This window comes from Rhodococcus sp. APC 3903 (assembly GCF_030407755.1).
Taxonomy (GTDB): Bacteria; Actinomycetota; Actinomycetes; order Mycobacteriales; family Mycobacteriaceae; genus Rhodococcus_F; species Rhodococcus_F erythropolis.
On sequence record NZ_JASDCV010000003.1, the window covers coordinates 401,420 to 451,649 of the forward strand.

Sequence of the window (50,230 nt, forward strand, 5' to 3'; positions counted from 1 at the left end):
TCGACTCGAACATCGGTTCCGAGCTCTTCGATCAGACGTCGGGCTGCATCGAAGATGGGTCGCAGTGCTGCCTTCGGACCGCTGTACTGCTGGTCGATGTATTGCTCGACGGTCGGCTCCACCCATCCGGACTGTTTGGCAGTCTCGAATGCAATTGCCCACTGCGAGTTCTGCGGTACACCGTGCTCTGCTTTCAGCCACTTGCGGACTTCGTTCTGATCGAGCGGGTCGACCCCCGACGTCCGTACAGCCTCAACCCATTCTTCGAGAGTGCGTCCGGTACGGTCGCGCATGGACGAGGTGACTGCGGCCATCATGTCGGAGGGTTCCATGCGTCTGTTCTACCGGCTGTCACGGTGCACGGGTAGCTCGCTCAGTCGATACCCAGCATCGCCCTGAGCGCGTCTGCGCCGGTCACTTCGACGGGGTACGGCGGTGCGACAAAATCTTCGCGCCTGAGGGTGAAGAGTCGACGCACGGTCATTCGGCCGTCGGCAGCCAACTCCTCTACTGTGCCGTCGGCGCGGTAGCCGACTTTGGTCGACACCGTGATCGAGGCGGGGTTGTCCGTGAACGCCGACGACACGACGCTTCGTGCGCCCAAAGAGTCGAATGCGAATGCGCAGATTGCCTGTCGGGCAAGAGTGCCGATGCCCCGGCCTTGGAACCCGCGCCCGATCCACGAGCCGGTTTCACCGGTACGACTTTTGGGAAAGTCCGTCGCGGCGAACGCCTGGCAGCCGACAATTTCTCCGTCGACGACAATGGCTGTTTCGAATTTCCAGTCGGCCGTGGTCATCGCTCCGCGGACCGACCAGTGGTATTGGATGAATCTTCGCGACACTTCTTCGGGAGTGCCCACCGTCCAGGGGACGAGAAACGGCATCTGTTCGGCAGGGTGAATGCCGGCTCGGACCAGCGCAGCGAGTTCGGGGAAATGGTCGTCGCGCACAGGGACCAAGGTGATGCGCCCACACGTGATCGTGACTCCGTACGGAGGCCAGATCTCTGTCAGTGGATCAACCATCGTCTTCAGGCTTTCGTTCGTGTGCGAATCGGGTCACAGTCTGGCATGCCCGGCCCGTCCGAGTGAGCGACTTCTGGTCATCGAGATTCTTTTGCCCTCGCGGTACGGAGTCGTGACATTAGTGTGTGGACGGTGACTACAGACAAACCGGTACGTCTTCGTGAAGGTAGATCGCCTGACAGGCTTTCGCGTGGTGTGGTGGCCGGATACGCAGCGGGAAGTGTCGGCACGGGTGGATTCGGCGTGCTTCCAGGTCTGGTACTGGCGTACTACCTGACCGATACGCTCGGCGTGGCCGCGGCGCTCGCGTCGCTTGTAGTCATTGTCCCGAAAATCGCCGACGTCCTGATCGATCCGCTGATCGGGTCGATCAGCGATCGAAGCTCTCATCGAACTGGTACGCGAGTGCCACTCATGCTCGCAGGCGCTTTGGGACTGCCGTTGCTCTTCATTCTCACGTTCTCAGCCCCCGTGTCTGCGGGCCCCGGAGTCGGGGCGTTGTGGGTGCTCGTCTTCTTCCTGCTCGCGGCCAGTGCCTACAGCGTCTTTCAGGTGCCGTACATCGCGTTGCCGACCGAGTTGACCGGCGATTACCACGAACGCACTCGTTTGGTATCGGTTCGAATTGCGGTGTTGGCCCTGACAATTCTGGTCATCGGCGCTGGTGGACCGGAACTTCGCGACGCTGCCGGGGGCGGAGCACGCGGTTATCTGGTCATGGCGATCGGGGTGTCGGCGCTGATGTGTGGGGCAATGATCTGGGCAGTTCGCGGAGCGGCGCGCCACACGGTGACTCACGCGGACGCGCCGGTCGGATCGTTGCTCTCGCAGTACCGGGACGGGTTCGACGCGATACGACGCACCCGCGCGTTCCGATTGCTGGTCATCGTCTTTGTGCTCCAAGCACTTGCCACCGCTGTGATGTTGGCGGGTGCGCAATATCTGGCGACCTATGTGATGGGCAGCGAAGGCGCGCTCACCGGTCTGTTCGTTGCACTCGTCGGACCAGCTCTCGTCGTCATGCCGCTGTGGTACCGGTTCTCGCATCGGTACGGAAAGCTTCGCGGTTACGTCGTGTCCTCGGTTCTGTTTGTCGTCGCGACGGCGTTGTTGACCCTTGCGGCTGTCAACGCCGGTTCGTGGATCTACGGTGCCGTCGCCCTTGCCGGCGTCGGATATGCCGGCATGCAGGTTTTCCCGTTGGCGATGCTTCCTGACGTCATCGAGGACGACGCGCGAATCGGTGGACGCCAACGTGGTGGTTCGCTCAGTGGTATCTGGACAGCCTCGGAAACCGCAGGCCTTGCCCTGGGGCCCGCGGTGTTCTTGGGTGTACTCGCGGTGACCGGCTTCGTTTCGAAAACTGCGGGCGAAACTGTCGTGCAACCGGAATCAGCGCTGACCGGAATAGCTTTTGGCTTCTCGGTCGTCCCGGCGATCCTGGTTGCGATCAGCCTGGTCGTACTGCGGAACTACCGCACCGAACAAGAATCCACTCACGAGAACGTAGGTGAACGATGAGTTCCACTCAGGCCGAGGAACTTCAGGGCAAGATCGTCGAGAGCACGAACCTCGAGAAGAGGGCGGCCGACATCTTGACTCGGCTGCGTTCGCTTCGTGAGCAGGACGCCCCGACGCACGGAGGCCGGGTTCTGTCGTACGTGTACGACAGCGGTCTCGCAGCCCTCGACGAGTTGGCAGCGGACGCAGCTCGATTGGTTCAGCCGGTCAACGGTCTCGACCCGACGGTGTTCCCGTCCACGGCGGTGATGGAGCGTGAGTTGGTTGCGTTCGCTCGCGAGTTCCTCCATGGAGCTTCAGACCCAGCCGCAGATACCGATACAGACACAGACACAGACACCGGAGGAGTAGTCGTCGGAAATGTCACCAGCGGCGGAACGGAGAGTTGTGTGTTGGCCGTCAAGGCAGCTCGCGACTTCCGCGGGCTCCCGCCGGGTGAGGGTTCGCTGGTTCTTCCGACCACCGCGCACGCCGCTTTCCACAAGGCAGCGCACCTACTCGGACTGGAACTCATCCTGGTACCCGTAGATCCCACGTCGGGGCGCGTGGGCGCACAAGATATTGCGACGGCAGTTCGGAAGGACACGGTTCTGATCGTCGTCTCGGCGCCCAATTACCCGTTCGCGGCGCTCGACCCGATCGCCGACGTCGCGGAAGTTGCTCGTGCACATTCGATTCCATTACATGTCGACGCCTGCATCGGCGGGCTTGCGTTGCCGTGGTGGGGTGATCTGCCGCCCTGGGATTTCCAGGTGCCCGGTGTCACCAGCATGTCGGTCGACTTCCACAAGTACGGATACTCACCCAAGGGCGTCTCGGTCTTGCTGCACCGCGGGCGTGACCTGCATCGCAAGCAGTATTTCGGGCTCACGGACTGGCCGGGGTATCCGGTGGTCAATCCCACGCTTCTCGGTTCCAAATCCGTTGCTGCTCTGGCCGGAGCGTGGGCGATTTCGCAAGTTCTCGGGCAATCGGGGTACGCCGAACTGGTGTCCCGGGCGCAGCGGGCCACCCGTGCGCTGATCGAGACGGTCCAGAGCATCGACGGGCTTCGCGTCGTGGGCTCGCCGGTGGGGCCGCTGTTCGCGGTCGCCACCGATGGTTCGGTGCCCCTCGAACGTCGAGTCGATCCGCATCGCTGGGTAAGCGCTGTCGGTGCCCGCGGCTTCGTCCTTCAAGGGCAGCCGGCGTCGACGCAACCTGACGGAACTGTATTGCCTCGAACAACCCACCTCACCGTCACCCCGGTGACCGAGTCGGTGCTCGGCGAGTTGACCAATGCGCTCGTCCTCGGTGCCGACGACGTTCGCGGCTCGGCGGCAGCCGAGGCGCCGCCGGCACTGGCAGAGTTGGCCGGAGCATTCGAACGTGGCGATGTCACCGTCGCCGATGTTCTTGCGTTGCCAAGTGACGCTGTCGCGGCAGCTTTGAGGTCGGCGGGGCTGGATCCTCGGGGTTCTGCTGATTCTCCCTTGGACATGGCGGCCGTCCTCGCGGCAGTGGAATCGCTGCCACGTGAGGTCACGAAGAGACTGCTGGTGGAATTCCTCGCCGGGCTGGTGGAGCCCTGACACCGCTATGAATACCGAAACCTCGATGAATACCGAAACTGCGGTGAACACTGCCCAAAACTCGGACAAATGGCGCGAAAGATTCGCGAATCGGGCGTAAGTTTTCTGTCATCGGCTAACCATCTTTGTCGGAGGGGTTGATCTGTGACTGGTGCCGCGACCAAAATTTTGACGGTTTTCGAGGAAGTGATCGGGGTTCCGCTTCCGGTTCGCGTGCGATGTTGGGACGGTTCGGAGGCAGGTCCGCCGGACGCCGCTGCGCGGGTACATTTCCGGAATCGGCGTGCCCTACGTCGAGTCCTGTACTCTCCCAACGAATTGGGGCTGGCGAGGGCATACGTGTCCGGCGATCTGGACGTAGACGGCGATATCTTTGCGCTCCTCGATGTCCCGGATCTGGTCACGCGGCTCGGTGAGAATCGTTTGTCGGCGTTGCCGTTGCGCTCGCTGGTGCGCGCCGCCGGTACTTTCGCCGGCTTGGGGGCGGTGGGTCCACCGCCATCGCCTCCGTCGATCGAGATGCGTCGTAAGCGAGGCAAGCGGCACAGTAAATCACGCGATTCGGCCACGGTCTCCCATCACTACGACGTCGGGAACCGCTTCTACGAAATGTTTCTCGGGCCGAGCATGGTCTATTCGTGCGGGTACTGGCCGGAAGGGGTCGAATCCCTCGAAGCTGCTCAGTACGCGAAGCTGGATCTGATTTGCCGCAAGCTCGATCTGAAGCCGGGAATGCGACTGCTCGACGTCGGTTGTGGCTGGGGATCGATGGCACTGCACGCTGCCCAGAACTACGGCGTCGACGTCGTCGGAGTGTCACTGAGCAACGAGCAGGTCGAGTACGCCAAGGGACGAGTTGCCGACGCGGGTTTGGCCGATCGTATCGAGATTCGGGTGCAGGACTATCGCGACGTCGACGACGGCCCGTACGACGCGATTTCGAGCATCGGCATGTCCGAGCATGTGGGCCTGGCCAATTTGCCGGTGTACACGGCAAAACTCTACGACCTGCTCGTGCCGCAGGGTCGTCTGCTCAATCACGCCATCGCGGCGGTGAAGTCTTTGTCGGACAACGTCGATGACGGACGCAGTTTCATCGACAGGTACATCTTCCCGGACGGTGAGATCCTTCCGCTGAGCAAAACCATTGATGCGCTCGAACTTTCAGGCTTCGAGACGCGTGACAGCGAGGCGTTGCGCGAGCATTACGCCTTGACACTGCGCGCGTGGGTACAGAATCTTCGCGAGAACTGGGACGCATCGGTCCTACAGGTCGGTGCTCCCCGCGTGCGTACCTGGTTGCTGTATCTCGCTGCCAGTGCCCTGGGTTTCGAGGAGCCGCACAGGCTTACGATTCATCAGGTCCTGGCCGTGAAACCAGGGGATCGGGGGGCCAGTGGCATGGCCCGCTCGCGTAGCAGTTGGTATCGATCGATTGAAGTCCCGCAGATCGAAACCGGTCCGCGCGTCGACTGAGGCCTATACGTTGGATTTCCATGAGCACCCGGAAGGTTGTCCTCGCGGCACTGAAGGTTTCGGCCGTTGCGGTATCGGCGCTGTTGTCGACCTCGCTACTGTTCACACCGATATCGAACGCCGAACCTGTGAACGATTTCTACGACGCGATTCCGGGCGACGTCGGTGATCCGGGTTCGGTGATTCGGACGGAACCGCTGCCGCTGGCCGGTGCCGTTGGCGGAGTGCCTGGTGTGGGGACCCGGATCCTGTATTCGAGTACCGACACCCACGGATCCAATGTTGCTGTGTCGGGCTCGTACCTGGAGCCGGCCGCCCCGTGGTCAGGCGCGGGCCCGCGCCCGACGGTCGTGATCGGTCCGGGCACTCAGGGCCAAGGTGATCAGTGCGCGCCGTCGAGGATGTTTCCCACTGCCGGTCAACTCCGCCTGGCGGAACCCGGGAATCCGTCGAACTACGGTGCCGGTGTGGACAGTGTCGGCGTCAACTACGAGTCCGCATTTGCTTTCGCATTCCTAGCCCAGGGCGTTCGCGTGTTTGTCACCGACTACATCGGACTCGGAACACCCGGCACCCATACCTACGTCAATCGCGCCGAGGAAGCCCATGCGATGTTGGACGGTGCACGCGCTGCCCTAGCCCTGGCGAACGCAGGAGAGGACGATCCGATAGCGCTGTGGGGCCATTCGCAGGGCGGCGGCGCCACTGCCGCTGCAACCGAACTGGCACCCGAATACGCGCCTGAGTTGAATCTGGTCGGGAGTTACGCGAGCGCGCCCCCGGCAGACCTGGCAAGCGTTCTGCGTCATATCGACGGTACCGGCCTGATGGCCGCGATCGGCTACACGATCAACGGCGTCCTCGACCGATATCCCGCCGCCCGAGAGCCGATCGAATCTCGACTCAACGACTACGGCCGGTCCGTGCTCGCCGACGTCGCCGGGCAATGCCTCATCGATTCCCGAACCAAGTACGGGAAGCAGTCGACGGCGTCGTGGACCACAGACGGTCGGCCACTGGCCGACGTGGTGGAATCGGTACCGGAGATCCAGCAGGTGATCGAGGAACAACGCATCGGGCGGCGAACCCCGGCCTCGCCGATTCTGGTCAACGGAGCGCTCAACGACGATTTCATCCCGTACGAGCAAACCCGGCGCCTGGTTCAGGACTGGTGCGCGCGCGGGGCCGAGGCGACGTTGTTCACCGACACCCTGCCTGCAGTGAATCCGGGGAGCGGTAACAACCACCTCGCGCCTGCCGTAGCGGACTTCGGTGTCGGATTGCAGTACGTGCTGGACAGATTCAACGGCAAGCCTTTAGTCGACACCTGCAACGCCTGACACGCCTGCTTCTCGATTACCTTGCGGCGTAACCACCGTCTCATTGCGAACGGTGGTTGACTGAGCCCGTGAACGATCGATCGCACGACCTTCCGATCAACCCGGTTCCGCGGAGTGAGCTGGGTGCCGGGCCAGCGCTGAGAGTGTCGACAGGTCTGGTGCTCGGTGTCGCTGCAGGCGTCGTCACGGCGTTGGTCGGCTACCCCCGGTTCGCTTTCCTGATCGGCTGGGATGTCGCGGCGATGGTGTTCACGGTGTGGACGTGGATTCTGGTCTGGCCCTTCGATGCGACGCTCACCGCGAGCCACGCAACGCGGGAAGAACCGGCTCGCAACGTCGCACACCTGCTGATTCTCGGCGCTGCCGTCGCGAGCCTGGTCGGTATCGCGTTCCTGCTCTTGGCGGCACCCGACGGACATCACTACCAAGTCGTGGCGGCATCGGTTGCAGTAGGCAGCGTCGTGATCTCGTGGCTGGCGGTCCACACGCTGTTCGCCCTCGGCTATGCGCGGCTGTACTACTCGGGCCCCGACGGCGGAATCGATTTCAATCAGGAAGAACCGCCGCGGTACAGCGATTTCGCCTACGTGGCCTACACGGTCGGGATGAGCTTCGCGATTTCCGACACCAACTTGAAGTCGTCGGATATGCGCGCGATGGCGCTCGGCCACGCATTGCTGTCGTACCTGTTCGGTTCGGTGATCGTGGCGTCCGTCGTCAACTTGATTGCAGGCCTGTGACCGATCAAGCCGTGTGACCGATCAAGCCGTGTGACCGATCAAGCTGCTGCACGCCCGATGCTCGAGAGGAAGCCGGCGGCTCCGAAGAACAGGCCGGCGAACACTCGATTGGTGGTTCGCTGCTGTTTGGGGGATCGCATCAAGGTGAGCACCCGTGCAGCCAGCCCGGTGTATCCGGTCATCACGATCACGTCGACTGCGCACATCGTGGCGGCGATGATCAGATACTGCGGAAGCAGCGGTGCCGACGGGTCCAGGAACTGTGGGAGCACAGCGAGCATGAAAACGACGGCCTTCGGGTTGCTCGCGTTCACGAGAAAACCGCGAAGCATCATCATCGGGCCCGAACTGCTCGCGGTTGCCTCGTCGGTCTCCACCTCGGTAGGCGTCGATCGCCACTGCCTGATTCCCAGGTAGACGAGGTATGCCACACCGAACCACTTGATCAAGGAAAAGGCCACGGTCGAACTGGCGAGAATTGCACCGACCCCGGCCGCGACAATTCCGATCTGCAGCAGCAATCCCAACTGCAGCCCGAAGATGTTCCAGTATCCGCGCCGCAAGCCGTAGGCAAGCCCTGACGACATCGACGCAATGGCGCCGGCCCCCGGTGACAGGCTGATCACCCAACTTGCTCCGAAGAACGCCAACCAGACGTGCCAACTCATGTCGAAAGTCCTTTGATCGGGGAATACTCCCGACAACCAGCACGCACGGGATCAGAAAAGTGTAGACGGACTGTCCTGCTCACTGCTCGCGACAGTGCAATGATCGGGAGATGACGTCGTATCCCGTACTCGACCTGACACCCGACGAATTACTGACCACAACGCGGACCGTTCGAAAGCGTCTGGATCTGACCCGTCCCGTGCCGTTGGACCTGGTGAAGGAATGCCTCCAGATCGCCCTGCAGGCGCCCTCCGGTTCGAATCGCCAGGGGTGGCAGTGGATGGTGGTGACCGATCCGGCACTGCGTGCAGCAGTCGGGCAGATCTACAAGGAAGTCACCGACGAGTACCTTGCTTCTCACGGTTCGGCGGCAAAACTCTTCGCCGATGATCCCGATCGCGCGCCGATCCAACAGCGAGTAGGCACCAGCGTCGCGTGGCTCGGTGAGCACATGGGCGAGGTGCCGGTTCTTCTCATTCCGTGCATCAAGGCGGGTAAGACGTTGCCGGAGGGGAACCAGGCCGGTCTGTGGGGTTCTCTACTCCCGGCCGCGTGGAGTTACGCTCTGGCCGCACGGGCACGTGGACTCGGTACGGCGTGGACGACATTGCACCTGCAGCGTGAAGCGGAAGTTGCCGAGCTGCTGGGTATTCCGGCCGGATTCCATCAGGCGGCGCTTATCCCGACGGCGTACTTCACCGGCGAGACGTTCAAACCCGCCGCCCGTGAACCGGTCGACAACGTGCTGCACGTGGACCGATGGTGAGCCTGATCTACTCGGCGATCTGCTCGATCGACGGGTATGTGGCTGATGAGCAGGGGAACTTCGACTGGGCGGTTCCCGACGCGCAGGTCCATTCGTTCGTCAACGAGCTCGAGAGGGGAGTCGGCACGTACCTGCTCGGGCGCCGGATGTACGAGACGATGATTCCCTGGGAGACAATGATTCCCTGGGAGACAACGGCACACGAGGACCTTCAAGGTACTTCCGCATCGGTAGGTTCTTCGGTGCCGGACGAGTTTGCCGGAATCGAGGCGGCGACAGTCGAGTTCGCTCAGATCTGGGGTGGCATCGAAAAAATTGTGTACTCCACGACGCTGAACGAGGTATCGACGGCGCGCACAACGATTTCCCGGGACTTCGACGCCGACGCCGTTCGTGCGCTCGAGAGCGAAGCGGTACAAGATATCTCGATCGGCGGGCCGACGATCGCTGCAAGTGCATTCGCGGCGGGGCTGGTCGACGAATGCCGACTGTTCGTCTGCCCGGTCAGCGTAGGAGGCGGATTGCCTGCCCTTCCGCGCGGGCGACTGGACCTGCAGCTGCTCGAAGAGAAAACCTTCGACGGCGGCGTCATCTATCTGCGGTACGCCGTCCGCTAAGCCGCGATCATCACCGCCGTGACTACTGCGAGTAGAGCGATGTAGGCGGCGGCATGGATCCGGTCCGGGATGGCGCCGACAATTCGCCGGCTCAGTGCAATCGCAGGTAGAGAGCCGGCCAGTAACGCGCAAACGGCGAGAAGGTCGATTGCGCCGACCCTGCCCGCTGACAGATCCGAGGCGGTGCTGTGCCCTGATGAGGCCGCGTACACCGCAGTCGCGACGACGGCGACAGGCAAGCTCAACGGGTTGGCGCTCGCGGCGGCGTCGGCCATCGGAACTCCGCCGCGACGCATCATCGGAACCGTCATGACGCTCCCGCCGACTCCGAGGAAACTTGCGACGGCGCCGATGCCTATCCCGACAGCGCGGACGCCGTGACGGTCAAGATGTTCTCGAGGTTCAGGTGGTGTCAGAAACCCTTGTCGCAGAAGGCTGTCGAGGATTGTGACCACGAGGTAGAGGACGAACAGAATCCGAATGGCGCCGTCGTCGACGGGACCTGCCGCAACCGCTCCGAGGCCTGCTCCGACTGCGACGGGGCCGATCAGTGGTCTGATGTACTCCGCCCGAAGCCGTCCTGACTTCCTGAATGCGATTGTGGCACTGAGTGAATTGACCACCATCACTGCCGCCGAGGATGCGACGGCGACATGCATCGGATCGATGGCGTCCGCCCGAAGTGTGGATGCAGCGTAAACGACTGGGACGGTGACAAACCCGCCACCGAATCCGAACAGAACGGTGGTGACTCCGGTCAAGGCGCCGAAAGCGAGAAGGATGAGGGCGTAATGAAGCACTTGATGAACGGTAGCGATTTCTCCGCTGGCGCACATTCGAAGGTTCGCCACGTTCCATTGTCAATCAGACACGGACTCGGTAGGTTCCTCCGGTGCGCAACATCTCGATCAACGACGTCGATCACTCACCTCGCGGTGTTCTCGCAATCGGAACCGACTACCCACCAGGTCACGTGCTGGCCGCCCACAAACATCGACGAGCCCAGTTTCTCTTCGCTGTGAACGGTGCGATGAACGTCGAAACCGATGACGGTGAGTGGACGGTTCTGCCGTCCAATGCGGTCATGATTCCCGCCGGTGTCGCTCATGCGGTGACGATGGACGGCGTCAGCACGCGAAGCCTCTACATCGAACCGTCCGCAGCGCCGTGGTTCCCGGTCAGGTGCCGAGTCGTCGCGGTGTCGTCGCTCCTGCGTGAGCTGCTCGTCGCTGCAGTCGACATGGATGTCGAGTTGAACGTGGAGGACGACTTCCCGGCACACGGACGCGGCGCCGCGGTATTTCAGCTGATCCTGCACGAACTTCGCGACCTTGCGCCCCTGCCTGTGGAACTTCCGCTGCCTCGGCACCCGGGATTGCGGGCGTTGTGCACGCGGTATCTCGCCGGCCCGTCGATCCACGACTCGCCCACGCGGTGGGCCGAGCAACTCCACATCAGTGAACGAACACTGCACCGCTTGCTGATCTCGGAAACGGGGATGAGCGCGTCGTCGTGGATGCAGCGTGCCTGCATTCTTCACGCGCTCCCGAAACTCTCTGCCGGTGCCAGTGTGACAGCCGTTGCGGCTGAACTCGGATACTCGACGCCGGCTGCCTTCGCAGCGATGTGCACCCGAGTCTCGGGTGCACCGCCCAGTAGCTATCGGGCGCGCGTCACGACACAGACACCGGGATGATGTCGGCGACGACGTCGTGGATGAGACCGTCACGGACTTCGAAGGTTTCACGAATCTCCACGGTCATGAGGCGAGTGCCACCGATTCCCGCGTCGAGCAGATAGGTGGTCGAGACGATGTCCCCGGCTTCCGACATCTCGAGGTCTCGTACGCCCTGGATAACGCGGTATTGAATACCGTTTTCGAGGTCGGCGGACATCTGTGGTCCGGAGAAACCCGTCTTGAGTCCGGCTTCGACGCGCGTCGCATCCGGGGCGAAATGAACATCGGAAACGTCATGGGAGACCAGGGCGTCGATGTAGGCACGTGCCTGCGCCTCGCGGGGTGAATCGGCCGGGTTAGGGGCTGCTGTCGCAGCGCCTCCGGCAACCAGGATCAGGGCAGCCGTGGCAGCGGCAGTTCCGGCGATATTTCGCAGTGTTCGCATGGGACATCCTAACGACGAGGAGTGGAGGAATTTCGGAAAACGGCCGTCATCGAGTAGCCGTACAGCTGCGGGGAGGATCGACGAGCGAGCAGAAAGCCGGGGCCATGACGGGCACGTAGTCGGCCCCGACGCCGTTCTCGTGAATGATCCGGCGGTAGGCGTCGACGCCGTCGGTCGGGATTCGCGCCGCAGTGGGATCGCCGAGAACATCGACCGTGTAGAGGCCGAATCGAGTTCGGTACGAACCCCATTCGTAGTTGTCGGTGATGGACCAGTAGTTGTAGCCGATCACGTCGGCACCGTCTTCTCGGGCGCGTTCCATCCAATAGATGTGATCGCGTAAGTGATTCGAGCGTGTGTAACCGTCGGCGCGCGGCGCTCCGTTGTCGGTGGGCATGCCGTTCTCGACGATGTAGAGGGGGAGTTCTGGATACTTGCCCGAGTACCGCATCAATGCGTCGTAGAGGCCTTCGGGTTGTGGTGTGACGTTGTAGAACTCGTCGAGTGCGGCGTACGCGGCAGTCGGATTGTTCAGGGCCACACCGTAGTAGTAGTCGATCCCGAGAAAGTCGAGCTTGTCGCGCACCCGATCCGTGAATACCGAATCGATCGCCTCGGACACGCCGGGAATGAAGGAGAAATTACTGCTCACGCGGGCACCGGGATCGAGAACATGGATGCGGTCGTAGATCGCCCGGTGGACTCGGACCAATGAATCGAACATCGACGGTGCCTGGGTGAGTGCGATTCCGCCGTAGGTCAATTCACGCTGAACATACACAGTCGGCTCGTTGATCGTGATCCACAGCGCCCCGATTCCGGAGTACCGCTCGACTACCTTCTCTGCGTTGACCAGCCAATCGGCTTCCGTCTTCGGATTTGTCCAGCCGCCTTGATCGACAACCCATCCCGGATACACCCAGTGGTCGAGCGTGATCATCGGAGTCATGCCCCGCGCGCGGATGTGAGCCACCACGTCGTCGTAGTACGCGAATTCGGCCTCGTTCCAGCTCCCGGCGGCGGGCTGAACTCGCGCCCACTCGACGCCGAATCGGAAAACCTTCGATCCCAGATCGGCCGCCCGGTCGATGTCCTCGGCGTAGCGATGCCGGAAGTCGACCGAATCACCGATCTTGTCGTGGGTTCGTCCAGAATCGGAGTATCGAGACCAGTTGCTGTCCGGCGACGAACCTTCCGATTGGAATCCGGAGGTGGCAACGCCCCAGAGGAAGTCATCCGGTACCTCCGCCGAGGCGCGAGTGGGAAAGGCGAGCGCCCCGAGCAGGCACGTCAGTGCCATGAGTGCAGGCGTAATAGACCGTGACAGGGCTCCCATGCCTGGGAGACTAAGTCATACAAGTGTCCAGTCGCAGGCGTTTCGTCCGATCCGCCCGCGACTGGACCGTGTCACTCAGTGACCCAGCCGCTCAGAAATTCCGCTCAGAAAACCATGGTCATCGATCCCGGATTCCACGTCCCGGAGCGCTGAACGGTCGCTTCGTCGACCTGGGCAGGCACTGCACTCGGATCGATCGGTGTGTACTTCTCGATCGAACCCCAGTCGCGAGCCCAGTCGTTGTCGAGGTACGACGGAATGGTCTGAGCGGTCAGGAGCAGATCGATCCACCCCAACGGTCCACCGCCGTAGTGGTCCTGCCATGCGCTGGTCACGAGCGCGCCGGAATGGTCGGGAAGGATCCGATACTCGGGGACCTCGGCGATACCGACCCGATGATCGAAGGGGCGTTGGCACGGGAATGCCAGTCCGACAGCCCAATCCAGCATGACGGGCGCCTGCGAACCGACGACGTCGTTGAGCTTCTGGGTATTCGGAACCCGCGGCGGGGTAACGGCCACCCATTGGTCGGGCTTGCTGTCGTAGTCGCTGACGACAAGTCGAATGCTGTTGGCTTCGACGGGAATCTGGTCCAGCGGCACACGCAGGTTCCGCCATGACGGTGCCGGACCGATGTCGAGGGGCGCGATCTTTCCGAGTGTTTCCACAGCGTCTGTTTCGGCATCGTCGACGCCACGCGCTGTTCCGTATTCGACCTCGACGTTCTGGCCGTAGGTGACGATTCCGTCCTTGTCGACCGACCGAACACGACCAGCGGTTGCAATCGAGATGATGTCTCCGCGTGTGGCGTTCTCGCCCACGTCGGGGAGTTGGTACCAGTCGCTGGTCAGCGTGCCGGGGGAGGGCTGACCGTAACTACCCATGACGGGTGTTGTCGCCGGGTCGAGACCGAACGGTAACGCGACCGAACTGCCGTTGACCCCGGTCTGTCCGGCGCCTCCGCCGGTTCCGGCCGAGTTACCGGCGGTGTCCTCGGAGGTGTCGACGGTGTTCGCGCCGCCGGTAGCCGTGGCTTCCTTGTCTGCTCGAAGGTCGGAGGCGACGCCATTCGGATCGAATCCTGTAGCCCCACCGGCGGAGAGTGCTGTGGCGACGCTGCCCGAGAGGGGCGTCAGCATCGAGGCGTTCGGATCGGTCTCGAGCAGAACGTCGTTGGCGAGTCCGCAGTGTTGGCCGAGAACGGCGTCGACGTTTGCACGGCCCACCGAATAGGCCGGGTATTGGGTGATCGCGCCCTTGGCCATGGACAGCACCTCGAAGAGGACCATGGCACCTGCGGCAATCGTCAGTGGCGAGATGGCAAGCAGTCGAGCGTGCTTCGCGGACGGTTCCTTCCCGGCGGTGTACGGCTCACGGAAGAAGTACCACGCGGCGACGCCGAGCATCAGCACCGTCAGCCCGAGGAGGACGGTGCTCGCGCCGAGTCCGCTGATGGACACCGGCTTGTCCCACCACGGAACGCTGTAGCTGGACACGTAGTAATAGCTGTTGCTGCCGGTGAATGCGACAGCCAGGAGAAACAGTACGGCTGCCGCGAAGAGGGCCCGATTGCGCGGCGAGCGCAGGAGTTTTGTACCCACGGCGACCGCCGTCATCATCGCCAGAACGGCGGTGAGTCCGGCAAAGATTCCGAAGTGGTGCGTCCACTTGGTCGGCGAGAACATCAGCAGTGGCAGTGCGCCGATCGTCAGCCCCACGACGCGGCGTGACGGACCGGCGGCCAAACCGGGAATCCGGCCGCCCTTGCGCAGCATCATCGCGGTGCAGACGCCAAGGCACAGAACCATGACGAACACACCGAATCTGCGAGTCAGAGAACCGTCGACGGAGATGTTGAAGAGGTATTGGTAGCGGAGGTACTCGTCGAACCAGGGCTGGTTCGGTGAGATCGAGTGGACGCGTTGCATCTCGATGACGGCGGCGAGGCTCTGATCGCCGAACGCGGGGATGAGGATCGACAGTCCGGCAGCTAGCAGTGGCCCGACGGCCGCGATGTAACCGGTGGTGCGGGCACGTTCGATGATGATGCGCATGATCGGGCGGATTCCGGCGATCAGTGCGGCGAAGCAGATGAGGCCGGAAGGCCCGGCGGTCAAGGTGAATCCGGCGATCAGAATCGCGACTGCGACCGGCAGAAGTCGTCTCGTCGCGACTGCGCGTTCGATCGAGCACCACGTCAGCAGGACGCCGAGAGCAACGATCGGTTCGGGGCGCAGTCCGTTGTTGAACGGAAGCCAGAACGCGAGGAAGACAAGCGCGCCGGTCCACAGGGCGAGCCGGTTTCCGCGAATTGCGGCTCCCAGTCGAGGCGCGACCTCGCGGCTGATGACGAGCCAGGTGATGATGCCTGCCAACAGAGCAGGCAGACGAACCCAGGGGCTTGCAGTGCTGACGTGCGCCAGGAGTCCGAGGATGTTGTAGTACGGCGTTCCGAACGGGGTCTCGGGGACCGCGAACCACCGGAAATAGTTGGACATGTAGCCCGATTGCTCGGAGGCCCTGGCCATCGTGAACTGGTAGCCGTCATCGGTGGTGGTAGCGCCGATGAAGTGCCAGAGCACCAGAGTTCCGACGACGACGCCGTCGAGGACGGTGAACTTCCACCATCGGGCGGGCAGAAATTTGCGTGTGCCCCGGCCGTCGCGGTTGTCGAGGCGGTGCAGCGCGAAAAGGGACACGACAGCCGTGAGTGCCCCGAGAATCATGGCGAGAGTCTTGATCACCGACGGGCTCGACGTGAAGCGAGAGTCCGCCTCGATCGAGACGTTCAAACCGGCTGATGCCGAATCGAGGTCGCTGAAGACGCCGACTACCTGTGGTCGGCTGTCGCCCTCGATGACGCGCGGTTCGGAACCGGTGGCGCTGAAGGTGGTTCGGGTCGGCTCGGCGGCGAGCGTGAGTGCGCATCCAGTTTGCAGATCAGCAACGGGTGTCGAGAGCAGCACTTGATCGCGCAGGACAACGTCGACCCGAGCGAGAGCGTCGGCGGATTCGGGGGAGACAGTGGCAACAAATCCGTAGCGGCGCGCATCGGCGGCACCCGGGGGAGCCGTCGAGACGAGTGTTCCGCCGGTGGCGGCCAACTCGCTGATCGACGCGCACGGGATCGATGCCTCCATGCGCAGCGGTGTGTACGAGACCAATGGCGCCTCGACGCTTTTCGTCGACCCGGCCTGCGGCCAGTTGACGACGGCTGTGTCCTGCTCGATCGGCAGGAACGGCACTGATCCGCACAAAACTATGCCGAGGATCGATGCGACAATCGCAACGATCCGTGCTCGGTTCGGTCCGCTGGATCGCTGAGGGGTCGGCAAGGCCGGAGGTGCGGTCGTGGCCACGTCACTGTCTGTCACGACTTTGGACCCTAGCTGTGCGTGACGTGTTTGTTATAAAAGCGCGAGTAATGGGATGGTCGTGTTCCCGGTGCCGTTCCGCGGTGCGGGGGTTGTCGGCGATCGAGGCGGGGGTGCTGTGCACGAAGTTCACGAGTCCATTTCGTTGAGCCCACTTCTGCGGCGTTCGACGGCCGCATTGTGCGTCGTCCTCGGAATTGTCCTGGTGATTGTCTGCGGGTTCGCGGCGATCGTGGAACACGACCCGGCGGGCTACGTCGGCGCCGTGTTGTCCGCGGTCCTGTCCTTCGGGTTGGCCGCGTACATGTGGAAGGTGCGCGTGATCATCACCACAGACGTCGAACGAGTGTCGATCGCGCTGTCTCCGGGGCTGCGTCAGGTATTTCGGTGGGACGAAGTTGTGTCTGCAACTGCAGTACATATCGGGATGGGCTCCGGAATCGGTTATCGAATGACCGGCCCAGGTATGCGGGTAATTCTCGCGTCACCCGGCGCCGGGGTCCGCTTTCGTCTGCACGACGGACGCGAAATCTCGGTGGCGACCGACCGAAGGGACGAGCTGATCGAACTCGCCCGGCGGCGGGCGCCGGACCTGCAGTGAGCGTCGCAGGTGGACCGGTGAAAAATGGGGTGCGCCTATCCTGGATAATTGACATCAGTTCTGTGTTTCAGGCGCGTTGTTCAGGCCTGTAATGCCGGACCGGTTTGCTGCCGCTTGCACAGGCACCCCGTTTGCGTACGAGAGGAACTCTCATGCTTGCCCGCACCGACCTGCGTGGTCGTACCCCATCCACGGCCGAACTTCGCGCCGCGCTTCCCCGAGGTGGAGTGGATGTGGACGCGGTGCTGCATCAGGTTCGCCCGATGGTCGAAGCTGTTCGTGATCGCGGGGCAGAAGCCGCCCTCGAGTTCGGCGAGAAGTTCGACGGCGTTCGTCCGGCTTCGGTTCGTGTACCCGCAGCCGAGCTCGAGCGCGCACTTCGTGAACTCGACCCCGCAGTCAAGGAAGCCCTCGAGGTTGCGATCGAGCGCACCCGCAAGGTGCACGCCGATCAGCGTCGCAAGGACACCGTCACCGAGGTCGTTCCGGGTGGCACGGTCACCGAGCGTTGGGTGCCGGTCGAGCGCGTCGGGCTGTACGTACCCGGCGGCAATGCCGTGTACCCGTCGAGCGTTGTCATGAACGTCGTGCCGGCTCAGACGGCCGGCGTCGGGTCGCTTGTTGTCGCCTCGCCGCCCCAAGCCGACTTCGGCGGATTGCCGCACCCGACCATTCTTGCCGCCGCAGCCATGCTCGGCGTCGACGAGGTGTGGGCCGTCGGCGGCGGGCAGGGCGTCGCCCTCCTTACCTACGGCGGAACCGACACCGATGGAACCGAGCTTGTCCCGGTCGACCTCATCACCGGTCCCGGCAACATTTATGTCACTGCCGCAAAGCGTCTGTGCCGCGGACTGGTCGGCATCGACGCAGAAGCCGGTCCCACCGAGATCGCGATCCTCGCCGACCACACCGCTGACCCGGTCCACGTTGCCGCCGACCTCATCAGCCAGGCCGAGCACGACGTGATGGCCGCCAGCGTTCTTGTCACGACCAGCGTCGAATTGGCCGACGCCGTCGACAAGGCTCTGGCTGCGCAGCTCGAGATCACCAAGCACCGCGAACGCGTCACCACGGCACTGACCGGCAGCCAGTCGGGCACGGTGCTGGTTTCTGATGTTTCCGCTGGTCTGCGCGTCGTCAACGCTTATGCGGCCGAGCACCTCGAGATTCAGACCGAGGACGCAACCGGTGTCGCAGCTCAGGTCACCAGCGCTGGTGCCGTGTTCGTCGGCCCGTGGGCGCCGGTCAGCCTCGGCGACTACTGCGCCGGCTCCAACCACGTTCTGCCGACGGCCGGGTGTGCACGTCACTCCTCCGGTCTGAGCGTGCAGACCTTCTTGCGTGGGATCCACGTGATCGACTACTCCGAGTCGGCTCTGAAAGACGTTGCCGGACACGTCATCACGCTCGCCAACGCGGAGGACCTGCCCGCTCACGGCGAGGCTGTGCGTCTGCGATTCGAGGCTCTGCGATGAGTAGTGCTCCTGGAGAATCGATTACGGTCGACGCCCTTCCGATTCGCGAGAACCTGCGTGGAAAGTCGGCATACGGCGCACCGCAATTGGCGGTGCCGGTTCAGCTCAACACGAACGAGAACCCGCATCCGCCGACGCAGGCGCTCATCGACGATGTCGCCGAATCCGTGCGCGAAGCCGCGAAGGAACTGCACCGCTATCCCGACCGTGACGCTGTGGCGTTGCGGACGGATCTGGCTGCGTACCTGTCGAAGCAGACCGGGGTGCCGGTCACCGTCGACAATCTCTGGGCGGCAAACGGATCGAACGAAATTCTGCAGCAGTTGTTGCAGGCGTTCGCAGGTCCGGGGCGCAGCGCGATGGGTTTTGTGCCCTCGTACTCGATGCACCCGATCATCGCCGACGGTACCGATACCGAGTGGGTCGAGGTCTTCCGTCGGGACGATTTCGCACTCGACGTGGATGCTGCCGTCACAGTGATCGAGGAGCGTCGACCGGACGTCGTGTTCGTGACCAGCCCCAACAACCCGACCGGACACAGCGTCGGTATTGCGGAACTGCGACGCATTCTCGACGTGGCGCCGGGCATCGTGATCGTCGACGAGGCGTACGCGGAGTTCTCCGCTGCCCCCAGCGCGATGACGCTGATCGACGAGTTCCCGGCCAAGCTGGTTGTCACCCGCACCATGAGCAAGGCGTTCGCGTTTGCCGGTGGCCGACTCGGCTACCTCGCCGCAGCTCCCGCATTCATCGACGCACTGTTGTTGGTGCGCTTGCCGTATCACCTCTCGGTGGTCACGCAAGCTGCGGCACGTGCCGCACTGCGTCACGCCGACGAGACCCTCGGCAGTGTCCATGCCTTGTCTGCCGAGCGTGATCGGGTGTCGAAGGCGCTGGCGGACACCGGTTTCCGAGTGATTCCCAGTGACGCGAACTTCATCTTGTTCGGTCAGTTCACCGACAGTGCACAGGCGTGGAAGGAATACCTCGACCGCGGGGTTCTCATCCGCGACATCGGCATCCCCGGATACCTGCGGGCCACAGTGGGACTCGAAGCCGAGAACGACGCGTTCATCAAGGCCAGTGACGAAATCGCAGGCACCCAGCTGGTCGACACGAATTCAGGAGAGACGGCATGAGCGATCGCATCGCGCGGATCGAACGAACAACTCGGGAATCAAGCATCGTCGTCGAACTGAATCTGGACGGGACCGGCATCGTCGACGTCTCCACCGGCGTTCCGTTCTTTGACCACATGCTAAATGCCTTGGGTACGCACGCCAGCTTCGATCTGGACGTCAAGGCGAAGGGTGACGTCGAGATCGACGCCCACCACACCGTCGAGGACACCGCGATCGTTTTCGGCCAGGCGCTCGGCCAGGCACTCGGCGACAAGAAGGGCATCCGTCGTTTCGGCGACGCTTTCATCCCGATGGACGAAACGTTGGCGCACGCGTCGGTCGACGTCTCCGGTCGCCCTTACTGCGTGCACACCGGTGAGCCCGACTACATGGTGCATTCCGTCATCGGCGGGTACCCGGGCGTTCCGTATCACGCGGTGATCAACCGCCACGTGTTCGAGTCGATCGCATTGAATGCACGTATCGCACTGCACGTTCGGGTGCTGTACGGCCGCGATCAGCATCACATCACCGAAGCCGAGTACAAGGCCGTTGCGCGCGCTCTGCGTGAGGCGGTCGAGCCGGATCCGCGCGTGAGTGGCGTGCCGTCGACGAAGGGCACACTGTGAGCGTCCTCTTCACCTACCTGCTGTTCATCGGCGCGGGTATTGCCGTGGGCGGCGCCTACTCGATGTTCAAGGTCAACAAGCTTGCGTCGGGAATCCTTCTGGCGTTGGCGGTTCTGGCGGCGGTAGCGGGCGCACTGCGTCTGTGACGCGGTCTGTGACGCGAAAAGTGACTGTGTCTGAGACGCAAGATCCTGCTCCATCGCCGGGGTTGCTTCGTACTCCGGGCATGATCGGTGTCCTGATCATGGCGGCAGCAGCTTTCGGTGGCTGGTCGTTGCTGTTGCCGGTGGTGCCGTTGCTGGTTGCGCATTCCGGCGGATCGGATGCGCTCGCCGGATCGGTGACCGGTGTCTTCATGGCGGCCACGGTCGTGACGCAACTGCTCGTGCCTCGGTTGTTGCGGACGCAGGGCTACCGGCGCGTGCTGGCGGTCGGATGTCTGCTCCTCGGTCCACCGTCGTTGGTGCTGTTGATCTCGGCCGACGCCGGCCCCGTCCTGGCGGTTTCCGCGGTGCGAGGAATCGGTTTCGGCATGCTGACTGTTGCCGGCAGTGCGCTCGTGGCGGAGTTGGCGCCCAAACGAATTCTGGGCCGTGCCACCGGCGCTCAGGGAATCGCGATCGCAGCGTCACAAATGGCGGGGCTTCCGCTGGGGCTTGCGATCATGGAACGGTGGTCGGCAACACCGGTGTTCGTTCTCGGTGCGCTGATCCCGGCACTCGCGCTGGTGGCCATTGCCGGGTTGCCGAAGATCTTCGCCCAGCCCACCGGCGAATCCGCCCGGTTGAGTGTGTTCGTCGTCTTGGTCCCGGTGCTCGCTCTGGCGTGTGTGTCCGCGTCGTTCGGCGGGCTGTCGTCTCTACTGCCGATCGCAATCTCGGAGCGCGCGGCCGTTGCAGGTGTGGTGTTGGCGACCGCCAGTGGATCGATGTTGATCGGCCGGTACTCGGCGGGCCTGATCGCCGATCGTCTCGGCAGTGGTCGGACACTCGCGCCGGCATTGGCGTCGTCGACCATCGGATTGGTGCTGTTCGCGATCAACGTCGACGGCGGGTCGACGCCGGTCTTGTTCTGCGCGGCGGTCCTTTTCGGGCTCGGGTTCGGGGCGGTGCAGAACGAATCCTTGGTCATGGCGTTTCAGGCTGCCGGCCCGAGGCAACTCGGATCCGCCAGCGCGATCTGGAACATCGGCTACGACGCCGGCACCGGAATCGGTGCACTGGCGTTGGGATTCGTGGCCACGACTGCCGGCTATGCGTGGGTCTTCGCGGTCTCCGCGGTCGTTGTCGCTCTACTCCCGGCACTGGCCGCAGGCGGCAAAGTGATCGGCAACAGGGTTGCCCGATAGAGTTGGGGCATGAGCGCTTCCACGATTGCTGTACTCGATTACGGCTCCGGCAACCTGCATTCCGCTACTCGCGCACTGGCGCGCACCGGGGCGCAGGTGGAGGTGACCAACGATATGAAGGTTGCACTGGCGGCAGACGGTCTCGTGGTACCCGGTGTCGGCGCGTTCGCGGCCTGCATGGAAGGTCTGCGCGCAGTTCAGGGTGACCGGATCATCGGCAGACGCTTGGCCGGTGGCCGACCGGTGCTGGGCATCTGCGTCGGCATGCAGATTCTGTTTGACCGCGGAGTCGAATTCGGTGTCGAGGCGGAGGGCTGCGGCGAATGGCCTGGCACCGTCGAGAGGCTGCAAGCAGAGGTTTTGCCGCACATGGGCTGGAACACCGTGGAGGCTCCGGAGTCGAGCACGCTGTTCAAGGGTATCGACGCCGACACCCGCTTCTACTTCGTTCACTCGTACGGTGTGCAGAGTTGGGAACTCGCGCCGTCCGAGCACATCGCACCTCCGAAGCTGACGTGGGCAGATCACGGCGGAAAGTTCCTCGCTGCCGTCGAGAACGGTGCGTTGTCGGCAACGCAGTTCCACCCCGAGAAATCCGGCGACGCAGGCGCCGAGTTGCTGAGCAACTGGGTGCAGAGTTTGTGACCGGGAGTTCCGGCCCGAACCGTGGCGACGACTTTTCCCTCGCTCGTCTGGCGTTGTTCTCGCTCGGCGCCGCTGTGGCTGCGTTGGCGGTCGCCACCGTCGTCATCGTCTTGCTCAAACCCTCGCCGGGTGTCGGTCTCGCGATCGGTCTCGTGGGGGTCGTTGCTGCGATCGCGGCAATGGGTGTCGTATCCAAGCGGATGACCCGAAAAGCGTTCGGTGACCCGGAAGACGGTTCGAGGTCCTGACCTACTAGGGTTACCGCACGTGAGCCTGGTCCTTTTGCCTGCTGTAGATGTTGTCAACGGTGAAGCTGTTCGCCTCGTGCAAGGAGAGGCGGGAAGTGAGACCGGTTACGGGTCGCCCCGCGACGCTGCTCTTGCGTGGCAGAACGACGGTGCCGAATGGGTGCATCTTGTCGACCTCGACGCCGCTTTCGGGCGTGGGTCCAACAGCGAACTGCTGGCAGGCGTCATCGGCGACCTGACGGTCAAGGTGGAACTCTCCGGAGGAATCCGCGACGACGCTTCCCTGGAAGCTGCACTGGCCACCGGCTGTGCCCGCGTCAATCTCGGAACCGCCGCTATCGAAGATCCCGAGTGGTGTGCCCGTGCATTGGCCAAGTACGGCGACAAGATCGCCGTCGGACTCGACGTTCGTCTGGTCGACGGCCAGTACCGCACCCGTGGGCGCGGCTGGGTCACCGACGGCGGCGATCTGTGGGAGACCCTGGCCCGTCTCGATCGCGACGGCTGCACCCGTTACGTCGTCACCGACGTCTCCAAAGACGGCACACTCACCGGTCCCAACCTCGAACTTCTCAGTCAAGTCTGCGCTGTCACCGACGCTCACGTCGTCGCCTCCGGTGGTGTGTCGACCATCGAGGATCTGCTCGCCATTTCCAGCCTGGTAGATCAGGGTGTCGAGGGCGCGATCGTCGGCAAGGCGCTGTATGCCGGTCGCTTCACGCTCCCCGAAGCACTGGCAGCAGTTTCCGGATAGATTTTCCAGATGACTCCGACGCGTGACCTCGACGAACTTCTCGCGATTGCGGGTCGGCTTCTCGACGGCGTCCACGATCAGTTCGTCGCCGGTGTCGGCGCCCCGAGTGCGGTCCGCAAGGGCTGGGGTGATTTTGCCACCGAGGTCGATCTTGCGCTCGAGAAGCGGTTGACCGCGGAGTTGTTCGAGCAGACCGGCATCGAGGTGCACGGCGAGGAATTCGGCGGCCCAGACGTCGGTTCGGGGCTCGTCTGGGTTCTCGACCCCGTCGACGGTACTTTCAACTACTCGGCCGGATTGCCCACTGCCGGAACACTGTTGGCGCTTCTCGACGATGGTGTCCCGGTACTCGGATTGACCTGGCTTCCGTTGATCGGTCACACGTACGCCACTCGTGCCGGCGGTCCGTTGTTGGTCAACGGAATCGCCGTACCGCCGCTGGAGCCAACCGATCTGGCGTCGTCGATCGTCGGATTGGGTGCCCTCAACGTCAACAGTCGCGGCCGGATCCCCGGCAGTTTCCGTCTCGACCTCCTCGCCGAGATCAGCAAGGTGTCCTCGCGGATCCGGATACACGGCTCCACCGGAGTCGATCTCGCTTTCACGGCGGCCGGCATCCTGGGCGGAGCGATCGTCTACGGCCGCAACGCGTGGGACAACGCGGCCGGGGTCGCTCTCGTTCGCGGTGCGGGCGGGGTGGTCACCGATCTGGCCGGCAACCCGTGGACCGTAGAATCGGAGTCGGTGCTCGCTGCCGCCCCGGGCATCCACGGTGAGATTCTCGATATCCTCAACGCGCTCGGTGATCCGCGCGCTTCGTCCTCAGGAGGACCACAGTCATGACCCTCGCAGTTCGTGTGATTCCGTGCCTCGACGTCGACGCCGGACGAGTGGTCAAGGGTGTCAACTTCGAGAATCTTCGCGACGCCGGAGATCCCGTGGAACTCGCGGCAGCGTACGACGCTCAGGGCGCCGACGAACTGACCTTCCTGGACGTCACCGCCTCGACGTCGGATCGTGGCACGATGCTCGACGTCGTAAGTCGTACTGCCGAGCAGGTTTTCATTCCTCTGACCGTCGGCGGTGGAGTGCGCACGGTCGCGGACGTCGATCGTCTGCTGCGTGCCGGTGCAGACAAGGTCAGCGTCAACACCGCGGCGATTGCGCGCCCGGAACTGCTCAAGGAACTGAGTGAGCGTTTCGGCTCGCAGTGCATCGTCCTCTCGGTCGACGCCCGCACCGTTCCCCAGGGGCAGCCGGACACACCGTCGGGGTGGGAGGTCACCACGCACGGGGGCAAGCGCGGCACGGGCATCGACGCTGTCGAGTGGGCCGAGCGTGGTGCCGAGTTGGGAGTGGGGGAGATCCTGCTCAACTCGATGGATGCCGACGGCACCAAAGCGGGCTTCGACCTTCTGATGATCCGCGCTGTCCGGGCAGCAGTCCACGTACCGGTGATCGCCAGTGGCGGTGCCGGCCTGGTCGAGCACTTTGCCCCGGCAGTCGAAGCGGGCGCAGACGCAGTTCTCGCAGCGAGTGTCTTCCACTTCGGCGATCTGAGCATCCCGGAGGTCAAGGATGCGATGCGTGCCGAGGGAATCGTCGTTCGCTAGGCGTTCTCGGCGCGGATTCCGTCGAACATGAGGCGGCTGATGGCTTGGTTCAGCGTGGTGCAGTCGACGGACGAATCGGCTCGCAATCCTTGAATCGCACTTGCCAGCATCATGCCGTTGACGGCCTGCGCAGTGTTGTCGACGTCGAGGTCGGCGCGTAGATAGCCGCATTCGACTCCGTGATGCAGGTACGCCGCGGTCAACGATGCCGACTGGTCGAGTAGATCGAGCATCCGGCCAGTGAGATCGGCGTCGACGCCTGTCGTCTCGAAGAGCAGAACCCGCGGAATGCGCGGGTCGTCGAAGAAGATGCGGGGGAGCGCTTCGGCGATGCGACCGACCTGGGCGCGGTACTCGTCCAACGTATTTGCTGCGTCAGGGGCATTTTCGACGGCGAGTGCGCTGATGATCTTTGCGATCAGATCGTCGATGACGTGGTCGATGATGTCGCGCTTGTTCTCGAAGTACCGGTAGAAGGTCCCGTGACCGATTCCGAGAGTTGTTGCGATATCGGCAATTCCGGTCGCGTGGTAGCCGCGTTCCGCGAAGCACTCGAATGATGCGTCGATGATCTCGCGGCGCAATTCCGCTTTTTTTCGTTCCGCTCGGGTCATGGCCTTCGTCACGTCTGGAATGATACCGTTCTCAATAACGGAATGACGTGTCAGTTTCTGATGTGCAGTTCACGGGTGCGTGGTTCATGGGTGTGCAGTTCATGAGAGGGATTCTCCGATGGCAGTGCAGTACGACGCAGTAGTGGTGGGGGCGGGCTTCGGCGGAATGGGTGCGGCCATTCAACTCAAGCGGATGGGCCTGGACAACCTGGCGATTCTCGAGCGTGAGGACGATCTGGGTGGAACCTGGCACGTCAACCGCTATCCCGGTTTGGCTGTCGACATCGCGTCGGTCACCTACTCGTATTCGTTCGAGCCCAATCCGAACTGGTCCAGGCTCTTCGCACCGGGTGCCGAACTCAAGAAGTACGCCGATCATGTCGCGGACAAGTACGACCTGCGGAAGCACATGACGTTCGGTGCCGTGGTCAACGGAGCCCGCTGGGACGAAGATTCCTCGCACTGGGTGGTCTCCGTGGAGGGGGCACCGGACATCACTGCCAAGTACCTCCTGACTGCGACGGGTTTCCTCTCGCAGCCCCATCGACCGGACATCTCCGGTATCGATGAATTTGCGGGCAAGATCATCCACACCACCGCCTGGGACGATTCCTACGACTTGTCGGGCACCAAGACTGCAATCATCGGAACCGGCGCCACCGCCGTGCAGTTGATCCCCGAGGTGGCGCGGCAGGCCGCAGAGTTGACCGTCTACCAACGCACCCCGATCTGGGTCGTTCCCAAGATCGACGTCCCCATTCCGAGCGCAGTGCAGAAGCTGTTCTCGCGCATTCCGCTCACCCAGCGAATCGCCCGCGCTGTCAGTTCGTCGATACTCGAAATGATCATGGTCAGCGCGGTCCTGCATTACAAGCAGGTCAAACTGTTGAACAAGGGCGCTGCAGCCGCATCACGAGCGTTTCTGCGGTCGCAGGTCCGTGACGCGCATCTCCGCGAGCAACTCACACCGGACTACGACTTCGGGTGCAAGCGACCCACATTCTCGAACAGCTATTTCCGTACCTTCACCAAAGACAACGTGCACCTCGAAACCACGTCGATCGACCACATTGCTGCCGACGGAATCGTCACGGCCGACGGCCGCAAGACCGAGATCGACACCCTGGTGCTGGCAACGGGATTCAACCTCTGGGATGTGAACTTTCCGGCCATCGAGGTTATCGGCCGTGAGGGCCGAAACCTCGGTAAGTGGTGGCGCGACAACCGTTTCCAGGCCTATGAGGGGGTCGCGGTTCCCTACTTCCCCAATTTCCTCACGCTCGCCAGTCCGTACTCGTACAGCGGGTTGTCCTACTTCACGACTATCGAATCCCAGATGCAGCACATGGATCGACTGTTCGGTGAGGTGAAACGGCGTGGCGCGGAGACGTTCGAGGTCACCGAAACCGCCAACGCCGAGTTCCTGGACCGGATGACGGAGAACCTCGCGGACTCCGTCTTTTACGGCGGCAGTTGCCAGACTGCGCGGAGCTACTACTTCAATCAGCACGGGGAGGCGGCGATCCTGCGGCCCACGTCTACACGCAATGCGTTTGTCGAAGCGAAACGCTTTCCGCTCGAGGATTATTCGATCAGCTAGGCGGGCATGCCCCGTGTTCGGCTATCTCGCCGATCTGACTCCGCTCGGAACCGATATCACGGGATAGCGGTTCTGCCGGTTCAGTCGGGAAGAGACCGAGCTGTGTATCAGTTGGCTTACCGCGGAGGCAGCGCCTTTTCGCGGTGAGCCGATCACGATGGTGAAGGCGTCGTACTTGTCCGCGGTCGCGAGGATGACACCGGCCGGGTCGCCGTAGGTACAGTCGTATGTCCAGGTGTCCGTGTGCGAGGCAAGCGTCGAGGTTGTCTGTTCGCGTTGCGACACCATCTCGTCGTGCAGACGCGTTTCGAACTGTGGTGAGTCGGTTTCGACAGGCAAGTCCTCGGACGTGATGCAGTGAACGACGTGGAGTGCTGAATCCTCCTTGGCGGCAAGCGTCAATCCGTAGCTGACGACATTCTTGCCGCTCAGGCCTGTGCCGATCCCGACAACGATGTGGCGGGTCGGGACGCGATCGGTGCTCGCGTTCACGAGGTGGCAGGTGTACTCCGGGTGTGGGCCGTCATGACGTTGATGGTTCATGTCGGATCCTCTTCCAGAGCGAGAAGCGAAGAAACTTCCATTCTACGGCGACCAAGCAGGGGAATTCCACGGAAGTCACAGGTGGAAGGTATAAACGTCATATGAGCCTTGATCCCGCAATCGCGGCGAAGCTGAAGCGAAACGACGCCGGACTGTTCAGCGCGGTTGCGCAGGAGAAGTCGACCGGTGATGTGCTGATGGTCGCGTGGATGGACGACGAAGCGCTCGCGCGAACACTGGAAACCCGTAAGGGGACGTACTATTCGCGCTCGCGGCAGCAGTACTGGGTCAAGGGAGAGACCTCCGGGCACACCCAGTACGTGCACGAGGTGCGCCTCGACTGTGACGGCGATTCCGTCTTGCTGATCGTCGATCAGGAGGGCGCCGCGTGCCACACCGGCACTCACACGTGTTTCGACACCGACGTCCTGCTCGCTTCGGAACAGTGACACGAGATGGCCGCTGACAAGACTCCACAACCGCTCGATTACGCCTTCACCGCTCCCATCGAGAAAGACGGGGCGTTCGCGACATTTCTGACGGTGCCTGGTTCGGCGGAACTTCTGGGAACCAGGCGCGCTGTGAAGGTGGTCGGGACTCTCGATGGTGAACATCCCTTCGAGGCGACGCTGATGCCGTCCGGTGACGGTCCACACTGGCTTCCGCTGCGCGTGGCGCTCTGCAAGGCGATCGGCAAGAGTGCCGCTGGAGAAGAAGTATCGGTACATCTACAGCAGCGACTGAGCTGAAGTTTTCCCGAACCAAGGAGCGTCGTGGTCGACAGAGCGGTTGATTCGTTGCAGGTGGTAGCGCGAGAGCTGAGCCCGTTCGGCGGTGACGAGTCGAAAACACGCACGTTGCGCATGTCGCGGACCCTCGCGGCGCCCATCGGCACGGTCTGGGCAGCGATCACCGAGTTCGACCGCATTCCCCAATGGTTCATGCCGGTCGGGGGAGAAGCCAGGATCGGCGGCCACTATCAGCTGGAGGGCAACGCCGGCGGCGAAATTTTGGCGTGCGATGCTCCTCGAACACTTCGCATCACCTGGGAATACGGCGGCGATGTGAGCTATGTGACTGTGAATCTCGCCGAAAAAGGCAGTGGTGCAACGCTGTTCGACTTCGAACACGCCGCGGACGTGGCGCCGGATCGGTGGGCCGAGTACGGTCCAGGTGCCGTCGGTGTCGGGTGGGGCATGGGACTGCTCGGGCTGGCTCGACACGTGGAACTGGGGATCGCGACGCCACTCGAGACACCCGAGTGGTCGGCGAGCGACGAGGCCAAGGCATTCATCGCGGGAAGCAGTGAACTGTGGGCCGAAGCTGCGATCGCATCGGGCGACGACCCGGATGCGGCTGCAGCCGCCGCTGCTCGCACGACCGCTGCATACGCCGGGTAGATCACCTCTACGAGGACTAACATCGGATTAGTCTGGTTGTTGCGGGACTTCCGCGCCACGAGCGGAGACGACGATGGTGTATCGGCTCATCGAAGTAGTGACGGTGTTCGTCCACTTCGCGTTTGTCCTCTATGTGGTGCTGGGTGGGTTCGTGGCGTGGAAGTGGCGTCGTACCATCGGTTTTCACCTTCTTGCAGTCGTCTGGGGAGCCGGTTCGATAGCGGTCGGATATGACTGCCCGCTGACCAATCTCGAGAACTGGGCCCGCCGAATGGCCGGTATCGCGGAGTTGCCGTCCACCGGATTCATCTCGCACTACATCACCGGCGTGTTCTATCCGGCGAGTATCGAAGGCCTGGTACAGGCGCTCGCGGCGACAGTGGTTGTCGGATCCTGGGTCGGATACGTGCTGCTCGGACGGCATTCGAAGGCTGAGGTCAAAGCGTCTTCAGTGTCGTGATTCCGTACAAACGATCCCTGCCGTTTCCGAATGGAAACGACAGGGAAGCGCTACCTGGATTTACGCGCGAGTCAGTGCCACCACCGGGATTGTGCGGATCCCAGCTGTCTTCTCCGCATATTCGGCAAATCCCGGGTATCGACTGGCCTGCTCGTCGTAGATGCGGTCACGCTTCTCGCCGGTTACTTCGCTGACGGAGACCGGGTATGTTTCGGTGCCGATCTCGACCTCTGCCTGGTCGGTGGCAACGAGGTTGTAGTACCAGTCGGGGTTGGTCGGGGCACCGGCCTTGGATGCAAAAACGTAGATGGTCTTCGGATCCTGCTCGTCTGCCAGATACATCATGGGACTCACGGAACCGCGTCCGGATTTGCGTCCTGTGTGGTGGACCAACACCATGGGCGCACCTTCGAAGGGGCCACCTACCTTGCCCTCGTTCTCCCGAAATTCCGCAATGATTCCTGCGTTCCAATCGTCGGTACTCATCGTTGTCTCCCGGTCTGCGAGTGGCGAAGGGCTCTGCCGCCAAGCTTTGCACAACTGGTGAATCGACGAGAGGTCATCTTCGGCGTCCAGCATGATCTACTATCTACGTATGAACGCAGATAGTGATGTTTGTCGCCGTAAGCTTCCCGATGATCAAGTCGACCTCGTCGTCGAGGTGTTCCGCATGCTGGCCGACGCAACCCGTGTGCAGGTTTTGTGGGCATTGGTAGATCGCGAGTGCTCGGTGAACGAACTGGCGGAACGCGTCGGCAAGCCGGCGCCGTCGGTGTCGCAGCACCTGGCGAAATTGCGCATGGCAAGGTTGGTACGAACGCGCCGCGATGGTACGACGGTGTTCTATCGTCTGGAGAACGACCATGTGCGCCAACTGGTTACGGATGCGGTCTTCAATGCCGAGCATGCCGGACCAGGATTGCCGGGGCATCACCGTAGTGAAGGTGAGCTTCGGGAGATACACCCGGAGCGCTCGGCGAAGGTCGATCGTAGCGATCAAGAAGAAGGTGCGTCATGACGCACGAACCAAAGACGTCCCACGGCCACGGCCATGTCCACGGCCCGAAGGGGTTTCGATCGGCAGTTCGCGAAGTGTTCTCCCCGCACAGTCACGACGCTGCCGACAGTGTCGACGACGCGTTGGAATCGAGCGCAATCGGCATCCGGGCGGTCAAGATCAGTCTTGTCGCGCTCGGAGTCACCGCAGTTGCTCAGGTTGCGATCGTGGCGATCTCGGGTTCGGTGGCGCTGCTGGCGGACACCATTCACAACTTCTCCGACGCGCTCACGGCAGTCCCACTCTGGATTGCCTTTGCGCTCGGTCGGCGCGCTGCAACCAGGCGCTATACCTATGGTTTCGGGCGTGCGGAGGATTTGGCCGGACTGTTCGTGCTCGCCATGATCGCACTGTCGGCAGTGATCGCCGGTGTCGAGGCGGTGAGGCGATTGATCAACCCGGTCGAGATCGAGCACCTCGGTTGGGTAGCGGCGGCAGGTTTGATCGGTTTCATCGGAAACGAATTGGTGGCGTTGTATCGGATCAGGGTCGGCAGGCAAATCGGTTCAGCGGCCCTGGTGGCCGATGGATTGCATGCTCGGACAGACGGATTCACCTCGCTCGCAGTCCTTCTGGGGGCCGGGGGAGTTGCGCTGGGTTTCCCGTTGGCAGATCCGATCATCGGCCTTGTCATCACCGTGGCCATCGTGGCGGTGCTGAGGACTGCAGCGCGAGACGTCTTCCGGCGGTTGATGGACGGCGTCGAACCGGAGTTGGTGGACGGCGCCGAGCATGCATTGATGCACGAACCCGGAGTCCTCGGTGTTCGTGATCTGAAGATGCGGTGGATCGGACACCGACTGCATGCCGATGCAGAACTCGACATCGATCCCCGGGCAACGCTTGCCGAAGCTCACGCGATTGCACACAGCGCCGAGCATTCGCTCACTCACGCGGTACCCAAACTCGCTACCGCCTTGGTGCATGCGTACCCGGCGCATGACGCACCGAATATTGAGACCGCACTCGAATCCCAGGTCTGATCTGCAGAAACAGACCTGGCGGAATCCTTTATGTGATCGCATGGGAACTTGTTTTGCCATTTGACGAGATGGAAAGGTTATGCAACCCTATCTTTGATCAATCGGCGGACTGTGTCGAGTGGTAGTCGGCACGGTCGTCTCGCGCCGCAGGTCCACGGCAATCGATGCAGGCCGTCGGTACTTTTTTCGGCAGATGAGAGAACGACGCTGTGCATGCTGATCGACGTTTCGAGCCCTTTCCGCTGACCAGCGCGCAACGCGGAATCTGGTTTGCCCAGCTACTGCGCACTGATGTGCCGATCACGATCGCGCAGTATGTCGTAGTCGACGGGACTCTCGACGCGGCGGTGCTCGAAAGTGCCTGCGTCACAGCAGCGCATGAGTTCGGCTCCGGGATGCTGAAACTGCTCGAGATCGACGGCGAACCGTTTCAGCAGATCGATTCCGAGCTCAGTCAGAGCGTCGAAGTCGTCGATCTGAGCGGTGAGCGCGAGCCGGAGGCAGCCGCACTCGAGTGGATGCGGCAGGAGTACACCCGACCTTTTGATCTACTCGCCGATCGATTGGTGAAGTCAGCCGTCCTGAGCGTCGGCGCGAACCGCCAGTTCTGGTACTGCCGGATCCATCACCTAGTCCTCGACGGCTACGGCGCCATGAACTTCATGACACGCATCGCCGAGCTCTACTCAGCGGAGGTCGCCGGCCTTTCAGTCCCCGAATCGTCGGCAACCGATCTTCTGGCCGTGCACGACGCCGAGGCCGAGTATCGGCACTCGCCGCGATTCCGCCGAGATCAGGACTACTGGGCAGCCAAGACAGCAGAGCTTCCGGCCGTGGCAAGTCTGGCCGGGAAGCGGATGGACGCCACACCGGGTGCGGTCGTGGTCGGCCGAACACTCGACAGTTCGAACGCGACGGCGAAGGCGGACGAGTTCTCTTCGGCGGCGGCGGTGGCTGCCTTCGCGCTCTACTTCGCCCGGGTGACCGGCACCGAAGACGTAGTGCTGAGTTTGCCGGTGACCGCGCGAACGAACAGGGTTCTGCGCGGTTCGGGTGGCATGATCTCCAACGTCGTTCCGCTGCGCCTCGCGGTGACCGCTTCGGCCACGGTTGCCGAATTGAGCGCGGCTGCCTCGCTCGAACTGACCGGCGCGCTCAGACATCAGCGGTACCGCACCGAGGACATGAGACGCGATCGAGGCGTCGGTGCCGAGCGTGGGTTCTTCGGTCCCGCGATCAACATCATGAACTTTCACCCCGAAGTGGTCCTGGGGTCGGTGACTGGTCGATTCCACGTCTTGTCGACAGGGCCGGTGGAAGACCTGTCGGTCAACATCTATCCGAGTGCCTCGGGAGAGGCGCCGCGAATCGATTTCGAAGCCAATCCCCATCTGTACACCGCAGATGTCCTGAGCGACCATGTCCGCCGATACGTCGAACTGCTGTCCCGGTACACGCAAGCGCTGCCGGACACTCGTGTTCACGATCTCGAGATCCTGAGCGAAGCCGAGCGGAAGTCGCTCGTTCCGGCACGCGGCCCTGACGCACTGGCACCGATGACCTTGCCCACGATTCTCGCCCGCGGCGTCGCGGCATCGTCTGAGGGGATCGCACTGAGCTGCGGTACCCAGCAGCTCAGCTACCGCGAACTCGATCGTCGCTCCAATGTACTCGCTCGAATGCTGATCCGGCGCGGAGTGGGTCCTGGCACCAGTGTCGTGATCGCGCTGCCTCGATCCATCGATGCCGTCATCGCGTGGTGGTCGGTTGCCAAAACCGGCGCTGCATCAGTTCCGGTCGATCCGACGTACCCGGTCGAACGAATCGGTCACATGGTCGGGGACAGTAATGCTGTTGTGGGAATTACTGATTCGACTGTCCATCAGATGCTGCCCGTCGATCTGGACTGCATCTCGATCGACGCCTTCAGCTTTGTCGGCGACGAGTCCGTCGTCGACGACTCTGACCGCACGGCGCCGTTGCGAAGCGATCACATCGCCTATCTGATCTACACGTCCGGTTCCACCGGTACACCGAAAGGTGTTGCCGTCACGCACAATGCGTTGGTCGATTTCACCGCGTGGGGTCGCCCCGAACTCGGCGTCGGTGCGCATTCGCGAGTTCTGCGATTCTCGTCCGCGAGTTTCGACGCCTCCGTCTTCGAAATGGTTCAGGCGTTCAGTGCCGGGGCGACGATGGTCATCGCTCCGGCAGATGTCTACGGCGGCGGCGAGCTCACAGAACTGCTGCGCAGCGAGCGCGTCACCCACATCATCAGTGCGCCGGCAATTCTGGGCACGGTGGACGCCACCGATCTTCCGGATCTCGAAGCTGTGGTTGTCGGAGGTGACGTGTGCCCGCCGGACCTGGTTCGACGCTTCGGCCCGATCTGCCGGTTCTACAACAGTTACGGCCCCACCGAGTCGACCATCGTCATCACCACGACACCCCCGCTGGCGTCGGACGAGGCCATCACGATCGGTTCTCCGATTCAGGGCGCGCATCTGATGGTTCTCGACCGCTGGTTGCGACCTGTGCCGGCCGGGGTGGCCGGTGAACTGTATCTCGGTGGCCCCGGATTGGCGCAGGGCTACCACTCACGTTCAGCTCTCACCGCTGCGAGTTTTGTCGCCGATCCTCTCGGCGGCGGAACTCGGTTGTACCGCACCGGAGACGTGGTCCGCTGGACTCGGACTCTCGAACTCGAGTACGTCGGCCGCTCCGATTTCCAGGTGCAGGTCAATGGACTTCGCATCGAACTCGGTGAGATCGACGCTGTGCTCGCACGCCATGAATCCGTCGATTTCGTGGTGACGCTTGCCGGCGGCACCGTGTACTCGTATGTGAAGATCAAGCCGGGACACGATCTCGACGAAGAAGCGTTGATCGCACACGCATCTCGATTCCTGCCCGCTCACATGGTGCCGTCCCAGCTGATACCGCTGGCCGAAGTGCCACTGACCCCGGCAGGCAAGCTCGATCGCCAGGCGCTACCCGAACCGGAATTTCGTTCGGCGGCTCAGAACTACCGGGCGCCGAGCGGTCCGGTCGAGCGCATCATCGCCGACGCCGCTGCGTCGGTACTCGGCGTCGAGCGAGTCGGCGTCGACGATTCCTTCTTCGCGCTGGGTGGAGACAGCATCGTCGCGATCTCGCTCGTCTCTCGAGCAAAAGCCGCCGGAGTTGTCTTCACTCCTCGCGACGTGTTCGAACGCAAGACGGTGGCGCGATTGGCCGAAATCGCACTCCCGGCAGATGAATCGGTCGTACTCGAAGAACTGCCGGGTAAGGGAGTGGGGTTTGTCCCGCTGACCCCGATCGCAGCCAAGATACTGGGCACGGCCGGCAGCATCGACACCTTCTATCAAGCCGTGTCGGTCAGTGTTCCTGTCGGACTTGATCTCTCGCGCCTCGCGGCAACTCTTCAAGTAGTTGTCGATCAACACGACGCTCTTCGTGCGCGTTTGCTGCCCGACCACTCCGGATTCGACATTGCCCCTGGCTGTGCTGTCGATACATGGGTTCGTCGGACCGTCACCGAAGCGCTACCCGGAACCCCCGAGTTCGAGGAAGCTCTCACCCAGGCGACCGCGGACGCCGCGTCGAGGCTCGATCCGTACCGCGGCGATACTGCTCAGATCGTCTGGCTCGACTCGACGCACGATTCGGGCCGATTGGTGGTCGTCATCCACCATCTGGTTGTCGACGGCGTCTCGTGGCGGATTCTCCTTCCGGACTTCGCTGCAGCCTGGCAACAGATCGTTCACGGTGGCACGCCGGTACCGATGCCCGTCGGAACGTCACTGCGGCGTTGGTCGCACGGACTCACCGAGCTGTCACCGTCGGCGGAACTCGAGTACTGGCGTGAGGTCGTCGACTCCGATGGTGCGCCGATCGGTTCGCGTCCTCTCGATGCGGAACGGGACCGAGGGTCGTCACTGCGTCGGGTCCGGGTCGACATCGACCGTGACACAACAGATCACCTGTTGCGCGCGGTACCGTCGCACTATCGGACCGGTGTCAACGACGGCTTGGTCAGTGCGCTTGCCCTGGCATTGCGCACCTGGAGCGGATCACAGCGGATGCTGGTCTCGCTCGAAAGTCACGGACGAGACGAAGCCGTGCTGCCCGGTGCCGACCTGTCCAGGACCGTCGGCTGGTTCACGGCGGTGTACCCGGTTCGGATCGATCTCACCGGACTCGGAGTGGACACGCCGGCGGTCGTGAAATCCGTCAAGGAACAGCTGAGAACCACGCCGGGGTCCGGTATCGGTTACGGGCTGCTCCGACGTGCAGGGATGCTGACCGGCCCGGAACCGCAGATCGGTTTCAACTACTTGGGCAAGATGTCCACCGCGGAGTTCGGTGACGAATTGCGGGCCGCGGGCTGGATTCCCGACGCCGGAATCGATCTCAACAACGGCAGCGGAAGCGATCTCGCGGTCAGTTATGCGATCGACATCAATGCCGCCGTCGTGGACGGTCCGGAAGGCGAGTTCCTTTCGGCGTCATTTGCTTTCCCCGAAGGTATCTTCGAACCCGCTGCAGTCGCGGAGCTCGCGACGGCGTGGCGCGTCGAACTGGAGAAGATTGCCGCCTCCGTCGGTGATCATGCCGGCCTCACACCGTCAGACGTTCCTCTGGTCTCGGCTTCGCAGGACGAAATAGAACTGTGGGAGAAGCAGTTCGGCCACCTGGAGGACATCTGGTCGCTCTCGCCGCTGCAAGCCGGATTCCAGTTTCACGCCGGCCTCACCGCCGATGCCGTCGACGTCTACACCGGCCAGATCGTTCTGTCCCTCGCCGGGATCGTCGACAGCGATCGACTACAGCGGTCGCTTTCGAGATTGTTCGAGCGCCACACCGCACTTCGGACTGCTTTCGTGTACGACTCGAACGGCGTTGCAGCACAGCTCGTTCTCGATTCCGTGACAACTCCATGGCGGGAGGTGCTCGGGGATGATCCGCACGTCGTCGCGGAACTCGAGCGCACGGCACCGTTCGATCTGAGCGCGCCCCCACTGCTTCGTGCAGTCCTGGTACGCCAGGGTGCGGATTCGGCGCACCTGATCGTGACTAATCACCACATTCTCTTCGACGGTTGGTCCATGCCGTTGTTGGTGCGCGATCTTCTGTCGCTCTACGCCGCCGACGCGTCGCTGCCGGTTCCCGCTCGGTCGTATCGCACCTACCTGCACTGGCTCGCCGAACAAGACAACGGCGCGGCATTGGACAGGTGGATCGGCGCACTGTCGGGAGTAGACGAACCGACGCTGATCGCACCACACCGCGCAGAGTCCTCCGTGCATGCAGTTCCCGTGGATGTCGAAGTCCCGCTGGAAGCCTCGTCGACCGAGGCGATCTTCGAGTTGGCCAGGCGCAGCGGCGTCACGGTCAACACTGTCGTCCAGACTGCGTGGGGTCTACTGCTCAGTGGCATGCTCGGACGCGACGACGTCGTGTTCGGAGCCACCGTCTCGGGTCGACCCGCGTCGCTGACCGGGGTCGAAGACATTCTCGGGTTGTTCATCAACACAGTTCCTGTTCGCGTTCGTGTCAACCCGGACAGTTCGGTGTCCGAACTCCTCGAACACGTTCAGTCCGAGCAGGTTCGGCTGCTCGACAGCCACCACGTCGGCCTGGCCGAGGTGCAGTCGGCCGTGGGCGCCGGCGCGATGTTCGACACGTTGACGGTGTTCGAGTCATATCCCGTCGACCGTTCGGCGCTCGAATCCGCGACGGATATCGCCGGGATGCGAGTTACGGGAATCGAGGTCGCCGACGCGACTCACTACCCGCTCGCCCTGATCACGGTCCTCGAACCGAGCCTTCACCTCACCATCGAGTACGCACCCGATTCGATGGACCACGACGCAACAGAGCGTGTCGGCCGACGCCTTGCATCGATACTGGGCGCGATGACTGGCGAGAAAATCCGCATCCGGGACATCGACTATCTCGACGCGGCCGAACGACGGCTCGTACTCGACGAGTGGAACGACACTGCCAACGTCATCGCTGACAAGACGCTGCTCGACCTACTCGGCGCCGACTCGGAAATCGCCGACTCGGAAATCGCCGACTCGGAAATCGTCGACTCGGGTATCGCCGACTTGGCCGATGCTGCACTGACCTTCGCGGGCACGACGATCAGTCGCGGAGAATTCCGGTCCCAGGTCAACTCTCTCGCTCGTCACCTCGTAGAACGCGGCGTCGGGCCGGAGTCACTGGTCGCGATCGCTCTGCACCGGAGCGCGCAGTACGTGGTGGCAGTGCACGCCGTCATCGCAGCCGGCGGTGCGTATCTTCCGATCGATCCGCAGCATCCGGACGAGCGGATCCGGTACCTGCTCGACATCGGAGCACCGTCGGTCGTCCTGTCGGTCGCGGCCGACGCCACATCGCTGCCCGATGGGGTCAACCCCGTACTTCTCGACGAGATCGATCTGTCGGGGTACTCCACCGAGCGGCTCGCGGACGTCGAGCGTCTCGGTCGTGTATCGCCGGATCACGTTGCTTATGTGATCTTCACATCCGGGTCCACCGGAAAGCCCAAGGGCGTTGCAGTGTCGCATCGAGCGATAGTCAATCGCCTGCTGTGGATGCAACATGAATATCCGCTCGGCCGTCACGACGTCGTGCTGCACAAGACACCCGCCACCTTCGACGTCTCGGTGTGGGAGTTGTTCTGGCCATTCGTCGCCGGCTCGCGACTGGTAGTTGCAGAACCCGATGGACATCGCGATTCTCGGTACCTCTCCGAGCTGATCGCTCGCGAAGGTGTCACCACCTTGCACTTCGTCCCGTCGATGCTCGACGTCTTCCTCGTCGACGGAGATCTCGCACAACTTCGATCCGTTCGTCAGGTGTTCGCCAGCGGCGAGGCACTTCCGCGTGCGACGGTCGTTCGCTTCCACGAACGATTCGGTGCACGTCTGCACAATCTTTACGGTCCCACCGAAGCTGCCGTCGATGTCACTTTCCACCAGACGGATGCCGCCGCAACAGGTCCGGTGCCGATCGGCGCTCCGGTCTGGAACACGCAGGCCTATGTGCTGGACCACCGCCTCGCGCCGAGCCCGATCGGAGTGGCGGGAGAACTCTATCTCGCGGGAGTCCAACTCGCCCGCGGCTACGTGCAACGCTCTGACTTGACAGCAGATCGTTTCGTAGCCAACCCCTTCGGTCCCGGCCGGATGTATCGGACCGGCGACCTCGTCATGTGGAACTCCACCGGTGAGATCGAGTATCTGGGTCGTACCGACTTCCAGGTGAAGCTTCGCGGGCAGCGCTTGGAACTCGGAGAAATCGACGGGGTCCTGTTGGAACTGTCGGGAGTTCTCTCGGCCGCCACCGTCGTACGTCAGGATCGTCTGATCGCCTACGTGACAGCTGATTCGGCAATCGACAGTGCCCTTCTCAGCGCGCACGCGCAGGCGAAGCTGCCTACCTACATGGTTCCCTCCGCATTCGTGTTCTTGACGTCGATGCCGCTGGGCCCCAACGGAAAACTCGACCGGCGTGCGCTGCCGGAACCGGATTCGGCGGCAGCTGAGTATGTCGCTCCCGTCACCGAACTCGAAAAGGCCGTTGCCGCGATCTTTGCCGAACTCCTCGGTGTGAGCGAAATCGGCCTCACCGCCGACTACTTCGCGCTCGGTGGCAACTCTCTGACGGCTACGCGGGTGGTGGCACGGATCAACTCGGCACTGGGATCGACTCTGGGTGTCCGAGACCTGTTCGACGCTCCGACAGTTGGTGCGCTGGCCGGACTCGTCGCCGGCAGCGCGCCGTCCAGGTTCACCGAACTCGGACCCCGCCCTCGACCGGACCAGATTCCGCTCTCACCGGCCCAGCAGCGTATGTGGTTCCTCAACAGATTCGATCCGGAATCCGGGGCGTACAACATTGCGGCAGCACTCGCTTTGTCCGGCAACCTGAACATTCAGGTTTTGCGCCAGGCGATCAGCGATGTCATCGACCGGCACGAGGTGCTGCGCACACTCTATCCTGATTCGGATCAAGGTCCTTACCAGTGCATTCTCGACGACGCGCCAGTTGCTCTCGAACCCGCGGATGTCAGTGACCCCGTCGCGGCTATCGGCGAATTGGTCGGTGCCGGGTTCGACGTGACCACCGAGGTTCCGGTGCGGGCTTCGCTTCTCCGGACGTCTGGTCGGGAGCATATTCTTGTACTCGTCGTCCACCACATCAGTGGCGACGGTTGGTCGATGCAACCACTGGCCGCGGATGTGATGACGGCCTACGCGTCACGGCTCGCGGGAACCGCGCCACAGTGGTCGCCGTTGAGCGTTCACTACGCGGACTACACGCTCTGGAAGATCGATTCTCTCGGCAACGAGGACGATCCGGAATCGGAGGCATCGCGCCAGATCGAATACTGGCGCGCTGCATTGGCGCACGTCCCGACCCGTCTCGATTTCCCGACGGATCGGCCGCATCCCACAGTCGCGTCCTATCGAGGTGCGACGGTGTCGTCGACCCTCTCGGCGCAGACGCACCGCGCCGTCGAATCCCTGGCTCGCAGCACTCGGTCCACACCGTTCATGGTGCTGCACACGGCGTTGTCGGTACTGCTGTCTCGGATGGCGGGGGAGTCCGACATCGCGATCGGCACCCCGGTCAGCGGACGCGGCGATCAGGCCCTCGACAACCTCGTCGGCATGTTCGTCGGAACCGTGGTTCTCCGGACTCAGGTGGATCCGACGGCTTCGTTCCGCGGATTGCTCGAATCGACCCGTAACGCCGACCTCTCGGCATTTGCCCACTCAGATATTCCGTTCGAGCGTCTCGTCGAGGTGCTCGACCCGCCTCGCTCGACGGCGCACCACCCCTTCTTCCAGGTGGTACTCGCGACCGGCGATATTCCGACCCCATCCGTGAAGCTTCCCGGCCTCGAAGTTTCTCAGGTCCCGTTGGATGCTCCGATCTCGAAATTCGATCTCCAACTGGATGTCTCGTCGCCGCGCCCGGACGGGTCGGTGACCACGACGTGGACCTATGCCCTCGACATCTTCGACGAATCGACTGTGCGCGAGCTCGCGGATCGGTTCGTCGCCATTCTCGACGCTGTTGTCGCCCAACCCGAATCAGTGGTCGGCGACCTCGATCTGCGGACGATGCCAGAGATCGAACGTCAGGGAACTGCCCAGTCGGTCGCCTTGACGGAGCTGACACTGCCGGAGATCCTCACGGCCGGGGTCATCAAATCCAACGGTGGTCCGGCCATACTGTGCGGCGACCTCGAACTCTCTTACGACGATGTAGACCGGCGTACCAATCGGTGGGCGCGGGCACTCGTAGCTCGAGGGATCGGCCCTGAATCGGTAGTGGCGATCGCCATTCCGCGGTCGGCATCTTCTGTACTCGCCACTTGGGCCGTTGCCAAGACCGGAGCGGCGTTCGTACCCGTCGACCCGAGCTACCCGGCCGAGCGAATCGAGCACATGCTCACTGATTCGGGAGCAGTCCTGACGCTGACGGAAGAAGTAGTGGCGTCGCTTGATCGCGACGACGTCAGTGACACGCGAATCCTCGATTCCGAGCGCACGTCACCGATTCGCACGGACCACACCGCGTACGTCATCTACACGTCGGGATCGACCGGCACTCCGAAGGGCGTCGTCGTCTCCCATGCGGGTCTCGCGGCGCTGGTCGACGAGCAGGTTCGCCGATACGAACTCGACAACCTCAGTCGCACGATGCATTTCGCTTCACCCAGCTTCGACGCATCGGTGCTCGAACTGGCCATGGCTGTCGGTGCCGGTGCCGCGATGCATGTTGTTCCCACGGGCATCTATGGCGGAAGCGAACTCGCGGCCCTCATGCGGGCGTCGAAGATCAGTCACGCATTTGTGACCCCGGCGGCCCTGGCTACGATCGAACCGGCAGAGGTTCCGGATCTCGGTACCGTGATCGTCGGCGGTGAAGCGTGCGACGCTGCGTTGGTCGCGCTATGGGCGTCGACGCGAAAGATGTTCAACGCATACGGTCCCACCGAGGCCACCGTCATGGCTACCCTCGCGGGGCCCATGTCTGCGACTGATCGGATCACCATCGGTAGTTCAGTTCGCGGCACCGTCGCACATGTTCTCGACTCTCGCCTCCGTCCGGTTCCAGACGGAGTGACGGGTGAGCTGTATCTGACCGGCCGTGGACTTGCCCGCGGTTACCACCATCGCGGCGACCTGACAGCGTCTCGATTTGTTGCCGACCCCTCACGTTCGGGGCAGCGGATGTACCGCACCGGAGACCTCGTGCGACGTCGTGGAACGGAAATCGAGTATCTCGGCCGCAGTGACTCGCAGGTCAAGATTCGCGGTTTCCGCATCGAACTCGGTGAGATCGACGCGGTGCTCGGTGCGCACTCTGGCGTACGAACTGCGGTGACGACAGCAGACGACACCGTCGGACTGCACTCGTACGTGGTCGGTGGTCATCTGGATCCGGAAGAAGTGCGCACCTTCGTCTCCAGTCGACTGCCGGCACACATGGTTCCTTCCTCGGTGATCGTTCTCGAGGAAATTCCGTTGACGCCGGCCGGAAAGGTCGATTTCCGCGCGCTGCCTGCCCCGACGATGCGCCGGAATGCGTATGTCGCACCCGTCACGAAGACGGAGGAGTTGATCGGCCGGATCTTCGGTGACGTCCTGGCAGTCGACCAGGTCAGCATCACGGACGACTTCTTCGACATCGGTGGAAACTCTCTGAGTGCTACCCGAGTGATGGGACGGGTCGGCACCGAACTCTCAGTCACCCTCCCGGTTCGGGTTCTCTTCGATGCCAGGACAGTCGCGGCCCTCGCTGTGGCAGTCGATGCAACGCAGAGCGGAACGCGGCCCGCTCTGGCCGCCGGGCCTCGGCCCGAGCGAATCCCGCTCTCGCCGGCGCAATCGCGAATGTGGATTCTCAATCGATACGATCCTGCCTCGCCCGCGTACAACATCCCGCTCGTCCTTCGCCTGCGCGGCCGGCTGGATTCAGTGGCTCTCCGAGAATCTCTGTCGGACATCGTTCTTCGCCACGAATCCTTGCGGACGATATTCCCTGACGATGCCGAAGGGCCTTTCCAGCGGATTCTCGACGACGTCGACGTTCCTTTTCGTCACACGGTGGTTTCTCCCGAACAGGTTGCCGATCAGATTGTCGGCGCTGTGGACGAGGGGTTCGACGTCACCAGAGCAATCCCGTTGCGGGTAAACCTGTTCGAGCTCTCGGCTGACGAACACATCCTGGTCGCCGTGATTCACCACATAGCCGCGGACGGTGCGTCAGTGGCGCCGCTCGCACGGGATCTCGTTCTGGCCTACTCGGCGCGCCGTTCGGGTACGGAGCCGTCACCGGCCCCGTTGGTTGTTCAGTATCCGGATTACAGCGTGTGGCAACACCAGGTCCTCGGTTCGGAAAGTGATCAGACCAGTCTTGCTTCGGCGCAGGCCGAGTATTGGCGTGGCCAGTTGGCCGGCGCGCCGGAGCTTCTCGAACTTCCGGCCGATTTCCCGCGGCCGGCGATTGCGTCGCTGCGCGGAGCGAACACCGAACTGGTGTTGGCGCCCGCGATGGTCACTGCACTCGGGCAGTTGGGCCGCACACAGGGCGCCACGACCTTCATGGTGCTCCAGGCGGCCCTCGCGGTGCTCCTGTCCAACCTCGGTGCGACCGACGACGTGGTGATCGGGACACCGATTTCCGGACGCGGCCAACAAGCGCTGGACGACGTGGTCGGAATGTTCGTCGGCACGGTGGCACTACGCAGCCGTCTCACCCCGGCGATGTCGTTCCTCGATCTGTTGGCGCAGGTGCGAGCCACTGACCTCACTGCGTTCGAGAATGCCGACCTACCATTCGAGCGGCTGATCGACATACTGCAACCCGCTCGCTCCCAGGCCCACGCGCCGATCTTCCAGGTGGCTCTGTCTCAGGAGCAAGAGGGAACCGCTGCGTTCACGCTGCCTGGTCTCGAGATCGAAGCCGTGGACAACGCAGTCGCGGCGGCAAAGTTCGACCTCCAGATCACGATGGTCCAGCACGCAGATTCGTTGAATCTCACCTGGACATACGCCACAGACCTCTTCACCGGCACGTCCGTGGACGGATTTGCGCAGCGGTTCCACCGGATTCTCGCGCAGATTGTCGAGACTCCGGAAGTGGCAATCGCGGATATCGCCGTTCTGGACGAGAACGAATACACCAGACTTACTTCGGCATTCGGTCCGTCAGCGCCAACGGTTCGCACCCTGGCAGATCTGTTGACCCTGCACTCGGAATCCGCGAATGTGGCAATCGTTTCCGAGTCGTACGGTGAGATGACGTACAGCGAGCTGGATGTGCGATCCTCACAGCTGGCTCGGCTCCTCATCGAACGTGGGATAGGCCCCGAAACAGCTGTTGCGGTGTCTCTTCCACGTTCGACGCAGTCCATCCTCGCACTGTGGGCTGTTGCCAAGTCCGGAGCAACGTACGTTCCGGTGGATCCGACGTATCCCGACGAGCGCATCGCACACATGCTGGCAGACTCTGCAGCGCTGGTCGTGATCACCGACTCCGAGACGGCGCCAACACTTCCGAACGGAATCGATACGATCGAGATCGACTATCTCGACCTCGATCGCTACCTCGCAGCGCAGGTCGACGATGCCGATCGGATCCGCCCATTGCACGCGGATCATGTTGCCTACCTGATCTACACGTCAGGCTCGACCGGTCTCCCCAAGGGCGTCGCTGTCACTCACCGGGGACTGTCCGTGTTCTCCGCTCGGACCCGCACTGATCTGGCGGTATCGCGCGACTCTCGGGTACTGCGACTGTCCTCGGCCAGCTTCGACGCGTCCATGTTCGAGATGATCCTTGCGTTCACCGCCGGTGCCACGATGGTGATCACACCTCCGTCGGTCATTGCCGGCGAGGAACTCACCGACGTGATCCGGCGTCATCGCGTCACCCATGTGGTGACGGCTCCTGCTGCGATGACCACCGTCGACGCAGGCATTTTGTCGGATCTCGAAGTCGTCGTGCTCGGCGGCGACGTCTTTCCGCCGCAGCTACTCGACCGTTTTCCCAGCCAGACAAGACTCTTCAACAGTTACGGGCCGACCGAGAGCACCATCGTCATCACCAAGACCGGGGCTCTCCACGACACTGCAGCTCTGGTCGGTGACGGCGAGCAACACCGTCACACGTCACTCTCGCCCGTCACGATCGGTATTCCGCTCGAAGGCGCACACGTTCTGGTCCTCGATTCCGCCCTCAATCCCGTCCCCGTCGGTGTCAGGGGCGAGCTGTATCTGTCGGGACCCGGCCTGGCACGTGGGTACAACCGGCGCGCGGCATTGACCGCAGAACGCTTCGTGGCGAACCCGTTCGGTGCATCGGGCGCGCGGATGTACCGGACCGGCGACGTCGTCGCCTGGACCGAGCAGGGCGAACTGGCGTACATCGGACGATCCGACGCCCAAGTTCAGCTTCGCGGGCTCCGCATCGAACTGGGGGAGATCGAATCAGCGCTCGCCTCCGTTCGCGGAGTGAGCGCTGCTGCCGCCACTGTTCACCGACATGACTCTCTCGGCGATCAACTCGTCGGTTACGTCACCACCACAGATGCGGTGTCGGCGGAGTCCGTCCTCGAAGCCGTATCCGCGGTGCTGCCACGTGCCTCGGTGCCCAGTGCCGTGATCCTGCTGGATCTGCTACCCCTGACTCCGGCCGGAAAGCTTGATCGCGCAGCACTTCCCGTTCCGGAGTTCATCGCCTCGGCGATGTTCCGGGTGCCGACCACACTCGCAGAGATTCGTGTCGCGAGCGCTTTTGTCGACGTTCTCGGTACCGGTACCGTCGGCGCAGAAGACAGTTTCTTCGAGCTGGGTGGAAACTCGCTCAGCGCGACTCGGGCGATTGCCCGAGTCAACGCCACGTTCGGGATCAAACTCGGGGTTCGGGCGCTGTTCGAGGCGCCGACCGTCGCAGAACTTGCACTGGTGGCAGACTCGGCAGAACGTGATGATCAGCCCCGATTGGAAGCACGACCGCGACCTGAACGTATTCCGCTCTCACCGGCGCAGAATCGGATGTGGTTCCTCAATCGATTCGACACCGCGGCTGCCACGGACAACCTGCCCCTGGCGCTTCGTCTGAGCGGAACCCTGGACGCGCCGGCGTTGGCTCTCGCGCTTCGTGACGTGGTCCAACGCCACGAGTCGTTGCGTACCTACTATCCGGATTCCCCGAACGGTCCTCGCCAGGAAATCCTGCCCGAGTCTTCGGTGGATCTCGATCTGGTTCCGCATGACGTCACCGAAGCCGAAGCGTCGCAGCGGCTCTTTGCTCTTGCCGGCACCGGATTCGACGTGACAACTGACGTACCACTGCGGACCGCTCTGTATCGAATCTCCGAGACCGAACATGTGCTCGCCGTCGTCATGCATCACATCGCATCGGACGGATCATCGCTCGGACCCCTGGCCGCCGACGTCATGGGTGCCTACGTTTCGCGGTCTCGCGGCGAAGCTCCACAGTGGACACCGTTGCCCGTGCAGTATGCGGATTACGCGCTCTGGCAACATGATCTGCTCGGCGCGGATGAGAATCCCTCCGTCGATGCTCAGAGACAAATTCAGTTCTGGACCTCTGCACTCGCCGGAATTCCGGACCTGTTGAGTCTGCCGACGGACAGGCAACGTCCGGCCCGTCAGAGCTACCGCGGCAAGGAGATTCACTTCACGATCGGCTCGGACACCGCTGATCGACTGCGTGATCTTGCTGTCGGATCAGGCTCGAGCCTGTTCATGGTGGTCCACGCTGCATTCGCCGCACTGCTTGCCCGGTTGGGCAACAGTGCTGACATCACCATCGGCTCGCCCATCGCGGGACGAGGGCACGAGTCGCTCGATGCACTCGTGGGGATGTTCGTGAACACCTTGGCATTGCGAACCCAGGTGAACACGGCAGCACCGTTCACGGACCTGCTGAACCACACCCTCGATCAGGATCTCGCCGCCTTCGCGCACGCGGACCTACCGTTCGAGCGGCTCGTCGAGATCATCGATCCGGTCAGATCGACGGCCCGCCATCCGTTGTTCCAGGTGGCACTGTCCTTCCAGAACCTCACGCCGACAATGTTCGAGCTACCCGGACTGCAGATCGCGGCAGTTGGCGCCCCAGTCGAGACGGCGAAGTTCGACCTGCACCTGACCGTCACCCCTGGGGACTCGGGGTCGATGTCGGCGTCCTTCACCTATGCAACGGATCTGTTCGACCAATCCACAGTGGCGACATTCGCCAACCGTCTGCTTCGCGTTCTCGATTCGATCGGTCGAAACCCGGACCTCCCGGTAGGCGACGTCGCTCTGCTCGGCGACGAAGAGATCGCGGCCACCGTCAACACGTGGAACAACACCGACACTGTCGTTCCAGAGACGACCCTCGCGGATCTGTTCGACGCCCAGGTGCGCAGAACACCGCGCGCCGAAGCGCTGGTTCTCGGTGACCGTCGCCTGACCTACACCGAGTTCGACGCCGAAAGCAACCGCCTGGCACGGTATTTGATCGGAATCGGGATCGGCCCGGAAGTGACTGTCGCGCTCAATCTGCGGCGCTCCGTCGAACTGGTCGTTGCCATGTACGCGGTGGTGAAGGCAGGCGGGGCCTACGTTCCGCTCGACCCGGATCAGCCGGCAGAACGCACGGCTCACATCCTCGAATCTGCAGCGCCCGCAGTTGTTCTGAGCACTTCCCGCGATTCGCTCGACGGGCAGTTCCACGTCGTGGACATCGAAACTCTCGATCTGGACGGAAACGACGGAGCACCGATTCGGGACAGCGAACGCCTCGCCTGCCTGCGACCGGACAACATCGCATACGCGATCTACACCTCGGGATCCACCGGAAAGCCCAAGGGCGTGGCGATTTCCCATCGAGCGATCACGAACCAACTCTTGTGGAAGCAGGATCAATTCCCGCTCGGCGCGCACGACCGCGTACTCGTCAAAACTGCATCTACCTTCGACCTGTCCGTTTGGGAATACTGGTGGGCGTTGCAAACCGGCGCCTGCATGATTCTCGCCGAGTCAGGGGCACAGCAGGACGGCGAGTACCTCACGCTGCTGATCGAGCGTGAGCACGTCACGACACTGCATGCCGTCCCCTCGATGTTGTCGCTGCTCAGTGTGTCCGAGCGCCGACTGCCGAATTCGCTCACCAGGATTCTGTGCATCGGCGAGACTCTCCCGATACAGACAGCCGAGCACATGCGAGAGCAGAGTTCGGCGCAGGTCTACAACCTGTACGGACCCACGGAAGCAGCGGTCAGCGTCACAGCGCACCGAACGAGCGATGCAGACGTTGCCGTAGTGCCGATCGGAACCCCCGCCTGGAACACGCGCCTGCATGTACTCGACGAGCGGCTTCACCCGGTTCCGGTCGGTGTCGCAGGTGAGCTCTATCTCGCTGGAGTTCAGCTGGCGCGCGGGTACATCGGGGATGCGGGGCAGAACTCGAGCCGTTTCGTCGCCGACCCGAATGGAACGGGAGAGCGTCTCTATCGAACCGGCGATCTGGTTCGGTGGAATGCCGCGGGCAGCCTCGAATACCTCGAGCGTGCAGATTTCCAGGTCAAGGTCCGAGGTTTCCGCATCGAACTCGGCGAGATCGAAACAGCGTTGCGCGCCGAACGACCGATCCGCGATGCGGTGGTCACGGTCACGACGTCGGCCACCGGTGAGCAAAACCTGGTCGGCTACGTCACCGCGGCAGCTGGCTCGGACATCGAGAGCTCAGCGATTCTGGCACGACTGCGCGCCACCCTGCCCGGCTACATGGTTCCGACAACGCTGATGACGCTCGACTCCCTGCCGCTGGGGAGTACAGGCAAGGTAGATCGACATGCGCTACCGGAGCCAGTCTTCGAGGCACGTGGTTTCCGTGCACCGACGACACCGGCCGAACTGTCGGTGGCGACCGCTTTTGCCGAGGTTCTCGGCAGCGGAAGCACGGGGGAGGTGGGCATCGACGACGACTTCTTCGAACGCGGCGGCAATTCGCTCAGTGCAACTCGGGTGCTCGGGCGGATCAACGCCGCGGCGGGCACGGACTTGCCCGTGCGTGTGGTCTTCGAGTCGCCCACTGTCGCAGAGTTGGCTGCAGTGGTGGAAACTGCCGAGCTTTCGCGGCGGCCCGCGCTGGGTTCGCAGCCGAGGCCGGCGAGGATTCCGCTCTCCGCTGCGCAGACTCGTATGTGGTTCCTCAATCGCTTCGATCCCGATTCGTCGGCATACAACATCCCGGTGGTTCTGCGATTCACAGGTCCATTGGATGTCGAGGCGTTGCGCGCCAGTGTCGCCGACGTGATCGCTCGCCACGAGGTCCTGAGAACCGTGTACCCGGAGTACGACGGAACGGGTTACCAGGAGGTCGTCGAGGAACCTCGTGCTCTCGACATTCTCGACATTGTCACGGTGCAGGAGGATTCGCTCCACAGCGTGCTGGCCGATGTTCTCGGCGTATCGTTCGACGTCAGGTCCGAGATCCCCGTTCGAGCCTCGCTGTTGCAGGTTGACGAGTTCGAGTACGTCCTGGCGATGACGGTGCATCACATTGCGGGTGACGGTTTCTCGATGGGTCCGTTGACGCGTGACGTGATGGTGGCGTATGAGGCGCGGACCCGAGGTATGGAGCCGTTGTGGGCGCCGCTCGAGGTGCAGTACGCGGATTACGCGCTGTGGCAGCTCGAGACGTTGGGTTCGGAAGAATCGTCGACCTCACTCGTCACACGACAGTTGGACTTCTGGCGGAACGCTCTCGAGGGAGTGCCCGCCGTCCTCGAACTCCCGTTGGATCGGCCCCGCCCGGCTGAGGCCTCCGGACGAGGATCGCTTCTGAGCGTGCATCTCGAACCTGCTCTGCAACAGGCAATTTCCGAACTGGCACGACGGCATCGCGCGACGCCGTTCATGGTGTTGCATGCTGCTCTGGCCGTCGTACTGTCACGGTTCAGCGGCAGTTACGACTTTGCCGTCGGGACGCCGACCGCCGGGCGCGGCGAACGCGTGCTCGACGATCTCGTCGGTATGTTCGTGGGGACCGTCGTGTTGCGCACCAGAGTCGATCCAGGTGAGGAGTTCACCGACCTGCTGTCCCGAGTCCGCGACGTCGATCTTCAGGCTTTTGCGCACGGCGACGTTCCGTTCGAGCGTCTGGTCGAGGTACTCGATCCCGTTCGTTCGCAGTCCTATTCACCGCTCTTCCAGGTCAGCCTCGCACTACAGAACCATCTCGATTCACGGTTGACTCTCAACGGGTTGCACATCGAGAGCATCGAACCTGCGGTGGTGAGCACTCAGTTCGACCTCGATTTTGTTGCGGCCGAACAATTCGACAACGACGGCCTACCGGCAGGGCTTGTCGTTCAGTTGACCTATGCCACTGATCTGTTCGAGGAATCCACCGCCTCACGCCTGATGTACGCCTTCGAATCGGTCTTGACTACTGCTGTCGCAGAACCGGATCGGCGAGTCGAGATGTTCGAGGTGGAGTCTGTGGTGGAGCGTGGGTTGGTGTTGGGGGGTG

General features: G+C 62.8%; 37 protein-coding genes (1 of these 37 only partly in view). 27 read left to right on the plus strand and 10 right to left on the minus strand.

What is annotated here, in order from left to right:
* On the minus strand, positions 1-332 hold the 5' portion of the coding sequence (locus QMA15_RS06505) for a DUF5655 domain-containing protein (RefSeq protein ID WP_019748792.1). The gene continues 238 nt to the left of window position 1, outside the view; only the first 332 of its 570 coding nucleotides appear in the window; the start codon lies at positions 330-332; its stop codon lies beyond the left edge, outside the window.
* A gap of 41 nt (positions 333-373) precedes the next feature.
* On the minus strand, positions 374-1,027 hold the full coding sequence (locus QMA15_RS06510; RefSeq protein WP_019748791.1) for a GNAT family protein: 654 nt from the start codon (positions 1,025-1,027) through the stop codon (positions 374-376).
* Positions 1,028-1,150: 123 nt separating this feature from the next.
* Between QMA15_RS06510 and QMA15_RS06515 the strand changes: the two genes are divergently transcribed.
* The 5 genes from QMA15_RS06515 to QMA15_RS06535 all read left to right on the plus strand — a co-directional run bounded on the left by QMA15_RS06515 (position 1,151) and on the right by QMA15_RS06535 (position 7,675).
* Positions 1,151-2,548: an MFS transporter gene (locus QMA15_RS06515; protein WP_290283785.1), complete on the plus strand. Its 1,398-nt coding sequence runs from the start codon at positions 1,151-1,153 to the stop codon at positions 2,546-2,548.
* On the plus strand, positions 2,545-4,119 hold the full coding sequence (locus QMA15_RS06520; RefSeq protein ID WP_172932050.1) for an aminotransferase class V-fold PLP-dependent enzyme: 1,575 nt from the start codon (positions 2,545-2,547) through the stop codon (positions 4,117-4,119). Before QMA15_RS06515 ends, QMA15_RS06520 begins: the two co-directional genes overlap by 4 nt.
* 144 nt (positions 4,120-4,263) lie before the next feature.
* Positions 4,264-5,595: a class I SAM-dependent methyltransferase gene (locus tag QMA15_RS06525; protein WP_019748788.1), complete on the plus strand. Its 1,332-nt coding sequence runs from the start codon at positions 4,264-4,266 to the stop codon at positions 5,593-5,595.
* A gap of 20 nt (positions 5,596-5,615) precedes the next feature.
* A complete protein-coding gene (locus QMA15_RS06530) occupies positions 5,616-6,935 on the plus strand; it encodes an alpha/beta fold hydrolase (protein ID WP_290283786.1) in 1,320 nt (439 codons plus the stop codon).
* A 68-nt stretch (positions 6,936-7,003) separates the two neighbouring features.
* On the plus strand, positions 7,004-7,675 hold the full coding sequence (locus QMA15_RS06535; RefSeq protein ID WP_020908009.1) for a DUF1345 domain-containing protein: 672 nt from the start codon (positions 7,004-7,006) through the stop codon (positions 7,673-7,675).
* A 38-nt stretch (positions 7,676-7,713) separates the two neighbouring features.
* Here QMA15_RS06535 and QMA15_RS06540 read toward each other — a convergent pair whose 3' ends face one another.
* Positions 7,714-8,343 (minus strand): LysE family transporter, encoded by a 630-nt coding sequence (locus QMA15_RS06540; RefSeq protein WP_019748785.1) that lies wholly within the window; start codon positions 8,341-8,343, stop codon positions 7,714-7,716.
* A gap of 110 nt (positions 8,344-8,453) precedes the next feature.
* Here QMA15_RS06540 and QMA15_RS06545 point away from each other — a divergent pair, with 110 nt between their 5' ends.
* Both QMA15_RS06545 and QMA15_RS06550 read left to right on the plus strand, forming a co-directional pair.
* On the plus strand, positions 8,454-9,110 hold the full coding sequence (locus tag QMA15_RS06545; RefSeq protein WP_003942413.1) for a nitroreductase family protein: 657 nt from the start codon (positions 8,454-8,456) through the stop codon (positions 9,108-9,110).
* On the plus strand, positions 9,104-9,727 hold the full coding sequence (locus QMA15_RS06550; protein WP_141488864.1) for a dihydrofolate reductase family protein: 624 nt from the start codon (positions 9,104-9,106) through the stop codon (positions 9,725-9,727). Before QMA15_RS06545 ends, QMA15_RS06550 begins: the two co-directional genes overlap by 7 nt.
* Here QMA15_RS06550 and QMA15_RS06555 read toward each other — a convergent pair.
* The gene (locus QMA15_RS06555) at positions 9,724-10,527 is read right to left on the minus strand and encodes a sulfite exporter TauE/SafE family protein (RefSeq protein WP_290283787.1); all 804 of its coding nucleotides are present in this window, start codon (positions 10,525-10,527) and stop codon (positions 9,724-9,726) included. The two genes, QMA15_RS06550 and QMA15_RS06555, sit on opposite strands and share 4 nt — an antisense overlap.
* Positions 10,528-10,619: 92 nt before the next feature.
* On the opposite strand from QMA15_RS06555, the gene QMA15_RS06560 reads away from it, so the two are divergent.
* Positions 10,620-11,423 (plus strand): helix-turn-helix transcriptional regulator, encoded by an 804-nt coding sequence (locus QMA15_RS06560; protein ID WP_205906256.1) that lies wholly within the window; start codon positions 10,620-10,622, stop codon positions 11,421-11,423.
* Here the strand turns inward: QMA15_RS06560 and QMA15_RS06565 are convergent.
* The 3 genes from QMA15_RS06565 to QMA15_RS06575 form a co-directional block, all read right to left on the minus strand.
* Positions 11,401-11,850 (minus strand): hypothetical protein, encoded by a 450-nt coding sequence (locus QMA15_RS06565; RefSeq protein ID WP_003942394.1) that lies wholly within the window; start codon positions 11,848-11,850, stop codon positions 11,401-11,403. The genes QMA15_RS06560 and QMA15_RS06565 overlap by 23 nt on opposite strands.
* Before the next feature lie 46 nt (positions 11,851-11,896).
* Positions 11,897-13,150, minus strand: a complete 1,254-nt coding sequence (locus QMA15_RS06570; RefSeq protein WP_205907989.1) for a family 1 glycosylhydrolase — start codon at positions 13,148-13,150, stop codon at positions 11,897-11,899.
* Between the two features lie 140 nt (positions 13,151-13,290).
* Positions 13,291-16,545, minus strand: coding sequence for an arabinosyltransferase domain-containing protein (locus tag QMA15_RS06575; protein WP_290283792.1), 3,255 nt, complete (start codon positions 16,543-16,545; stop codon positions 13,291-13,293).
* A gap of 70 nt (positions 16,546-16,615) precedes the next feature.
* Between QMA15_RS06575 and QMA15_RS06580 the strand changes: the two genes are divergently transcribed.
* The 11 genes from QMA15_RS06580 to hisF all read left to right on the plus strand — a co-directional run bounded on the left by QMA15_RS06580 (position 16,616) and on the right by hisF (position 24,994).
* Positions 16,616-17,161 (plus strand): hypothetical protein, encoded by a 546-nt coding sequence (locus tag QMA15_RS06580; RefSeq protein WP_019748778.1) that lies wholly within the window; start codon positions 16,616-16,618, stop codon positions 17,159-17,161.
* Between the two features lie 152 nt (positions 17,162-17,313).
* Positions 17,314-18,636: a histidinol dehydrogenase gene (gene hisD / locus QMA15_RS06585; RefSeq protein WP_020908000.1), complete on the plus strand. Its 1,323-nt coding sequence runs from the start codon at positions 17,314-17,316 to the stop codon at positions 18,634-18,636.
* Entirely contained in the window at positions 18,633-19,775 is a 1,143-nt protein-coding gene (locus QMA15_RS06590; RefSeq protein ID WP_021333660.1) for a histidinol-phosphate transaminase, read from the plus strand. Before hisD ends, QMA15_RS06590 begins: the two co-directional genes overlap by 4 nt.
* Positions 19,772-20,386, plus strand: a complete 615-nt coding sequence (gene hisB / locus QMA15_RS06595; RefSeq protein ID WP_003942383.1) for an imidazoleglycerol-phosphate dehydratase HisB — start codon at positions 19,772-19,774, stop codon at positions 20,384-20,386. The genes QMA15_RS06590 and hisB overlap by 4 nt, the downstream gene beginning before the upstream one ends.
* Positions 20,383-20,532, plus strand: coding sequence for a hypothetical protein (locus QMA15_RS06600; protein ID WP_007732248.1), 150 nt, complete (start codon positions 20,383-20,385; stop codon positions 20,530-20,532). Before hisB ends, QMA15_RS06600 begins: the two co-directional genes overlap by 4 nt.
* Positions 20,533-20,612: 80 nt before the next feature.
* On the plus strand, positions 20,613-21,734 hold the full coding sequence (locus tag QMA15_RS06605; RefSeq protein ID WP_037119544.1) for an MFS transporter: 1,122 nt from the start codon (positions 20,613-20,615) through the stop codon (positions 21,732-21,734).
* 9 nt (positions 21,735-21,743) lie between these two features.
* A complete protein-coding gene (gene hisH, locus QMA15_RS06610) occupies positions 21,744-22,379 on the plus strand; it encodes an imidazole glycerol phosphate synthase subunit HisH (protein ID WP_003942389.1) in 636 nt (211 codons plus the stop codon).
* Positions 22,376-22,627 carry a hypothetical protein gene (locus QMA15_RS06615; protein WP_021333658.1) on the plus strand — a complete coding sequence of 84 codons (252 nt, stop codon included), beginning with the start codon at positions 22,376-22,378 and terminating at the stop codon, positions 22,625-22,627. The genes hisH and QMA15_RS06615 overlap by 4 nt, the downstream gene beginning before the upstream one ends.
* A gap of 19 nt (positions 22,628-22,646) precedes the next feature.
* Positions 22,647-23,381 carry a bifunctional 1-(5-phosphoribosyl)-5-((5-phosphoribosylamino)methylideneamino)imidazole-4-carboxamide isomerase/phosphoribosylanthranilate isomerase PriA gene (priA, locus tag QMA15_RS06620; protein WP_003942371.1) on the plus strand — a complete coding sequence of 245 codons (735 nt, stop codon included), beginning with the start codon at positions 22,647-22,649 and terminating at the stop codon, positions 23,379-23,381.
* A 9-nt stretch (positions 23,382-23,390) separates the two neighbouring features.
* Positions 23,391-24,224, plus strand: a complete 834-nt coding sequence (locus QMA15_RS06625; protein ID WP_021333657.1) for an inositol monophosphatase family protein — start codon at positions 23,391-23,393, stop codon at positions 24,222-24,224.
* Positions 24,221-24,994 carry an imidazole glycerol phosphate synthase subunit HisF gene (gene hisF, locus QMA15_RS06630; RefSeq protein ID WP_003942380.1) on the plus strand — a complete coding sequence of 258 codons (774 nt, stop codon included), beginning with the start codon at positions 24,221-24,223 and terminating at the stop codon, positions 24,992-24,994. Before QMA15_RS06625 ends, hisF begins: the two co-directional genes overlap by 4 nt.
* Here the strand turns inward: hisF and QMA15_RS06635 are convergent.
* Positions 24,991-25,620: a TetR family transcriptional regulator gene (locus QMA15_RS06635; RefSeq protein WP_020907998.1), complete on the minus strand. Its 630-nt coding sequence runs from the start codon at positions 25,618-25,620 to the stop codon at positions 24,991-24,993. The genes hisF and QMA15_RS06635 overlap by 4 nt on opposite strands.
* 106 nt (positions 25,621-25,726) lie before the next feature.
* On the opposite strand from QMA15_RS06635, the gene QMA15_RS06640 reads away from it, so the two are divergent.
* A complete protein-coding gene (locus QMA15_RS06640) occupies positions 25,727-27,208 on the plus strand; it encodes an NAD(P)/FAD-dependent oxidoreductase (protein WP_021333656.1) in 1,482 nt (493 codons plus the stop codon).
* Positions 27,209-27,229: 21 nt separating this feature from the next.
* Here QMA15_RS06640 and QMA15_RS06645 read toward each other — a convergent pair whose 3' ends face one another.
* Positions 27,230-27,751 (minus strand): universal stress protein, encoded by a 522-nt coding sequence (locus tag QMA15_RS06645; RefSeq protein WP_020907996.1) that lies wholly within the window; start codon positions 27,749-27,751, stop codon positions 27,230-27,232.
* A gap of 101 nt (positions 27,752-27,852) precedes the next feature.
* Here QMA15_RS06645 and hisI point away from each other — a divergent pair, with 101 nt between their 5' ends.
* The 4 genes from hisI to QMA15_RS06665 all read left to right on the plus strand — a co-directional run bounded on the left by hisI (position 27,853) and on the right by QMA15_RS06665 (position 29,611).
* Complete coding sequence (hisI, locus tag QMA15_RS06650) at positions 27,853-28,200, plus strand: phosphoribosyl-AMP cyclohydrolase (RefSeq protein WP_172932046.1); 348 nt, start codon at positions 27,853-27,855, stop codon at positions 28,198-28,200.
* Positions 28,201-28,206: 6 nt separating this feature from the next.
* Entirely contained in the window at positions 28,207-28,500 is a 294-nt protein-coding gene (locus tag QMA15_RS06655) for a DUF1905 domain-containing protein (protein WP_019748768.1), read from the plus strand.
* A 24-nt stretch (positions 28,501-28,524) separates the two neighbouring features.
* Complete coding sequence (locus QMA15_RS06660) at positions 28,525-29,151, plus strand: SRPBCC family protein (protein WP_290283788.1); 627 nt, start codon at positions 28,525-28,527, stop codon at positions 29,149-29,151.
* A 73-nt stretch (positions 29,152-29,224) separates the two neighbouring features.
* On the plus strand, positions 29,225-29,611 hold the full coding sequence (locus QMA15_RS06665; protein WP_020907994.1) for a DUF2784 domain-containing protein: 387 nt from the start codon (positions 29,225-29,227) through the stop codon (positions 29,609-29,611).
* A 60-nt stretch (positions 29,612-29,671) separates the two neighbouring features.
* Here the strand turns inward: QMA15_RS06665 and QMA15_RS06670 are convergent, their stop codons facing one another.
* Positions 29,672-30,097: a nitroreductase/quinone reductase family protein gene (locus tag QMA15_RS06670; protein ID WP_172932045.1), complete on the minus strand. Its 426-nt coding sequence runs from the start codon at positions 30,095-30,097 to the stop codon at positions 29,672-29,674.
* Positions 30,098-30,206: 109 nt separating this feature from the next.
* On the opposite strand from QMA15_RS06670, the gene QMA15_RS06675 reads away from it, so the two are divergent.
* From QMA15_RS06675 to QMA15_RS06685, 3 genes are all read left to right on the plus strand, one after another.
* On the plus strand, positions 30,207-30,629 hold the full coding sequence (locus QMA15_RS06675) for a metalloregulator ArsR/SmtB family transcription factor (protein ID WP_172932044.1): 423 nt from the start codon (positions 30,207-30,209) through the stop codon (positions 30,627-30,629).
* Positions 30,626-31,651, plus strand: a complete 1,026-nt coding sequence (locus QMA15_RS06680; RefSeq protein ID WP_020969780.1) for a cation diffusion facilitator family transporter — start codon at positions 30,626-30,628, stop codon at positions 31,649-31,651. Before QMA15_RS06675 ends, QMA15_RS06680 begins: the two co-directional genes overlap by 4 nt.
* A gap of 209 nt (positions 31,652-31,860) precedes the next feature.
* On the plus strand, positions 31,861-50,230 hold an 18,370-nt coding region (locus QMA15_RS06685; protein ID WP_290283790.1), incomplete at its 3' end, for a non-ribosomal peptide synthetase.

Excerpts from the sequence above, each read along its gene's own strand:
- QMA15_RS06565 (WP_003942394.1), bottom strand. The coding sequence starts at position 11,850 with ATGCGAACACTGCGAAATATCGCCGGAACTGCCGCTGCCACGGCTGCC.
- hisB (WP_003942383.1), top strand. The coding sequence starts at position 19,772 with ATGAGCGATCGCATCGCGCGGATCGAACGAACAACTCGGGAATCAAGC.
- QMA15_RS06530 (WP_290283786.1), top strand. The coding sequence starts at position 5,616 with ATGAGCACCCGGAAGGTTGTCCTCGCGGCACTGAAGGTTTCGGCCGTT.
- QMA15_RS06510 (WP_019748791.1), bottom strand. The coding sequence starts at position 1,027 with ATGGTTGATCCACTGACAGAGATCTGGCCTCCGTACGGAGTCACGATC.
- QMA15_RS06625 (WP_021333657.1), top strand. The coding sequence starts at position 23,391 with ATGACTCCGACGCGTGACCTCGACGAACTTCTCGCGATTGCGGGTCGG.
- hisD (WP_020908000.1), top strand. The coding sequence starts at position 17,314 with ATGCTTGCCCGCACCGACCTGCGTGGTCGTACCCCATCCACGGCCGAA.
- QMA15_RS06665 (WP_020907994.1), top strand. The coding sequence starts at position 29,225 with ATGGTGTATCGGCTCATCGAAGTAGTGACGGTGTTCGTCCACTTCGCG.
- QMA15_RS06645 (WP_020907996.1), bottom strand. The coding sequence starts at position 27,751 with ATGAACCATCAACGTCATGACGGCCCACACCCGGAGTACACCTGCCAC.
- QMA15_RS06520 (WP_172932050.1), top strand. The coding sequence starts at position 2,545 with ATGAGTTCCACTCAGGCCGAGGAACTTCAGGGCAAGATCGTCGAGAGC.
- hisI (WP_172932046.1), top strand. The coding sequence starts at position 27,853 with ATGAGCCTTGATCCCGCAATCGCGGCGAAGCTGAAGCGAAACGACGCC.
- QMA15_RS06545 (WP_003942413.1), top strand. The coding sequence starts at position 8,454 with ATGACGTCGTATCCCGTACTCGACCTGACACCCGACGAATTACTGACC.
- QMA15_RS06605 (WP_037119544.1), top strand. The coding sequence starts at position 20,613 with ATGATCGGTGTCCTGATCATGGCGGCAGCAGCTTTCGGTGGCTGGTCG.
- QMA15_RS06580 (WP_019748778.1), top strand. The coding sequence starts at position 16,616 with ATGGTCGTGTTCCCGGTGCCGTTCCGCGGTGCGGGGGTTGTCGGCGAT.
- QMA15_RS06675 (WP_172932044.1), top strand. The coding sequence starts at position 30,207 with ATGAACGCAGATAGTGATGTTTGTCGCCGTAAGCTTCCCGATGATCAA.
- QMA15_RS06680 (WP_020969780.1), top strand. The coding sequence starts at position 30,626 with ATGACGCACGAACCAAAGACGTCCCACGGCCACGGCCATGTCCACGGC.
- QMA15_RS06550 (WP_141488864.1), top strand. The coding sequence starts at position 9,104 with ATGGTGAGCCTGATCTACTCGGCGATCTGCTCGATCGACGGGTATGTG.
- hisF (WP_003942380.1), top strand. The coding sequence starts at position 24,221 with ATGACCCTCGCAGTTCGTGTGATTCCGTGCCTCGACGTCGACGCCGGA.
- QMA15_RS06570 (WP_205907989.1), bottom strand. The coding sequence starts at position 13,150 with ATGGCACTGACGTGCCTGCTCGGGGCGCTCGCCTTTCCCACTCGCGCC.
- QMA15_RS06655 (WP_019748768.1), top strand. The coding sequence starts at position 28,207 with ATGGCCGCTGACAAGACTCCACAACCGCTCGATTACGCCTTCACCGCT.
- QMA15_RS06670 (WP_172932045.1), bottom strand. The coding sequence starts at position 30,097 with ATGAGTACCGACGATTGGAACGCAGGAATCATTGCGGAATTTCGGGAG.
- QMA15_RS06640 (WP_021333656.1), top strand. The coding sequence starts at position 25,727 with ATGGCAGTGCAGTACGACGCAGTAGTGGTGGGGGCGGGCTTCGGCGGA.
- QMA15_RS06540 (WP_019748785.1), bottom strand. The coding sequence starts at position 8,343 with ATGAGTTGGCACGTCTGGTTGGCGTTCTTCGGAGCAAGTTGGGTGATC.
- hisH (WP_003942389.1), top strand. The coding sequence starts at position 21,744 with ATGAGCGCTTCCACGATTGCTGTACTCGATTACGGCTCCGGCAACCTG.
- QMA15_RS06590 (WP_021333660.1), top strand. The coding sequence starts at position 18,633 with ATGAGTAGTGCTCCTGGAGAATCGATTACGGTCGACGCCCTTCCGATT.